Source organism: Micromonospora sp. NBC_00860 (assembly GCF_045207375.1).
Taxonomy (GTDB): Bacteria; Actinomycetota; Actinomycetes; order Mycobacteriales; family Micromonosporaceae; genus Micromonospora; species Micromonospora vinacea.
Genome location: NZ_CP108825.1, coordinates 6,913,514 through 6,971,184 on the forward strand (window position 1 = coordinate 6,913,514; position 57,671 = coordinate 6,971,184).

The following is a 57,671-nucleotide window of genomic DNA, read 5'->3' on the forward strand; positions in this document are numbered from 1 at the left end:
TGGCATGAGAGCGGTGTGGCGGGTGGCCGACGTACGGGCGGCCGAGGCGGGGTTGATGGGCACGCTGCCGGAGGGGACGCTGATGCAGCGGGCCGCCGCAGGCCTGGCCCGCCGCGCCGCGCTCCTGCTCGCCGAGCGGGGCGGGGTCTACGGGGCCCGGGTGCTGCTGCTCGTCGGGTCCGGTGACAACGGCGGCGACGCGCTGTACGCGGGGGAGCGGCTGGCCCGCCGGGGTGTCCAGGTGTCCGCCCTGCTGCTCACCCCCGGGCGGGCGCACGCCGCCGGCCTGGCCGCGCTGCGAGCCGCCGGCGGCCGGCTGGTGCCGGATCCAGCCGGCCCGGTCGACCTGGTCCTCGACGGCATCGTCGGCATCGGCGGCACCGGTGGGCTACGGGCGAACGCGGACGAGGTGGTCCAGCGCCTCTGCGAACTGCGCGGACGCGACGGGGAGCGGGCCACAGTGCTGGCGGTCGACGTGCCCAGCGGGGTCGCTGTCGACACCGGCCACGTGCCGCTGTCCGCGTCCGGCCGGCCCACAGCGGTCCGCGCCGACGTGACGGTGGCCTTCGGCGCACTGAAGCCCGCCCTGGTGGTCGGGCCGGCCGCCGCCCTGGCCGGGCAGGTCGAGGTGGTCGACATCGGGCTGCGGCCGTGGCTGCGTGGCACCCCGGCGCTGCGGGTCACCGAGTGGTCCGACGTTGTCGACTGGTGGCCCCAGCTGGGCCCGGCCTCGGAGAAGTACACCCGGGGCGTGGTGGGGGTGGCCACCGGGTCGGCGACCTACCCCGGTGCGGCGGTGCTCTCCGTGGGCGGCGCCCTGGCCGGGCCGACCGGCCTGGTCCGCTACGCCGGCAGCGCCCGCGCCGAGGTGCTGCACCAGCATCCGTCGGTGATCGCCAGCGGGCGGGTCGCCGACGCGGGCCGGGTGCAGGCCTGGGTCTGCGGCTCCGGGCTGGGCACCGGCGCCGACGCGGCGGCCGAGCTGCGCGCCGTACTGGCCGCCCCGGTGCCGGTGGTGCTCGACGCCGACGCGCTGACCCTGCTGGTGGACGGCTCGCTCGCCGACCGGCTGCGGGGTCGGGACGCGCCCATCGTGGTCACCCCGCACGACCGGGAGTTCACCCGTCTCTGCGGGGAGGAGCCGGGTGCCGACCGGGTCGGCGCCGCGCTGCGGCTGGCCGCCTGGATGAACGCCGTGGTGCTGCTCAAGGGCGACCGCACGGTGATCGGCACCCCGGACGGTCGGGCGTACGTCAACCCGACCGGCACCCCGGCGCTGGCCACCGGCGGCACCGGCGACGTGTTGGCCGGGCTGCTCGGCTCGCTGCTGGCGGCCGGGGTGCCGGCCGATCGGGCCGCCGCCTCGGCCGCGTACCTGCACGGGCTCGCCGGGCGGGAGGCGGCCCGGAGCGGGCCGGTGACCGCGCCGGACGTGGCGACCGCGTTGCGCCCGGTGCTGGCCCGGCTGGGCTGAACCGGGCGGTTCCGGGTGCGGTGACCGGATCGCCGCACCGGGACGTGCGTCGCCGCCCGCGGTGATCACGGCGGAAAGTAGGCTGGGCGCATGTGGCAGGCCGAGGTACGCGTCGATCTTGACGCCATCCGCGAGAACGTGAGCAGGCTCCGCTCCGGCACCACCGCCGAGTTGATGGCGGTGGTGAAGGCCGACGGGTACGGCCACGGCATGCTTCCGGCCGCCCGCGCGGCGCTCGACGCCGGCGCGGACTGGCTCGGTGTCTGCACCCTCGACGAGGCGCTCACCCTGCGCCGGGGCGGGGTGACAGTGCCGGTACTGGCCTGGCTGCTCGCGCCCGGGTTGCCGCTGCACGAGGGCGTCACCGCCGGGGTTGACCTGGGCGCGGCCAGCCTGGCGCAACTGGACGAGATGGTCGAGGCGAGTCGCCTGGCCGGGCGTCCCGCCCGCCTGCACCTCAAGATCGATACGGGGCTGTCCCGGGGTGGCGCGACAGTCGCCGACTGGCCCGCGCTGCTGGACGCCGCCGCGAAGGCGCAGGCAGACGGCCTGGTCGAGGTGGTCGGCGTGTGGAGCCACTTCGTGTACGCGGACTCGCCCGGCCACCCCACCACCGACCGTCAACTGGCCGTCTTCCACGAAGGGCTGGCCATGGTCGAGCGAGCCGGGCTGCGACCGCGCTGGCGGCACCTCGCCAACTCGGCCGCCACCCTCACCCGCCCGGACACCCACTTCGACCTGGTCCGCCCCGGCCTGGCCATCTACGGGCTCTCCCCGGTGGCCGGCGAGACGTACGGGTTACGGCCGGCGATGACCGCCCGCGCCCGGGTGATGCTCACCAAGCGGGTGCCCGCCGGCACCGGTATCTCCTACGGGCACGCCTACACCACGGAAACCGACGCGAACCTCGCCGTGGTGCCACTCGGGTACGCCGACGGGGTTCCCCGGCACGCGTCCAACACCGGCCCGGTGCAGCTCGGCGGCGTACGCCGGACCATCTCGGGGCGGGTCTGCATGGACCAGTTCGTGCTCGACTGCGGCGACGACCCGGTGGCCGACGGCGACGTGGCGACGCTGTTCGGCAGCGGTGCCGACGGCGAACCGACAGCGGACGACTGGGCCGAGGCGGTCGGCACGATCAACTACGAGATCGTCACCCGGTTCGGCGGCACGCGGGTGCCCCGGGTCTACGACGGCGAGAAACCGTGAGCGTGAGGAGTGAGCCGGGGTTGCGAGCCCCGCAGTCGCGAACCAAGGTGGCGCCGTGAACTACCGCATTCCACGTCCGCGGACGGCCGCGGGCCGGGTCGCGGGGATCGTCGGCGCGGCGGTGGGGGTGGCCGCGGCGGGTCTGGCGGCCGGGGTCGCGACCGAACGGACCCTGGTCCGCCGACTCAAGGCCGACCCGGCCGACCGCTACGCGCACGAGACGTTCGACCAGCAGCGGTACGACGAGGCGTTCCGCCTGGAGCTGCCGGACGGCACGGACATCCACGTCGAGGTGGTCGAGCCGACCCGACCGGTGCCGGGGCGCCCGACTGTGGTGCTGGTGCACGGCTTCTGCCTGGACATGGGGACGTTCCACTTCCAGCGCCAGATGCTCGCCGCCCGCGGTGACTACCGGATCGTGGCGTACGACCAGCCCGGTCACGGCCGGTCCGGCCGGTTGGAGACCGGGGAGTACGACCTCACGGTGCTCGGCCGGACGTTGCGCCAGGTGATCGACCGGACCGCCCCGGACGGGCCGCTGGTGCTGGTCGGCCACTCGATGGGCGGCATGACCATCATGGCGTTCGCCGAGCTGTTCCCGGAGCTGTTCGGTGACCGGGTGGTGGGCACCGTGCTGATGGCCACGTCGGGCGGGCTCATCGCGGAGACCAAGCTGGTCGCACCCGCGCTCCTCGGCCGGGTCGGTGGCCCGGTGCTCTACATGGTCAGCAACGCCACCCGGTACGGCGGGCCGGTGATCGACAAGGCTCGCAAGTCCACGTCGAACGTGGCCTGGCTGCTGACCCGCAAGTACGGTTTCGGCACCCGCAAGCCCAGCCCGTCGCTGGTGTCCTACGTGGAGACAATGAACTCCCGGACGTCTGCCGACACGGTGACCCGCTACCTGCGGACCCTGGCCACCCATTCGCGCTTCCCGGCGCTGGCGGCGCTGGCGGCGACTCCGGTGCTGGTGGTGGTCGGCGACAAAGACATGATCACTCCGGTGACACACTCCGAGGAGATCGTCCGCCGGTTGCCGCACGCCGAGTTCGTGAAGATCAAGGACAGCGGTCACGTGGTGATGTTGGAGCACGCGGACGAGGTCAACGCCGCGCTGGCGCGGTTCCTGGAGTCATTGCAGAGCGTGGAGGAACGGTGAGTCACGTCGTCAAGCTGCCGACCGTCGAGGACACTCGGGACTTCGGCCGGCGGATGGCCGGGCTGCTACGCGCCGGCGACCTGGTGCTGTTGACCGGCCCGTTGGGCGCCGGAAAGACCGCACTCACCCAGGGCATCGGCGCCGGGCTCGGCGTCCTCGGTGACATCACCTCGCCGACCTTCGTGATCGCCCGGGTGCACCGCCCCGACCCGGCCCGGGGCGGCCGGGTGGCACTGGTGCACGCCGACGCGTACCGGTTGGGTGACGCCACCGACCCGCGCGCCGAGATCGACGACCTGGACCTCGACGCGTCGGTGGACGACTCGGTGACAGTGGTGGAGTGGGGCGAGGGCCTGGTGGAGCAGCTGGTGGACGCGCACCTGCGGGTACGCATCGACCGCCGCGACGACGACACCCGCATCGTCGAGCTGGACCCGATCGGCGGCGACTGGGCCCGGCGGCTCGCCGACCTGGGCTAGGTCGGCGGTTGTCGTAGCCGATGCCTAGAGTGCGGGGGACCGACCCGCGCTGTGAGAGGTTTCTGATGCCCGACGACGCTCCCGCCCTGGATCTGCTGGCCCTCCTGCCGGAGCAGTGGCGTGCCGTGCTCACTCCGCACCTCGACCCGGCACGCACCGCCGCCCTGGGCGAGTTCGTCGCCCGCGAATACGCGACGCAGACCGTCTTCCCGCCGTTGGAGGACCTGTTCTCGGCATATCGGCTCTGCCCGCCGCAGGGCACCCGGGTGCTCATCCTCGGGCAGGATCCTTACCACCGTGCCGGGCAGGCACACGGGTTGAGCTTCAGTGTCCGCGACGGTGTGACGGTGCCGCCGTCGTTGCGCAACGTCTTCAAGGAGCTGGGCGAGGACGTGGGCGTGCCCAAGCCGCGCAGCGGCAACCTCGATGGTTGGGCCGCCCAGGGTGTGCTGCTGCTCAACGCGGTGCTGACCGTCCGTCAGGCCACCCCGGGCTCGCACGCCAACGCCGGCTGGGAAGAGTTCACCGACGCGACCATCCGGGCACTGGACGCGGCACCGGAGCGGGTGGTCTTCCTGCTCTGGGGTGGCTACGCCCGCAAGAAGGCCGCGCTGGTCACCAACCCGCAGCACGTGGTGCTGGAGGCGGGGCACCCCAGCCCGATGAACCCGCGCGGCTTCCTCGGCAGCCGCCCGTTCAGCGCCGCCAACAAGGCACTCGCCGACGCCGGCCTGCCCACCATCGACTGGGAGCGCACCGCCGGCTGAGCCGGCACCTCGGGCCGGCAGTTGGCTCAGCTGTTGCTGGCCGGCTGCCGGTTCCGGTAGCGGCGTAACAGTGCGGCGGCGCGAGGCTCGCTGAGTTCCAGCTCGACGAGCGGCACCACCTGGTAACTCCGCCCGCCGTGGCGCACCTCGATCGTCTCGGGCAGCTCGTCGCACATGGTGGCCCTTATCTCCCCGTACCGGGTCGACCACAGGTGTTCGCCCGGCTCTTCGGGCTCCAACCACACCCCGCCGAACTCACCCCAGCGGGCGTTCCACCGCTGGCCGTAGTTCGTCTCCAGCCAGCGGGTGAACAGCTTGGCGTCCTGCCAGCGCAGGGCGATCTCCAGCGTGTCGGCCGGCACCGGTGCACCCTGTAGCAGCGCCGCGGCGCATCCGGTGATCACCTGCGGGAAGTCGGTGAGCCGGTCCAGCAGCCGATCCAGGCCAAGCTCGTCGATTCGCTCGGCGATCGGCCGGGCGGCCAAGCCGTCGATCCGGGCGTCGAGGTGTGCGTCCAACGGCTCAACCCCGACGACCAACTGCACATCCATAGCGGCAAGCAACCGCTCCAGCACGGCGATGGTTGGCGCTCGCTCACCGCGTTCGAACCGGGCCACCGCTGCCTGGTCAACCTCGGCCAGCGCGGCCAACTGACGCTGACTCAGGTCGCGCAGATGTCGTTGCTGCCGTACGGCAGCGCCGAGAAGGGTGACAAGGCGAGTGGATGACATCCCGGCATGGTGGACCAAGGGCGAGACGTCCGCGATCCTGCTGCGGCAGATCGGCGGATGGCGGGCCTTACTTCAATGAGCGTGATGTCTGTGAGTCATCACGATGACTCAGAGACATCACGCTCACTGGGGCGATGTGGCCTGTTGCCGTCCGTCCGTCGGTTGGGCGGTGCGGGCGGGCCGTCGGTCAGCTGCGGCCGTGCGATGGGTGGGACCGTGCGGGACGGGTGGGGGCCGCCCCCGGTAGGGCCCCTGGCGACCGGCTGTGGGCGTGGTGGCAACCAGGGCGAGGCGGCGGGGCAGCAGGGCGAGGCGGCGGGGCAGCAGGGCGAGGCGGCGGGGCAGCCCTGCGGCGGGGCGAGGTCCGCGGCCGGTGGCGGGGCGGGGCGTGACCGAGGTCTGCGGCGGGGCGGCTAGGCTGGCTTACCGTGCTCGTACTCGTGGTGGACAGCTCGACCCCCGCGGTCACCGCGGCGCTGGTGGACGTCTCGGCAGATGGCGTGGCGTCGCGGGCGCACCGGTGCACGGTCGACGCCCGCGCGCACGGTGAGCTGCTCGCGCCCCAGGTGGATGCGGTCCTCGCCGACGCCGACGCGCGCCCACGGGACCTGACCGCCATCGTCGCCGGGCTCGGCCCGGGGCCGTTCACCGGGCTGCGGGTCGGCCTGGTCACCGCCGCGACAATGGGTCAGGTGCTCGGCATCCCCACGTACGGCGTCTGTTCGCTGGACGCCATCGGCTACCCGGCGGCGTCCGGCGCGCCGGTCCTGGCCGCCAGCGACGCCCGGCGCAAGGAGCTCTACTGGGCCGTCTACGACGGCGCCGGCCAGCGGATCGTCGGGCCTGAGGTGTCCGCACCGGCGGTCGCCGCCGCGCGCGCCCGGGAACTGGGCGCGACGATCGCGGTCGGTGACGGGGCGCACCGATACGCCGAGGTCCTGGACCTGCCCGTTCGATTCGAGCCGCGCTACCCGGACGCGACAGTGCTGGCGCTGCTCGCCGCCGAGCGGATCCGGGCCGGCGCGTCCAGTGAGCGGCTCACCCCGCTCTACCTGCGCCGCCCCGACGCGGTGGCGGCGGCCGGCCGCAAACCGGTCCTGCCATGACGGCGGTACGGCTCGAACCGTTCCGCTGGTGGCACATCGATGACGTGCTGCCGATCGAGGCGGACCTCTTCGGCGCCGAGCAGTGGTCGCCGGCCATGTTCTGGAGCGAGTTGGCAAACGGGCACCACTACCGGGTCGCCGTCGACGCGGACGGTTCGTTGCTCGGCTACGCCGGACTCGCCGGCGCTCCGCCGGACGAGGTGTGGGTGCAGAACATCGCCGTCCGCCGGGACGCCCAGCGGCGCGGCGTGGGCCGCACCCTGCTGGAGGAGTTGCTCGCCGAGGCGGTCCGGCGCGACGCCCGCAGCACCCTGCTGGAGGTCGCCGTGGACAACGCCGCAGCCCAACGGCTCTACGCGACGTACGGGTTCGAGCCGATCGGGGTGCGGCGCGGCTACTACCAACCGAGCAACACCGACGCGCTGGTCATGCGGCGCGACGCCGAGCCGACCGGGGACGGACCACACGACCATGGCTGACGAACCACTGATCCTGGGTATCGAAACCTCCTGCGACGAGACCGGCGTCGGCATCGTGCGGGGGCACACCCTGCTGGCCGACGCGCTCGCCTCCAGCGTCGAGGAACACGCCCGGTTCGGGGGTGTGGTGCCGGAGGTGGCCAGCCGGGCCCACCTGGAGGCCATCGTGCCGACCATGGACCGGGCACTGACCGAGGCCGGCGTCACGCTGGCCGACATCGACGCCATCGCTGTCACCTCCGGGCCGGGGCTGGCCGGAGCGCTGCTGGTCGGCGTCGCCGCCGCCAAGGGGTACGCGGTCGCCGCCGAGAAACCCATCTACGGCGTCAACCACCTCGCCGCCCACGTCGCGGTGGACACCCTTGAGCACGGCCCACTGCCCGAACCCGCCATCGCGCTCCTGGTATCTGGTGGCCACTCGTCCCTGCTGCTCGTCGACGACCTGGCCCGCGGTGTCACCCCGCTGGGCGCCACCATCGACGACGCGGCCGGGGAGGCGTTCGACAAGGTCGCCCGGCTGCTCGGGTTGCCGTTCCCCGGCGGTCCGCCCATCGACCGGGAGGCGCGGGCCGGCGATGCCGCCTCTATCGCCTTCCCTCGCGGTCTGACCGCCGCCAAGGATCTGGCCGCCCACCGGTACGACTTCTCGTTCTCCGGCCTGAAGACGGCGGTGGCCCGGTGGGTCGAGGCCCGTCAGCGTGCCGGCGAGCCGGTGCCGGTGGCCGACGTGGCCGCGTCCTTCCAGGAGGCGGTCTGCGACGTGCTGACCGGCAAGGCGCTCGCCGCCTGCCGCGCGCAGGGCATCGAGACCCTGGTCATCGGCGGGGGAGTGGCGGCGAACTCGCGGCTGCGGGCGATGGCCGAGCAGCGGGCCGAGAAGTACGGCATCCAGGTCCGGGTACCCCGGCCAAAGCTGTGCACCGACAACGGTGCGATGGTGGCCGCGCTCGGTTCGCACCTGGTCGCCGCCGGGGTCGCTCCCAGTCGACTGGACCTGCCAGCCGATTCGGCGCTGCCGTTGACCACGGTCAGCGTGTGACGGGAGCGGCGGACATGATCGTTCGGATGTGGGAGGCGCGCGCCGAGGCGTACGGAGTCGCCGACCTGATCACCTGGGTGTGCGACACCGCCCTGCCCGAGTTGGAGCACGACCCGCTCCACGTCTCCAGCGAGGTCTTCTCCTCCACCGACCACCGGGTGGTGGTCATCTCCAAGTGGCGCAGCAGCCCGCGCCCCCTGCCAGACCCGCCAGCACTGCTGGTGGCCCGCGCCCCGCACTCCTGGGACTTCACCCAGGTAGACCGCTGACGCGAGCCACCATCCAGCCGACTGGTCAGCTGCGGCGCAACATCCGGTAGGTGGCGATTCCGCCTGTGCCCAGCGCGGCGAGGAAGACCAGCCAGACGACGGTGCTGCTGACTCCGACCTGCGGGCCGGAGTTGGCGGAGGCGGCGGCCAGGAGCCCGTCCTCACCCGGGGCGGGCAGCGCGGCCGGCGGCAGCTCCGGCCAACGGACCAGGCCGGTGCTCTCCAGCATCTGCATGTGGTGCTGGACGAACGCGTTGGCGTCCTCGCAGAGCTTGCGGACGGTGGCGTCCCGGGTGCTGGCCCGGACCGCGCCGATCACCGGGAAGATCTTGCCGTGGGCAACCCGGAGCCGGGTGACGAAGATCTGGTCGAACCGGGCGCCGGATGCCTTCTGCATCTCGGCCAGCCAGCCCTTCTGCTCGGCGGTCGGCTCGCTGGGGATCGTCGCGCCCAACTTGTTGGCCGCGTCGACCACGAGCTGGTCGAGCTTCTGGTGCTCGTCGGCGATGCCGGCGCCGATCTCCCGGACCTTCGCCGACTGTCCCTTCTCGGCGGCCATCTGGCCGGCTGGCATCTCCCACAGCCCGGCCAGCCGGACCCCGTTGAGCAGTGTCATGTCGGCGGCGTTGAGCTGCTGGCCACCGGCGGGCGCGGCGACGGCCACGCCGGGCAGGACACCGACCCCCGCGATGACCGCGATGAGCAGCATCACCGCTCGGTGGGTCCGGGTGCCCAGTCGGCGATGGGCGGATCTGAGCGGTGCCATGTCTGTGGTGCCTCCTCGGTCCGGACCGGAACGCGTCTGGACCGGGCAGCCGTATCCTGCCGGTTGCCCGTCCGCCCACTGGTACGGACTGATCGCGCGATCAGTTCATCGCGGAGCGACAGGGATCAGCGGGTGACGGCGAGCAGGCCCCCGAGCAGCAGCAGGGTGAGCGCCGCGGCGGCGAAGACCATCAGCAACTCCTGACGCCCGCGCCCGACCGGGCCGGCGTCGACGACCGAGTTGGGCAGTGCCGGTAGGTCGCGGGTCAGCGCGGCCAGGTCACCGAGGGTGCGCGCCGTCCACACCGCACCGGCGCGATCGGAGAACTCGTCGAGCGTCAGCCGGCCCGCCGCGGTGTGCTGGTGCAGCGCGGCGACCACCCGGTTGCGGTCGTCGTCGGAGGCGCGTAGCTCGACATCCACGCCGGACAGCGTACGCGGATCAGCCCACGTCGAGGGGGTCGGCGAGGAGCCGTTCGAAGGCCAGTTCAGCGGCACCGATCAGGGGCGCGTCCTCGCCCAGTTTCGGGGTGCGCAGCCGGACGTGCTCCAGGCAGGCGCCGAGCGCGTTGGAGTTGAGCCGGCTGCGGATCTGGGCCGCCGCCGCGAGGTACAGGTCGCGCATGGTCCCCCCGAAGATGACCATCTCGGGGTTGAAGACGTTGACCAGGTTGGCCACCCCGAAGCCGAGCCAGTCGCCGGCCTGGCGGACCGCCGTCTGGGCCCGGGCGTCTCCCCGGTCGGCGGCGTCGAAGACCGCCAGCAGCGCTTCGCGGCCCCGGGCGTCGGAGCGTCCGGCCGCGCGCAGGAGGCCGTGCTCGCCGATCTCGGTCTCCCAACAGCCCCGGGAGCCGCACTCACAGGGTCTGCCGTCGCGGGCCACCTTCATGTGGCCGACCTCGCCGCCGTACCCGCCGTGCCCGGTCAGTCGACGGCCACCGGCGATGATGCCGGCGCCCACGCCGACGTCGCCGTACAGGTAGAGGACGTTGTCGCACCCCGCCGCCACACCCCGTGCGTGCTCGGCGAACGCGGCGACGTCGGCCACGTTGCCCACTGTGATCGGTACGTCGATGCCCAACTCGTCGGCGAGGGCAGCGCCGATCGGCTCGTCCACCCAACCGGTGGTGGGGCCGAGTCGGACCAGGCCGTCGTCCCGGCGGACCATGCCGCAGACAGCGACGCCGGCACCGACACAGATCGCGTCCGCCGGCACCGACTGCTGCATCTCCTTGACCGCTCCGGCCAGCAGTGGCGCGGCCTCGGCGGCCAGCAGGCCGCGTGGCCGGTCCAGATCCCGGCGGTCCAGGACCGCGCCACCCAGCCCGATCCGGGCTGCGCGCAGCCGGTCCACCTCCACCGAGTACGCGTACGCGTAGACCCGGGCCGACTCGGGCCGGACGACAAGTGACGGTCGTCCGGCCCGGCCGGTCTCCTTCGGTGCTCCTTCGCTGACCAGCCCCACTGCGGACAAGTCGGCGGTGAGCGCGCCGATGGTGCTGCGGTTGAGACCCAGCGTGGTCGTCAGCTCGGCACGCGTGGTCGCCCCGTGGACGTGCACGTGCCGCAGCAGGGCCCCGAGGTTCTGCCGTCGGACATCATCCTGGCTCGGTCCTGGGCGCATGCTGGTGCTACCTCCCGCGGTCAGCGGGTGCCGGTGGCTGCCGCGCGGCGGCGGGAGAGCGCGTCGACGCTGGCGGCGAGCAGCAGCACGACGCCGGTGACCACGTACTTGACTCCCGCGCTGTACCCCATCAGGCCCATTCCGTTTTCGATGACCGCGACCACCGCGCCGCCGAGTACGGCGTCGAGGACGCGGCCCTTGCCACCGAAGAGGCTGGTGCCGCCGATAACCGCTGCGCCGACCGCGTAGAGCAGTACGTTACTGCCCCCGGTGTTGGGGTCGACCGAGTTGGCCCGGCTGGCCGCCACGATGCCACCGATGGCGGCCATGGACGAGCAGATCACGAAGACGGAGATCCGGATCCGGTCGACTCCGATGCCGGCCCGGCGGGCGGCTTCCCGGTTGCCGCCGACGGCGTAGATGTGCCGGCCGTAGCTGGTGCGTTGCAGCACGAAGGTCCAGATGACGAGCAGTACCGCGATGATCGGCACCACGATCGGCACGCCCTTGAGCGAGACGATGAGGACGTTGCGGCTGCGCTCCAGGTTGAGCACGTACACGGCGGTGCCGAGGATGACGGCGAGGCCGCCGATCCGTAGCGCCACCACCGCGATCGGGTCGGTGATCAGACCGCGGGTCACCCGGTTGCGGTGGCGCAGCAGTTGCACCGCCGCGTAGCCGATGACCGCGAGGGCGGTCAGCGCCCAGCCCAGCGTGGGGGCGAGGTTGCGGTTGGCGATGGCGACCAGCACCTCGTCGCGGACGGAGATGTTGGTGCCCTCCTTGACGAGCAGCAACACGACGCCCTGGAAGGCGAGGAAACCGGCGAGGGTGACCACAAAGGACGGGATGCCGATCTTCGCGACGAGCATGCCGAGAGTGGTGCCGATGACCACACCGGTGGCGACCGCGGCGAGCACGGCGACCCACCACGGGTAGCCGAGCACGGTGACCACATTGGCCAGCACCGCGGCGCAGACGCCGCTGGCGAAGCCTGCGGAGAGGTCGATCTCCCCGAGCAGCAGCACGAAGACCAGGCCCATCGCGATCAGCGTGACCGCCGCGCCCTGGGTGAAGAGGTTGGCGAAGTTGCCGGCCGACAGGAACGACGACGGCCGCATGATCGCGAAGACGGTGCAGAGCACGATCAGCCCGAGCACGGCCGGTAGCGCGCCGACGTCGCCACCACGTACGCGACTGAAGTAGTTGCGGACGTGGCCTCCGACGGTCGGCGCCGGTGTGACGGCCGCGGGGCCGCCCTTCCGCACGGCGGTGGTGGTCATCGGACGCCTCCTGAGATCGAGTCGGCCGGCTGCGGGCCGTCGCCGTTGCTGCCCGGGTCGGTGGCGAGGCCGAGCCCGCCCGAGCGCCCGGCGGTGATCAGCTCGACCACCTGGGCGTGGGTGATGTCGGTGGTCTTCACCTGGGCGACCATCTGGCCGAGGTACAGCGCGGCGATCCGGTCGGAGACGGCGAAGACGTCGTTCATGTTGTGCGAGATGAGTACCACGGCCAGGCCGTTGTCGGCGAGGCGGCGGACCAGTTCGAGAACCTGGGCGGTCTGTGCCACGCCGAGCGCCGCGGTCGGCTCGTCCAGGATGACGAGCTTGCTGTTCCAGAGCACCGCCTTGGCGATGGCCACGGTCTGGCGTTGGCCACCGGAGAGGCTGGACACGTGCTGGCGTAGTGAGGTGACGGTGCGGATGGAGAGCCCCGCCAGCGTTTCGGCGGCGAGCTGTTCCATGGTCGGCTCGTCGAGGACGATGCCGCTGCGCTTCTCCCGGCCGAGGAACATGTTCTGCACGATGTCCAGGTTGTCGCAGAGCGCGAGGTCCTGGTAGACGACCTCGATGCCGAGCGTGGCGGCGTCGCGGGGGCTGCCGATGTGCACCGGTTCACCGTTGAACAGGAACTCTCCGGCGTCGGTGGGGTGGATGCCGCTGATGCACTTCACCAGGGTCGACTTGCCGGCGCCGTTGTCACCGACCAGTGCGGTCACTTCGCCCGGGTGGACGGTCAGGGCGACGTCGCGGAGCACCTGGACGGGACCGAAGCTCTTGTCGATCCCGCGGAGTTCCAGCAGGGGGGTCGCGGACACGGGGGTCTCCTTCTTAAGGGAGGGTCGGGGCCCGTCCGGCGGGCGCCGCCCGGCACGGGAGGGTGCTCCCGTGCCGGGCGGCGATGGTCGTTCCGGCGGGTACTGCGGCGTCGGTCAGCTGATGCCGGCTTCGGCGCAGAACTTGGTGTACGCCGCGGTGCAGACCTCTTCCTTGGTCACGTAGCCGTCGGCGATGACGTCCTTGACGGTCTCCTTGGTGATGGCCTTCGGGGTGAGCAGCACCGAGGGAACGTCCCGGTCACCGTCCTTGACCGTCTGGCCGGTGTCCTTCGTCTCGCCCTTCGCGAGGGCGATGGCCAGGTCGGAGGCGGCCTTGGCCTCTTCCCGGACCGCCTTGTAGACGGTCATGCACTGGTCACCGGCGAGGATGTTCTGCAGGCCCTCGGTGCTGGCGTCCTGCCCGGTCACCGGCACCTTGCCGTTGAGCTTGTTCTTCTTCAGGATCGAGATGGCCGCGTTGCCGAGACCGTCGTTTGCGGCGAGCACGCCGTCGATCTTGCCGTTGGCCTTGGTGAGCTGCTGCTCGAAGATCGTCGCGGCCTGCGCGTTGTCCCACGCGGGCACCGCGTCCTCAGGACCCTTGACGTACTCCTTGGCGTCGAACTTCGGCTTGAGCACCGAGTCGTAGCCGGCCTTGAAGAGGGTGGCGTTGTTGTCGGTGGGGGAGCCGTTCAGGTACGCCACGACGGGGTTCTTGACGCCCTTCTCGGTCAGGCACTTCGACAGACCCTCGCCCTGGAGCTTGCCGACGGTCTCGTTGTCGAAGCTGACGTAGTACTGGGCGGAGCCGCCGAGGGTGAGCCGGTCGTAGTCGATGGTGGCGACGCCCTGCGACTTGGCCTTGTCGAGTACGGCCTTGCCGGTGCCGGAGTCCAGGTTGACGATCATCAGGGCGGTCACGCCGCCCGTGATCATCTGGTCGGCGATGGTCTGGAAGGCGGTCTTGTCGTTCTGGGCGTTCTGGATGTCGTACTGGACGCCGGCGGCCTTGAACGCCTCCTCCAGGAACCGACGGTCCGCGGTCTCCCAGCGGGCCGAGGACTTGCTGTCCGGCAGGATCACGCCGATCTTGGGGGTCTTGTCGGAGCCGGCCTTGTCGCCGGAGTCGTCGCTACAGGCGGTCAAGCCGCCGGTCGTGAGCAGGCCCACGGCGGCGATGGTGAGGATCCCCTTACGCATGTGCAGGGTCCTTTCGGAGGTGGGGGAGGTGTTGTTTTGTTGTGTCCGGCAACGTATTTCGCGTCACACCGGCTCCACAAGACCGCGCAGGTGCATAGTTTGTTGGGAGCGATAACAATTCAGCAACGCGACTGTTACTCCCCGGGTATCCCACGGAGGAGTCGACGTAACGAAGGCCGTCAGTGGGTCTGCAACGGCGCGGTGCGGGCGTCGGTCAACGCCACCAGATCCGCCGCTGCCAGTTCGAGTTGCAGACCGCGCCGACCAGCCGAGACGTAGATCGTCGGGAGATCCAGCGCGGATTCGTCCAGCACTGTGGGCAACCGTCGACGCTGCCCGAGCGGGCTGATCCCACCGCGTACGTAACCGGTGGCCCGCTCGGCGACCGCCCGGTCGGCCAATGCCGCCCGCTTGCCGCCGACCGCCGCAGCGAGCGCCTTGAGATCCAGCTCGCCGGTGACCGGCACGACCGCCACGGTGAGCGCGCCGTCGACAGCGGTCACCAGCGACTTGAACACGCGCTCCGGCGCCACGCCGAGGGCCACCGCCACCAACGCGCCGTAGTTCGGGGCGTCCGGCGCCACCCGGTACGGATGGGTGCGATGCGCGATGCCGCGCTTGACCAACAGTGCCGTTGCCGGCGTGCCCTGTCCCGCCACAGCGACGAGGCTAGTCGAGATGGCGCTGGTCGGCCGGCCGGCCACAGCGACACTGGTCGACCGGCCGGCCACGGGGACGCTAGTCGGCCGGGCGGCCGACCAGCACCGTCGGTGCGCCGTCGACCCGGGTGAGCACCAGGCTCGCCGCCGCGTCCCCGGACAGCCGCAGATCCCGCCGAAGCTGCTCCGGGGTGAGCGCCGAACCCCGCTTGAGGATCTCCACGCGGCCCACCCGACGGTCGCGCAACAGTGCCCGCAGGCGCTTGAGCGAGAACGGCAGCACGTCGGTGATCTCCAGGCACCGCGCGTACGGGGTGCGGATCGGCTCGTCGGCGTAGAGGTAGGCGATGCTCGGATCGCCCAGGGTGGCGTCCAGTTCGGTGGCCAGTTCGGCGACGAGGTGCGCGCGGACCACTGCCGGGTCCGGGTCGTACAGGTAGCGGCGCGGCGGCCCGACCGGCGCCTCGGTGGCACCCGAGCCGGTGAGCTGGTGGCGGTGCGCCTCGGCGCCCCGCTGGCGGTAGAGGGTGGCGCGACGAGGCACCTCCGCCAGCTCGCCGCACCAGAGCGCGGCCTCGACCAGATCGCCGTCCACGCCGACCCACTCGGCCTCCGCGCCGGCCGGGATGAGCGCGTGGTCCAGGCCCGGCGCCACCTTCACCACGGTCCGCGGCACCCGCTCGGCCAGGCCGGTGACGAAGTCCCACGGCGGCGAGTAGGCGCGCGGGTCGAAGATCCGCCGCCCGGTGCCGGTGCTGCGGCGGGCCGGATCGCAGAAGACCCCGTCAACCCGTGACACGTCGAACCCGGTCGCGTCGCCGCACTCGACAGTGAACAGCTCGGCCAGCCCGGCCGCCGCGGCGTTGGCGGCTGCCATCGCCGCGGTCACCGGATCGGCCTCCACGCCGTACACCCGGATGCCGGCCCGGGCGGCGGCCAGCGCGTCGGCTCCGAGCCCGCACCCGAGGTCGGCCAGGGTGCGCACGCCGGCCGCGGACAACCGGGCGGCCCGCCGGTCGGCGACCACCCGGCGGGTGGCCTGCTCCAGGCCGGGGCGGGTGAGGAACATCCCAGCGGCGGCCGGGCCGAACTTGCCGACCGCCCGATGGCGCAGCTCGGCCTGAGTGAGGGCCGCCGCCGCCAACGCCGGCGGCACCCCGGTCGCGCGCAGCGCCGACGCCGCGACCAGTGGATCACCGCCGGCCAGCTCGGCCGCCGCCGTGAGCGCGGCCGACCCCTCGGGGGTACGCAGCGCCGCCAGCTGATCGAGATCCACCCGGCCATTGTCCCGGCCGACAGGGAAATCCTGGCTGGCGGGGCGCGACGCGCTGGCACTCTCCTTGACGGAGTGCTAGCCACGGAATAACCTGCGATTAGCACTCTCACCCTGAGGGTGCCAGCTTCCGGGTCTCGCGACCCGGGTGCGCACGCCAGGCGGACCGGCACCCGCGACGACGGCACCGCCCGGTGGCATGAGGCAGATTGACGCTGGTCAGCCCCGCTGGCCAGCAACGAAACCAGTACCCCAGGAGGGTATGCCCGTGACTACCGCGACCAAGGTTGCGATCAAGCCGCTCGAGGACCGCATCGTGGTCCAGGCGAACGAGGCTGAGACCACCACGGCGTCGGGCATCGTGATCCCCGACACCGCCAAGGAGAAGCCGCAGGAGGGCACCGTCCTCGCTGTGGGCCCGGGGCGCGTCGACGACAACGGCAACCGGGTTCCGGTTGACGTGCAGGTCGGCGACACCGTCCTCTACTCGAAGTACGGCGGCACCGAGGTCAAGTACGCCGGCGAGGAGTACCTGGTGCTCTCCGCCCGCGACGTCCTCGCGGTCATCGAGAAGTAAGCAACCGATCAGTGCCACTGCCCCGGTCCGGCTCGCCGGGCCGGGGCAATGGCGCTTCGAAGGGACATTAATGGCGAAGATCCTGAGCTTCTCGGACGACGCCCGGCACCTGCTGGAGCACGGTGTCAACGCCCTCGCGGACGCGGTCAAGGTCACCCTCGGCCCGCGCGGGCGCAACGTCGTCCTGGACAAGAAATTCGGTGCGCCGACGATCACCAACGATGGTGTGACCATCGCCAAGGAGATCGAGCTCACCAACCCGTACGAGAACCTTGGCGCGCAGTTGGTCAAGGAGGTGGCGACCAAGACCAACGACGTCGCCGGCGACGGGACCACCACCGCGACCGTGCTGGCCCAGGCGATGGTTCGCGAGGGTCTGCGCAACGTGACCGCCGGGACCAACCCGGCCGGCCTCAAGCGGGGCATCGACGCGGCGGCCACCAAGGTCTCCGAGGCGCTGCTCGGCCGTGCCGCCGAGGTCACCAGCAAGGAGTCGATCGCGAACGTGGCGACGATCTCCGCGCAGGACTCCACGATCGGCGACCTCATCGCCGAGGCGATGGAGCGCGTCGGCCGCGACGGTGTCATCACCGTCGAGGAAGGCTCGATGCTCACCACCGAACTGGACGTGACCGAGGGTCTCCAGTTCGACAAGGGCTTCATCTCGCCGAACTTCGTCACCGACCTGGAGAGCCAGGAGTCCGTCCTCGAGGACGCGTACATCCTGGTCACCACCCAGAAGATCTCGGCGATCGAGGAGCTGCTGCCGCTGCTGGAGAAGGTCCTGCAGAACAGCAAGCCCCTGCTGATCATCGCCGAGGACGTGGACGGCCAGGCGCTCTCCACCCTGGTGGTCAACTCGCTGCGCAAGACCCTCAAGGTCTGCGCGGTCAAGGCCCCGGGCTTCGGTGACCGGCGCAAGGCGATGCTCCAGGACATCGCGATCTCCACGGGCGCCGAGCTGGTCGCCCCGGAGCTGGGCTACAAGCTCGACCAGGTCGGCCTGGAGGTGCTCGGCACCGCCCGGCGCGTCGTGGTCGACAAGGAGAACACCACGATCGTCGACGGCGGTGGCCAGAAGGCCGACGTCGCCGACCGGGTCTCCCAGATCCGCAAGGAGATCGAGGCCTCCGACTCCGACTGGGACCGGGAGAAGCTGGCCGAGCGGCTGGCGAAGCTCTCCGGTGGCATCGCCGTCATCAAGGCCGGCGCGGCGACCGAAGTCGAGATGAAGGAGCGCAAGCACCGCATCGAGGACGCCATCGCGGCGACCAAGGCAGCGGTCGAGGAGGGCACTGTGCCCGGCGGCGGCGCCGCCCTGGTGCAGATCCTCTCGGTGCTCGACGACGACCTGGGCTTCACCGGTGACGAGAAGGTCGGCGTCTCGGTCGTGCGCAAGGCGCTCGTCGAGCCGCTGCGCTGGATCGCCCAGAACGCCGGTCACGACGGCTACGTCGTGACCCAGAAGGTCGCCGACCTCGAGTGGGGCAACGGCCTCGACGCCGCCAAGGGCGAGTACGTCGACCTGGTCAAGGCCGGCATCATCGACCCGGTGAAGGTGACCCGCAACGCGGTCACCAACGCCGCCTCGATCGCCGGTCTGCTGCTCACCACGGAGAGCCTCGTGGTGGAGAAGCCGGAGCAGGCCGAGCCGGCCGCCGCCGGCGGCCACGGCCACGGTCACGGCCACCAGCACGGCCCGGGCTTCTGATCCGGTAGCGACACCCGGGGCACACCGCCGTACGGCGGTGTGCCCCGCTTCGTTCGGTGGGCCGGCAGGTCATTACCGAACGCTGACGTTGTTGGCGACCGGACGAGATGATCGCGCACACTGGGCCGATGAGCACCACGTCACGGCGGTACGCCGCGCTGGCCGGAATCACCGCCGCCGCCGTCGCGATCGGGATCGCCGAACCGGTCGCGGTGTTGACCGGCCCTCGGTCGGCGCCCCTGGTCGCTGTCGGCGGGGTCATCGTCGACGCCGTCCCCGAGTCGCTGAAGCAACTCGCCATCGACCTCTTCGGCACCGCCGACAAGATCGCGCTGCTGGTCGGCACGGCCGTGTTGCTGGGAGCCTTCGCCGCGCTTTTCGGCGTACTGGCGATCCGCCGGCTGGCACTCGGCCTGGCCGGCATCGCCGCGTTCGGCGCCATCGGCGTCGCGGCCGCGTTGACCCGTCCCGGCGCGGACCTCGCCGACGCGCTGCCGTCCCTGGTCGGCGCCGGTCTCGGCGCCCTGGTGCTCTGGCTGTTCATCGCCGGACCGTTCGAGCTGAACCCCTGGTCCTGGTCACCACCCACCCCGCCCGCCGGTCCGGCGCCGGCGTCGCCCGGCGACCCGGTGTCTTCGTCCGTGCCGGTGTCGCCTGGCGGTCCGGTGCCAGTGTCGCCGGCGGGGTCGGTTCCGGTGACTCCTGCCGGGCCGACGGCGGCGGTCGAGCCGGCCGGGCCTGCCGAAGTGGACCCTGACTCGCGGCGGCGCTTCCTCACCGGCAGCGGGGTGCTGCTCGGCACAGCGGTGGTGGCCGGTCTCGGCGGACGCTGGCTGGCGGGCCGGCGCGGCGTCTCCGCGGCCCGCGACGCGATCCGCCTACCCGCCCCGGTGGCCCCCGCACCGGCCGTGCCGGCCGGCGCGGACCTCTCCCTGACCCAGCTCGCGCCGTACGTCACCCCGAACTTCGGGTTCTACCGGATCGACACCGCGCTGGTGGTGCCCCAGGTCGACCCGGACACCTGGCGGCTGCGGATCCACGGGCGGGTCGGCAAGGAGCGCACCTACAGCTACGCGGACCTGCTGGCCCGACCGCTGGTCGAGCGGTACGTCACGCTGGCCTGCGTCTCCAACGAGGTGGGCGGGGACCTGATCGGCAACGCCCGCTGGCTCGGCGTACCCCTGCGGGAACTGCTGGACGAGGTTGAGCCCGACGACGACGCCGACCAGGTCGTCGGCCGGTCGGTCGACGGCTGGACCTGCGGCACCCCCACCGCCGCGCTACGCGACGGACGAGACGCGCTGTTGGCCGTCGGGATGAACGGCGAGCCGTTGCCGGTCGAGCACGGCTTTCCGGTCCGGATGGTGGTGCCGGGCCTCTACGGCTATGTGTCAGCCTGCAAGTGGGTGACCGAACTGGAGCTGACCCGGTTCGCCGACTTCGACGCGTACTGGGTGCCGCGCGGCTGGTCCGCCCAGGGGCCGATCAAGACCCAGTCGCGGATCGACGCGCCCCGGGGGCGCAACCGGCTGACCACTGGGCCGGTGACCATCGCTGGAGTGGCCTGGGCACAGCACCGAGGCATCCGCCGAGTCGAGGTACGCGTCGACGACGGCCAGTGGCAGGAAGCCGCGCTGGCCCCGACCGTCTCGGTGGACACCTGGGTGCAATGGTCCTGGCGCTGGGACGCCACACCGGGCGAACACCGGCTCCAGGTCCGTGCGACGGACGCAACCGGCGAAACCCAAACCGAGCGTACGCAGGACGTCGTCCCGGACGGCGCCACCGGCTGGCACACGGTCACCGTCACCGTCCGCTGATCCACCGTGTGGCGCCGCCCGCCTGGGCTGCGTCCGGCGCCTGAATCGGCGGGCTGTGTCCGCGACCTGCTCTGCGGGTCGGCGGGCTGTGTCCGCGACCCTGGTCTGCGGGTCGTTAGCCTGTGTCCGCGACCCTGGCCTGAGGGTCGGTGGGCTGTGTCCGCTGCCGCCTGCCGGCTCCGAAGACTGTCGTTGGGGTCGGCGGGCCAGTTGAGTGACCGGTGATACCCCGGAGTGCCTGCAGATCTTGGACACTTTCCGTTAGCGCAGAACTATTCAGTCCCATGACATCTGTCAGTGTTGAAGTCTCGATACATGTGTCACTTGGCAGGGGCCTTGGGTGTGCTGGTCCATGGTGCCGGGTATGGCTTCTCGGCGGCGTGTCATGAATCTGCTCGATGCCCAGTTGGCTGCTGGGGTGCGGATCAACGCCGCCGAGTTCGCGCGTGAGCATGGGGTTTCGGTCCGTACCGTTTACCGGCATCAGGCACGGATCAGGGATGAGGGCGAGTGGCATGAGCGGTCCCGGCGGCCGCGTAGCAGTCCGCGGACGACGCCACCGGAGTTGGACGCCTGGATCTGCAAGCTGCGCGTCGAACTCGGCGTGGATAACGGGGCTGACTTCATTCGCGACGCGCTGATCGAGGTGCACGCCGCTACCGGTGCGCCGTGGCGGGTGCCGTCGCGATCGACGATCAACCGGGTCCTGGCCCGGCATGACCTGCTCGAACGGAACCCGGCGAAACGGCCGCGCAGCTCGTTTCGGCGGTTCGTCTACGCCCGGCCCCGCGACTGCTACCAAATTGACGCCACGAACGTCCGGCTCGCCGACGGCAGCCTCGCCGCGGTCTTCGACGTCCTGGACGACTGCACCCGAACCCTCGTCGGCTGTCACGCAACGAGCGCGGAGACCGCCGAAGGCGCGGTCACCGCGATCAGGCAGGCATTCGACGAGTACGGCACCCCGGCGATCGTGTTGTCCGACAACGGGACCGCGTTCACCAGCCGATTGACCCGGCCCGGATCGATCTCCACGTTCGTCCAGTGCCTCCTGGACCACAATGTCCGGCCGATCAACTCCAGCCCCTACCATCCGCAGACCTGCGGCAAGGTCGAACGCCACCACCAAACCCTCAAAAAATGGTTGAGCACCCACCCCGCCCCCGCAACCCGCGCGGAACTGCAGAACCTCCTCGACGTCTACCGCCGCTACTACAACACCCAACGACGCCACAGCGCCCTGCCGCGACGCGCCACCCCCGCCCAGGCATGGACACACGCGCCCAGCCTCGGCGGGCCGGCCAGCCTACCGATGCAAACCGACGCCACCCTGCACCGCTGCCTCGTGGGCAGCACCGGCGCCATCACCGTCGCCGGACACCGCACCAGCGTCGGCACCACCCACGCCGGCGCCACCATCACCGCCATCCGCGACCAGAGCCGGATCACCATCTACCACCAAGACGGCCAACCCCTCGGCCACTTCCACCTCACCCCCGACCGGACCTACATCAGCCTCACCCGAGCAGCCTGATCAACAACACCTGACACATCTATCGGGACTTCCCCTTGACACATGACTCGGGACAGCACAGTTAGCGCAGAACGGAAAGTGTCCAAGATCTGCAGACGGGCGTCGGTTGTTCGACGCCCTCCGTCTCCGTTGGGCCAGTTCGGCACCCTCCGCCCTGGCGACTGCGGCCTGCGGCCGAGGTTCCCAGCGGCCTGCACCCTGCGACCTGCGCCGGATGGCGGTGGCCGGTGGCCTGCGAATGGCGGTCAGCGGCCGCCGGGTGGCATGGCGGGTGGCGATCGGTGGCAGCAGGAATGCCGTTGGCCGGCACCCCGGGTTGCGGGTGCCGGCCAGCGGTCGGTGTCGTGCTGTTCTGCTGTGCTGTGGGTCAGCTGTTCCAGTGCTGGGCGACCAGGTCGGTGGCCTGCTGCTCCCACTGGGCGTAGGCGTCCGGGTAGGCCGACACCTGGACGGTCTGCGCGGCGTCGGTCAGGGGCATGTCCTGCCACCCGTCGACCTGCTTCAGACCCTTGAGGAACGCGGTCGTCGAGTACTCGGGGTTGGTGATCTGTTCCGGGGTGCCCCAACCCGAGCTCGGGCGCTGCTGGAACAGGCCCAGCGAGTCATGGTCATTCATATCGCCGAGGTGGCCGAGGTTCTCCAGCTTCGACTCCTGCAGGCTCGTCGCGATCGAGATCACCGCGGCCCGCTCCGGGAGACCGGCCTTCTTCGTGGCGGCGATGATGGCCTTGACGTTGGCGGTCTGCTCATCATTCAGGGTGATGTGGGACTGGTCGCCCTGCGGCTTCGGCGCCTGCACGGCCACGGCGACGGGCTTGGCGTCGACCGGGGTGGCGGCGTGGGCGGCGATCGGGCCGGCGAAGACACCGCCGGCGAACGCGAGACCAGCAACAGACAGCATGCTCTTACGGAAGATCGTGTTCATGGGGGTAGCTCCTTCGGGGGTAGGAACACCCGCACCGCCAAACAGGGGGCGGCGGCAGGGTGTGAGCACCTCGTCCGGCGCTGCACGTACAAGGGGAAAGTTTGGGGGTGACGCCCTGTCGGGCGTCGGGTCGGCGTCCTGGCGAGCGGGGGGCTCGTGGCGCCGGGACCCTGTGTAACGACCGGCGGGCCGGGGTCATTCCGGGGGTGGCCCATCCATCCGGCACCCTCATCGGGGCGGTGCCTGCGGTCGGTCGTGGGGACTGTAACGACCGGGCGGAGGCTGGCATTCCAACCCGCCGGACCTGCATCCCAACCCCATGCGGGGCGGGTGGCGGGTCGTGGTGCTGCGATCGTCAGGGTATGTAACGACCCCGGCTCGGCCAGGATTCCGGCCCACGGGTGTGCCCGGTCACGGGACAGAGATCGCATACCTCGCAGAAGCCTAAGGCCTGCACCAAGCCCAAATGCCCCAGACCGGTCAAACGTCCCAGGGTGCCCGTCTCTGCTCGCCCCTCCGGCCCCGAACCTGGCTTGATCCACTCGGCATCATTGAAGTTGCGGTGTCCGGATGGCTTGGGCTCAAGTGGTTGTTGCAACGGGGTGGATTCTCGTCAGGATGAGGGGTCATGCCGGGGCAGAGGTTGTCGTCCGCGGAGCGGGCGCAGATTGAGGTGTTGTTCGGTCAGGGGTTGACGTTCCCGCAGATCGCGCAGGTGATCGGGCGGCATCGCTCGACGGTGTGGCGGGAGTTGTCGCGTAATCACTGCGGCACGGGGGGTCGGGTGCCGGTGGGTCAGCGGCATCCGCATGGTGCGGATCCTGGTTATGTGGCTGGGGTGGGCTATCCGAAGGGGTGGGGTGGGGCGTATCGGTGGAAGTACTCTCACCGCAATGCTCAGGGCAAGGCGGACGCGCGGGCGCGGCGTCCTCGTGAGGGCAAGTTGCGTCCGGGTCGGGGGCGGGCGTGGCCGCCGTTGTGGCAGACGGTCAAGGATCGTCTGGCGCAGCGGCACTCGCCGTGGCAGATCGCCCGGTCGCTGCGGCGGGAGTTTCCTGAGCGACCGGAGATGTGGGTGTCACACGAGACGATCTATCAGGCGGTCTACTTCCAGGCCCGAGGTGGGATGCGCCAGGAGTTAGCCCGGCAGGTCGCGTTGCGCTCTGGGCGGGCGTTACGGCGGCCTCAGTCGCGTCAGGCCAGCGCGGGGCGGGGAAGCCGCCCGTGGGTGCGTGACTTTCACATCTCGACTCGCCCGGCAGAGGTCGAAGACCGGGCCGTGCCCGGGCACTGGGAAGGCGACCTGGTCATCGGCGCCCGAGGCTCCAGCGCGATCATCACCCTGGTCGAACGCGCCACCCGATACGTGATGCTCGGCGCGCTGCCCGAATCGCGGGTCAGTGAACAGGTCATCGACACCCTGACCGGCCTCATGCGCCGCCTGCCGGCCGAGCTGCGCAAGACACTGACCTGGGACCAGGGCATCGAAATGATCCAGCACCCCGTCTTCACCCTGGCCACCGACTGCAAGGTCTACTTCTGCGACCCCCACAGCCCGTGGCAACGCGGCAGCAACGAGAACACCAACGGCCTCCTGCGCCAGTACTTCCCCCGCTCCAGCACCGACTTCCGCACCTGGACCCAGGACGACCTCGACGCCGTCGCCCGCGAACTCAACGGACGACCACGCCAAACCCTCGACTGGCAGAATCCAGCCGAGGTACTCCACAAACACCTGGTCGCAACAGCCGCTTGAAACCGCCTGGGCGGGATGCCCCGACATCAAGGAACCCGTGTTGATCACGCGGCGTTCGTCGGCGTCGCGTAAACCGCGCGCGAAACCGCGCCCCAGGACAGGGGCGCGGCTCGCGGATGTGGATGTCGCGTCGGGTCAGGCGACGTTGCGTTGGGCCGGGACGGTCGACTTGTGCGGCCGACCCAGGCGGGCTTCCAGCCGTGCGACGTCGACCCGGGCGTGTCGGCGGTCTGCCAGGTCCTCCCAGCCGACGGCGAGCAGTCGCAGGCGCTCCGACTCGCTGAAGCCGCCCCACACGCCGTACGGCTCGCGTACGGAGAGGGCGTGGGCGGCGCACTCGGCGCGAACCGGGCAGGCGCGGCAGACCGACTTGGCGGCGGACTCGCGGCGCAGCCGGGAAGAACCGCGCTCACCGTCGGGGTGGAAGAACTGGGCGCTGTCGCGCCCTCGGCAGGCACCGAGTCGCTGCCAGTCCCAGAGATCGACGATGGGTCCGGGCAGTCTACGTACGTTCGACATCAGCACCCCTCCTCCCGCGCGGCTCCGCGAGAATCCTTATGGCCGGCGTCCGGGCGGCGGGCCGCGCAGGCGCACCGTTCCCGGCCTGGATCTCCCGGTACCCGGGCTGTCGTCAACTCACACGTGTGTGATCGAAAACGTCCGGGAAATTGCGGCTTTTGCCCCATCTGTCGGAAAAGTTCGAAGGATTGCCGGGAACCCCCTCCCCAGCCGACCCCGTCATGGTCTGCTCGTTGGCGGAGAGGAGACCACAGTGCGTACCGTTCTTGTGTGCGTTCGGACACCACTCGCGGCCCAGCACCTTACTTCTGCTGCCGCGCGGCTGGGGTTGTCCGCGATCGTTCGTACCGCCGTCTCTGATCCCGAGGTGATGCTGCGGCTGGCCGAGCGGCCGGCCGACGTGGTCCTGGCGGACACGGCCCTCACTCGGCCGGACAGCGCGGGCTTCGTCCGTCGGGTGTTGGCGCGTGCGCCGCAGGCGGCGGTGCTGCTGCTCGGCACCGAGGAGTCCGAGGCAGCGGCGGCCACCATCAGCGCCGGCGCCCGGGGGCTCATCCAGAATGTCGACCATGACCTGACCAGCGCGGTGGCGAAGGCGCTACTGCTGCTCGCCGCGCCCGGCCGAGCCTCTCGGCAGCGGATCACCGATCCGGCCCGCGACGCTGCTGCGGTGGGTGGGTCCGGTCGCTCCGGTCCGTCGCCGCGTGGCTCCGGCGAGCCCGGCTGGGCGGCCACGGCCGCCGACGGGCCGGCCGGTGTGGCGTCGGTGCCGGTGCAGCGGGGCGACGACGAGGCGGAGGCGGGGACCGGCGAGCCGGCGACGCAGACCGACCAGGGTCGTCCCGCCCCGAACGCCCGACCCAGTCGGGCGTCGATCGGCCTCACCGAGCGTGAGCTTCAGGTGCTGCTCGGCATGGCCGAGGGCAAGAGCAACGCGGAGATCGGCCGGGAGTTGTTCGTCTCGGAGGACACCGTCAAGACGCACGCCCGCCGGTTGTTCCGCAAGCTTGGCGCCCGGGACCGGGCGCACGCGGTGGCGGCGGGGTTCCGCGCCGGTCTAGTGGCCTGACATCCGCGCAGCGCCGCCGCAGGGCGCGCCGCGCGGAAGCGGGGCACGCCACACGGCACGGCACGCGACAGCAGGGGTACGCCGCGCAAGCAGCGCGGCGGTGTCACTTGGTGGCGGTCGGGGCGTCCGGCTCGTCCTCGGTGCCCTCGGACAGGGTGTCGTGCACCCCGTCCGCGTACCCCCGGGCGTAGTCCCAGGTCACGTAGTGGTCCGGGTCGGGGTCGTACGCGGGCTCGTGCACCCGGGGCCGCCCGGAGTTGAGCAGGTGCCGCAGGTTGCCGCGGAGCAGGTCCCAGTCGAAGTAGTGCGGCTCGCGGCAGTCCTCGCATTCGATCACCAGCCCGCGAACGCCGATCGGGGCCAGCAGAGCCTGGTAGATCTCCAGGTCGGCGAGGTCTTCCAGCACATCCTGCCGCTCGACGTCGGTCAGCGGATCCGGCGTCGCGTCATCGCCCGGGTCATCCAGACCCGCTGTCGGATCGGCCGGGTCGCCATTGAACGGGTCGATGGGCTCGTCGTGCACCCCCTCACCGTAGACCCAACGCGGCGCGAACGTCCGCCCCCCGGCGTCCGCGCCGGGCCGGCCTGCCACGGACGGGTCGCCCAGCTCACTGGGTACGATGAGGCGACGTGCCGGCACCGTGGCGCGCTCCGGTGCCCGCCCGCGCCACCTCGCTGAAGCCCATCCGAGCAGCTCAGGGGAGCAATCGTGGAAAATTCGCCCAGCACCGATCTTCCGGCCGGCGTCGAGCACGCCGACCTGGGCGGCCACCTGCCCGAGCTGCCGGCCGGCTCCGCCCGGGTGGTTCCGCTCGGCCTCACCTTCGACGACGTGCTGCTTCAGCCGGGCGAGTCGGATGTGGTGCCCAGCCGGGTCAATACCCGGACGAAGCTCACTCGCAACATCGAGTTGTCCATTCCGCTGCTGTCCAGCGCGATGGACACGGTGACCGAGGCCCGGATGGCGATCGCCATGGCCCGCCAGGGCGGCATCGGCGTGTTGCACCGCAACCTCTCCCTGGAGGACCAGGCCCTCCAGGTCGACCTGGTCAAGCGCTCCGAGTCCGGCATGATCACCAACCCGGTGACGGCCAGTCCGGACGACACGCTGCGCGAGGTCGACGAGCTGTGCGGGCGTTACCGCATCTCCGGCGTGCCGGTGGTGGATGGCGACGGCCAACTGGTGGGCATCGTCACCAACCGGGACATGCGTTTCGTCTCCGAGCCGAACACGCCGGTCCGCGAGATCATGACCCACACCCCGCTGGTCACCGCGCGGGTCGGGGTGAGCAAGGACGACGCCCTGGCGCTGCTGCGTCAGCACAAGGTCGAGAAGCTGCCGATCGTCGACGACTCGGGCCGGCTGCGTGGCCTGATCACCGTCAAGGACTTCACCAAGAGCGAGCAGTACCCGGACGCCAGCAAGGACGACGCCGGCCGGCTGCGGGTCGCCGCCGCCATCGGCGTGGGCGAGGACGCCTACAAGCGGGCCCGTGCGCTGGTCGACGCGGGCGTCGACGTGCTGATCGTGGACACCGCGCACGGTCACCAGCGGGCCGTGCTGGACATGGTTCGCCGGCTCAAGGCCGACGTGGCGGTCGACATCATGGGCGGCAACGTGGCCACGTACGCCGGCGCGAAGGCGCTTGTCGACGCCGGCGCCGACGGCGTCAAGGTTGGCGTGGGGCCGGGCGCGATCTGCACCACCCGGATCGTCGCCGGGGTCGGCGTGCCGCAGGTCACCGCGATCATGGAGGCGGCCCGGGCCGCCCGCCCAGCCGGCGTGCCGGTGATCGGTGACGGCGGCATCCAGTATTCCGGTGACATCGCCAAGGCCCTGGTGGCCGGCGCCGACACGGTGATGCTCGGGAGCCTGCTGGCCGGTTGCGAGGAGAGCCCCGGTGAGCTGATCTTCGTCAACGGCAAGCAGTTCAAGACGTACCGCGGGATGGGGTCGCTCGGCGCGATGCAGTCCCGGGGTCAGGCCAAGTCGTACAGCAAGGACCGCTACTTCCAGCAGGACGTGCTCAGCGACGACAAGCTGGTCCCCGAGGGCGTGGAGGGTCAGGTGCCCTACCGGGGGCCGCTCTCCCGGGTGGCCCACCAACTGGTCGGCGGTCTGCGACTGGCCATGGGGTACGCCGGTGCGGAGAACATCCCCGATCTGCACCGCCGGGGCCAGCTCATCCGGATCACCGCGGCTGGCCTGAAGGAGAGCCACCCGCACGACATCCAGATGACGGTCGAGGCGCCCAACTACCACACCCGCTGACCCACCACCCCCAACCACCTGGAGTCCCCCATGCGTGACGTGGTCGAGATCGGGCTGGGCAAGACCGCGCAGCGCGGCTACCACCTGGACGACATCGCCATCGTGCCGAGCCGCCGCACCCGGGACGTCGATGACGTCTCGACGTCCTGGCAGCTCGACGCGTACCCGTTCGGCATTCCGTGCGTCGGCCACCCCTCCGACGCCACCATGAGCCCATCGTCGGCGGTGCGTCTCGGTCAGCTCGGCGGCCTCGGCGTGCTCAACGTCGAGGGGCTCTGGACCCGCTACGAGAACCCGACGAAGGTGCTGGACGAGCTGGCCGGCCTCGACGAGGAGGCCCGCGCCACCAAGCGGCTCCAGGAGGTGTACGCCGAGCCGATCCGCCCGGACCTGATCGCGGAGCGGGTCCGCGAGTTGCGTGCCGGTGGCGGCACTGTGGCGGTGCGGGTCTCCCCGCAGCACACCCTCGCGCTGGCGCCGGTGATCCTGGACGCCGGAGTGGACATCCTTGTCATCCAGGGCACCATCGTCTCGGCCGAGCACGTGTCGACCACCGACGAGCCGCTGAACCTCAAGGAGTTCATCGCCGACCTCGACCTGCCGGTGATCGTCGGTGGCTGCACCGACTACAAGACGGCGCTGCACCTGATGCGTACCGGGGCGGCCGGCGTGATCGTGGGCATCGGTGGTGACGAGTGGTCGACCACCGAGTCGGTGCTGGGCATCCGGGTGCCGATGGCCACCGCGATCGCCGACGCCGCGGCGGCCCGCCGTGACTACCTGGACGAGACCGGTGGCCGGTACGTGCACCTGATCGCCGATGGTGACATCCAGACCTCGGGTGACATCGCCAAGGCGCTCGGCTGCGGTGCGGACGCGGTGATGCTCGGTGAGCCGCTGTCGCTCTGCGAGGAGGCCCCCGCCGGTGGTGCCTGGTGGCACTCGGCGGCGAGCCACCCGTCGCTGCCCCGGGGTGCCTTCGAGGTTTCCGGTGAGCCGCTCGGGTCGATGGAGCAGTTGCTCTTCGGGCCGGCGGACGAGGCCGACGGTCAGCTCAACCTGTTCGGTGGGCTGCGTCGGGCGATGGCCAAGTGCGGTTACCGCGACCTGAAGGAGTTCCAGAAGGTCGGTCTGGTCCTCGACCGCTGACCGATCCGTCAGACGCCGGAAGGCCGGCCCCGCAACACTGCGGGGCCGGCCTTCGTCGCGTTCAACCGGAGTCACTCAGCCGGGAGTCACTTCTCCACGTAGATGGTCAGGTCGGACATGTTGCGGTAGCTGGTCGCCGCGAAGTCCAACGACTGGCCCCTGTTCTCGGTGCCGCCGGGGGCGGTGTCCATCTCCCAGTTGGCGTGGTGGAAGTTGCGTTCGCCGATGGTCTGGAAGAACTGCTGGAAGTTGAGGTCGCCGTCGCCCAGCGGGGTCATCTGGTAACCGTTGGGGACGCTGGTGTCCCGGTCGCCGTCCTTGGCGTGGAAGAGCGGGAACCGGGTGGTCCGGTCGGCCACGGTGAGGATCGGGTCGAACAGGTCGGTCACTTCCTGGCCGGCCGGGTTCACGTACCTCTGGTGCTTGTAGCGGGCCACGTAGGCCCAGTAGATGTCGAGCTCGAAGAAGACGTACCGCGGGTCGGTGATCTCGAAGAAGTACTCCAGCCGGCGGATGCCGGAGGACCGGGTCTGCCGGCCCTGCGCGTCGCGCGGGCCCCGGTCGATGAGGAAGCTGTACGCGGCGTCGTGGTTGTGCGTGTAGAGCCGCATGCCTCGGGCCTTGGCCTGCCGGCCCAGCTCGTTCCAGATGTCCGCGGCGGCGTCCCACTCGGCCTTGTACGCGCTGCTGGTCGGGTCGCTGCCGGTGCCGATGTTCTTCATGCCGAGTTCTTCGGCGATGTCCAGCTGCTGTTGGAAGGTGGCCGGCTGGATCGAGGCGTGGGTGCCGTTGGCCACCAGGCCGTTGTCGTCGAGGATCTTGCGGATCTCGGCGGGGGTGATCTGGCGGCCCAGGATCTCGGTGCTCTGGGTGTAGCCGGCGAACTCGATCTCCTTGTAGCCGATTTCGGCGAGTCGAGCGAGGACGCGCTCGAAGCCGTACGGCACCCCGCTGTCGTCGGGCGCGGCGGTGATCCGGTCGCGGACGCTGTAGAGGATGATGCCGCGGTTCTTGGCCGGGATCAGCGGCTCGACCCGCAGCTTGCTCGCGTTGCCGGGGTTGGCGAGCGCGGGGGTGCCGGTGGCGAGGACGGGCAGGCCGGCTGCGCCGATCGCGGCGGCGGCCCCGGCGGAGGCGGCGAGTAGGGACCGGCGGCTGAGCCGGCCGGTGGGGGTGGCGTCGGGGGCGGTGTGGTCTGGCATGGTTCCACCTTTCGCGACGGTGGTCGGAGACAGACACTAACGTCGGTCTAAGTCGAAAGAAAGGTTCGATCGACGTCAGCTTTTGTTCGATCCGACGAAAGTCACTGATGATCGTCGATACCGGTCGCGCGGCCGCTGATGCTGACTACGCTCGGCCTGAGCAGAGTGCCGCAGGAGGGGTGGGCATGGTCCTGACCGGACGGAGACTGCGAGTCGCCGCCGCGCTGACCTGCGCGATCGTGCTGGCCACCACCGGTTGTACCGGCGACGACCGCGACGGCTTCCGGCCCGGTGCCGCCGACGCCGGCGACCCGTACGTGCCGGGGCACGGCAACGGCGGTTACGACGTCGGGCACTACGGCCTCGACGTCCGCTACGACCCGTCGACCGACCGGCTGACCGGTCGAGCCGTCATCACGGCCACCGCCACCCAGGACCTGTCCCGCTTCAACCTGGACCTGGTCGGCCTGGAGGTCCGCGCGGTCAGCGTGGGTGACACGACGGCCGAGCACCGGCGCGGCGACGGCGAGCTGGTGGTGACGCCCCGCGACGGCCTGCCGCGCGGCCGGCAGTTCACAGTGACTGTCGAGTACACGGGCGTCCCCACTGCCGTCGAGGACGGGGCGTTGGGCAGCGGCGGTTTCCTGCACACCGCCGACGGCGCTGTGGCGCTCGGCCAGCCCGACTCGGCCGCCACCTGGTTCCCGGTCAACGACCACCCGTCGGACAAGGCCACCTACGACCTGGCGGTGACCGTTCCGGACGGCTTGGCCGCGCTGAGCAACGGCGTACCCGGGCCGAAGAACAGCGCCGACGGCTGGACCACCTGGCGCTGGTCGGAGCGCGCCCCGATGGCAAGCTACCTGAGCACCCTGGTGATCGGTGACTACCGGGTGGTGACCGGCACGCACGCCGGCCGACCGATGGTCACGGCGGTGGCCGCGAGCCTGCCGGCGGCCGGCGGCGCGGCCACCTCGCTGGCCCGCACCGGCGCGATCGTCGACTTCCTGGCCAGCCGCTTCGGCCCGTACCCGTTCGACTCGTACGGGGGCATCGTGATCGCCGACGACCGGGTCGGGTACGCGCTGGAGACCCAGTCCCGGCCGGTCTACGGGCCTGCCTTCTTCTCGGATGACCGGCCGAACCCGAGTGTCGTCGTGCACGAGCTGGCGCACCAGTGGTTCGGCGACAGCGTGTCGCTGACCAGGTGGGGCGACATCTGGCTCAACGAGGGCTTCGCCAGCTACGCCGAGTGGCTGTGGGAGGAGCACGACGGCGGCCGGACCGCCCAGCGCAACTTCGAGATCCAGTACGCAATGACCGACTGGACGCAACCGTCGGTCGAGCCGGGCCGGGAGCAGATGTTCGGCGCGGCCGTCTACAAGCGCGGGGCGCTCGCCGTGCACGCGTTGCGCCGGACCGTCGGTGACGACCTCTTCTTCCGCATCCTGCGCACCTGGACCAGCGAGCGGGCTGCGGGTAACGCGACCACAGCGGACCTCGTCGCGCTGGCCGAGCGGGTCGCGCAGCGGCAACTGCGTCCGCTCTTCGACGCCTGGCTGGTGGGTGGGTCGGCCCCCACACTGCCGTGACCGGCGCCGCCGCCCGGTCGATATGCTGCCGCCTGCGAACGGCGGGTAGGCGCCAGTTCGCGCGGCCGTGACCGGCCACCGTGCGGAAAGGGTGTGGGATGCGGGGGACGCGGCACAGACTGCGAATGGGTGCCGGCCTGCTGGTGACCGGTGCGCTCGCACTGTCCGGATGCGACTCGACGGGCCCGGATACGGCGCTACCACCAAGCGCGTCTCCCACACCGTCGCGGACGTTCAGCGCGGGCGCCGACGGGGTCGGTGACGCCTACTTCCCGACCTACGGCAACGGCGGCTACGACGTCGGTCGGTACACGGTGAAGGTGCGCTACGACCCGGCCAAGGACCAGTTGACGGGTACGACCACAGTGCGGGCCACCGCGACGGCGGACCTGTCGACGTTCAACCTCGACCTGGCCGGCCTGACCGTCAGCGCGGTCACGGTGGACGGCGCACCGGCGACCCACAGCCGCAAGCGGAACGAGCTGGTGATCAAGCCGGCTTCCGGCCTGATCAACGGCAACGGCTTCGTCGCCGAGATCACCTACGCCGGTAAGCCGAAGCCGCTGAAGAACGAGACGCTCGGTGACGGCGGCTTCCTGCACACCGCCGACGGTGCCATCGCGCTGGGTCAGCCCGAGTCGGCCAGTACCTGGTTCCCGGTGAACGACCACCCGTCGGACAAGGCGGCCTACGACTTCGAGGTCACCGTCCCGGACGGCCTGACCGCGATCAGCAACGGCGTTCCCGGCGGCAAGGCCAGCTCGGGCGGTTGGACCACCTGGAAGTGGTCGGAGAAGTCGCCGATGGCCAGCTACCTGAGCACCCTGGTGATCGGCAAGTTCCGGATCACCACCGGCGAGCACAAGGGCCGCCCGGTCTACAACGCGGTCACCACCACCGAGGCCAAGGGAAACGCGGACGCGTCCATCGCGCAGACCGTCGCCGTGGCCGACTATCTGGAGAGTGTGTTCGGGCCGTACCCGTTCGGCGCGTACGGCGGGGTGGTGATCTCCGACAGCCGGATCTCGTACGCCCTGGAGACGCAGAGCCGACCGGTCTACGCGGCGAGCTTCTTCCGGCAGGGCGAGAACACCGAGGTCGTCGCCCACGAGTTGGCCCACCAGTGGTTCGGCGACAGCGTCGCGTTGGCCAAGTGGGAGGACATCTGGCTCAACGAGGGCTTCGCCACGTACGCGGAGTGGCTCTGGGCCGAGCACACCAAGGCGTACACCGCCAAGGAGGCGTTCGACAGGCGGTACGCCGAAATGTCCGCGCAGGTGTGGAGGACGCCGCCGGGCAAGCCGGGGGTGGACAAGCTGTTCAGCGAGTCGGTCTACCAGCGCGGCGGGATGACCCTGCACGCCCTGCGGGTGGCCGTCGGCGACAAGGCGTTCTTCGAGATCGTCAAGACGTGGGCGGCGGAGAAGCGCGACGGCACCGCCACCACTGCCGAGTTCGTGGCCCTTGCCGAACGGATCTCCGGCAAGCAGCTCGATGCGATCTTCGACGCCTGGCTCTACGGCACGAAGAAGCCCGACCTGCCCAAGCGGCTCTGAGCGGCGGTCAGTTCTTCACGACCAGCTTGGGGTGGGCGGCAAGGTACGCGTCGGCGCGGCCGGCGCGGAGTTCGGTGAGGAACTTGCGGCCCTCGGCGGTCAGCTGTTCGCCCCGGTAGGCGCTGCCCTTGCCGACACCGGAACCGGGCAGCCCGACCAGCGTGAAACGGTTCTCCGGCAGGCCGCTGAGGGCGTACGCGATGTCGACGATCCGGCGCCCGCCCACGTAGACCAGCGTGTCGCCCAGTGCGGAGACCACCTGGTCGACGCGCTCGGGTTGCTTGGCCAGGCCCTCGTCCAGGATCTTGCGGGTCATCGCCCGGATCAGCTGCTGCTGGTGCCGCTGCCGCGCGTAGTCACCGCCGGTGATGTAGCGCTGCCGCGAGTAGTCCAGCGCCTGCCAGCCGTTGAGGTGCTGCTCGCCCTTCTCGTACACCTGCTGCGGCCCCGTGTACCCGCCCGGCGCGCTCTCCCGGTACTTGCCGTCCGGTCGGCGGTGCAGCGACTCGACCCGCTGGTCGACGTAGATGTCCACCCCGCCCAGGGCGTTGACCAGCCGGTCGAATCCGTTGAAGGTGAGCACCGCACCGGCGTCGATGCGCAGCCCGGTGTAGCCGCTGACAGTGCTGCGCAGCAGCTCGTACCCCTGGGCCGTGCTGGGTTGTTTGGGTTTGCCCGGCACCCGGCTGCCGAAGCTCATCGCGTGCGTGAGCTTGGTCTTGCCGCCCTTGTATCCGGCCTTCGGGAACGCCGGGATGTCCACCACCAGGTCGCGGGGGAGTGAGAAGAGGTACGCCCGATCCAACCCCTTGGGTACGTGCAGCACCAGCACGGCGTCCGAGTGCGGCTCCCAGCCGGGCACGCTGACCCGGGTGTCCACACCGACCAGCAGCAGGTTGAGCGGGCCGGTGATGTCCGCGCCCGGCGGTGGACCGCTGGGGCTGGGGGTCGGCGTGCCGACCGGTGACGGAGTCGGTGAGCCGGCCACCGGAGGGCCGCCCGGCTTGTCGTTCCCGGTCAGCCGGCTGATCACCACAGTGCCGGCGGCGATCAGCGCGACGACGGCGAGGGCCGCCAACCCCAGCAGCAGCCATCGTCGGCGCGGAGCCATCGACCCGAGAACCATCTTGGATTCCTTCCACCCGTCTGGTGAACAACGCTCCGACGGGTGCTCCGGGTTGCGGCCGGGAGACGCCGGGTCGGTCGGCCGGAGCATGATCGCGCGAAAAGTGCCGCTGGCGCGAGCGCTACTCGCGAGTAATGATGCGTCCATGCGGTACGACGTGGTCGTCATCGGGTCCGGCTTCGGTGGCAGCGTCACCGCGCTCCGACTGGCCGAGAAGGGTTACTCGGTGGCGGTGCTGGAAGCTGGCCGCCGCTTCGCCGACGACGAGTTCCCGCGAACGTCCTGGCGGGTCCGCCGGTTCCTCTGGGCACCGAAGCTGGGCTGCTACGGCATTCAACGGCTCACCCTGCTCCGCCCGGCCGACCGACGATCCGGCGGCGGGGTGCTGGTGCTCTCCGGCGCCGGGGTGGGCGGCGGCTCGCTGGTCTACGCGAACACCCTCTACGAACCGCTTCCGGCCTTCTACAGCGACCCTCAGTGGCGGGACATCACCGACTGGCGCGACGAGTTGGCCCACCACTACGACCAGGCGAAACGGATGCTCGGCGTCACCACGTACCCGGTGCACACCGGCGCGGACCGCGCCATGCGGGCGGTGGCCGAGCGGATGGGGGTGGGGCACACCTTCCACGCCACCCCGGTGGGCGTGCACATCGGCCGGCCCGGCCAGCGGGTCGATGACCCGTACTTCGGCGGTGCCGGCCCGGAACGCACCGGCTGCCTGCACTGCGGTTCGTGCATGACCGGCTGCCGGCACGGGGCGAAGAACACACTGGTCAAGAACTACCTCTGGCTCGCCGAACGGCTCGGGGTCACGGTCCGCCCGTTGACCACTGTGACCGCCGTCCGGCCCGCCGACGGCGGCGGGTACGAGGTGCTCGCCGAACGCACCGGCGCCTGGCTGCGCAAGAGCCGGCAGGTCATCCACGCCGACCAGGTGGTCTTCGCCGCCGGGGCGCTCGGCACCCAGCGACTGCTGCACGGGATGCGGGCCGACGGGGCACTACCCGGGCTCTCGCCCCGCCTCGGCGAGCTGACCCGGACCAACTCGGAGGCGATCCTCGGTGCCTCGGTGCCGCGCCAACGGGCCCGGGCCGAGCGGTTGGACTACACCGAGGGGGTGGCCATCACCAGCTCGTTCCACCCCGACCCGCAGACGCACGTCGAGCCGGTCCGCTACGGGCGGGGCTCCAACGCGATGGGTCTGCTCCAGTCGCTGCTTGTCGACGGCGGCCCGCACCGGGTACGCCGCTGGCTGGGCAGCATCGTGCGGCAGCCCCGGTTGGCCGCGCGGATGCTGTCGGTGCGCGGCTGGTCGGAACGGACGGTGATCGCCCTGGTCATGCAGTCAGTGGACAACTCGCTGACCACCCGGTGGCGGCGTGGCCCGCTCGGCCGCAGGTTGGTCACCGGCCCGGGCCACGGCACGCCCAGTCCGACCTGGATCCCGGCCGGCAACACAGCTGCCCGACTGCTCGCCGACGAGATCGGCGGTACCCCCGGCGGATCGCTCACCGAACCCTTCGACATCCCGATGACCGCGCACATCCTGGGCGGGGCGGTCATCGGCGCCACACCGGCCGACGGGGTGATCGACCCCTGGCACCGGGTGTACGGGCACGCCGGCCTGCACGTGGTCGACGGCGCCGCGGTGTCGGCCAACCTGGGCGTGAACCCTTCCCTGACGATCACCGCCCAGGCGGAACGGGCGATGTCCTTCTGGCCCAACAAGGGCGAGCAGGACCCCCGCCCACCGCTCGGCACCCCGTACCGCCGGCTCGCCCCCGTACCCCCACACAACCCGGCGGTGCCGCCAAACGCCCCAGGAGCGCTACGACCCTGACCCCGGCGCCCCGCCCCGCCCCGTCCCGCCCCGTCCCGCCCCGTCCCGGCGATCTTGCAGTTTCGGTCGTCGTTCTGCGACTTTTGCGGTTTTTGTCGGGACAGGAAGTGCAAGATCGCGGGGAGAGTGGACTGCTGGCGAGCCGGTGCCGGGAGCGGCCGTGACTGTCGGTAGGCTTCGTGCACATGAGCCTGCCTCGCCCCGTCCTCGTGGTGGACTTCGGAGCCCAGTACGCCCAGCTCATCGCCCGCCGGGTCCGTGAGGCGAAGGTCTACTCCGAGATCGTGCCGCACTCGATGCCGATCGCCGAGATGCTGGCGAAGAACCCCGCCGCGATCATCCTGTCCGGCGGCCCGTCCAGCGTCTACGCCCCGGACGCGCCGCAGATCGACGCGGGCGTGTTCAGCGCCGACGTGCCGGTCTTCGGCATCTGCTACGGCTTCCAGGCGATGGCCCAGGCGCTCGGCGGCACTGTCGCGAAGACCGGCAACCGCGAGTACGGCGGCACCCCGCTGCGCCCCCGCCTGCTCGAGCCGGGTGTGCTGCTGCGTGACCTGCCGGCGGACCTGCCGGTCTGGATGAGTCACGGCGACGCCGTCACGGAGGCGCCCGAGGGCTTCACTGTGACCGCCGAGTCGGCGGGCGCCCCTGTCGCCGCCTTCGAGGACCTGGCCGGGCGTCGGGCCGGTGTGCAGTTCCATCCGGAGGTCGGGCACACCGCGCACGGCCAGGAGATGCTGACCCGCTTCCTCTACGACATCGCCGGCATCGAGCCGACCTGGACGCCCGAGAACATCATCGACGAGCAGGTCGCCCGGATCCGCGCCCAGATCGGCGACAAGGAGGTCATCTGCGGCCTCTCCGGCGGGGTGGACTCGGCGGTCGCCGCAGCGCTCGTGCACAAGGCGGTCGGTGACCAGCTCACCTGCGTCTTCGTCGACCACGGCCTGCTGCGGGCCGGCGAGGCCGAGCAGGTGGAGAAGGACTACGTCGCCGCCACCGGCATCAAGCTGAAGGTGGTCGACGCCGCCGACCGGTTCCTCGGCGCGCTCGCCGGGGTCACCGACCCGGAGCAGAAGCGCAAGATCATTGGCCGGGAGTTCATCCGGGTCTTCGAGGCCGCGGCCCGCGAGATCGCCGCACACGGCGACGTCGAGTTCCTCGTCCAGGGCACTCTCTACCCCGACGTGGTGGAGTCCGGCGGCGGCACCGGCACCGCCAACATCAAGAGCCACCACAACGTCGGCGGCCTCCCGGAGGACCTGAAGTTCGCGCTCGTCGAGCCGCTGCGCACCCTGTTCAAGGACGAGGTCCGCGCGCTCGGCCTCCAGCTGGGCCTGCCCGAGGCCATGGTCTGGCGGCACCCGTTCCCCGGCCCCGGCCTGGCCATCCGGATCATCGGCGCGGTCGACCAGGAGCGCCTCGACCTGCTCCGCCAGGCCGACCTGATCGCCCGCGAGGAGCTGACGGCCGCCGGCCTCGACCGGGGCGTCTGGCAGTTCCCGGTGGTGCTCCTCGCCGACGTGCGCAGCGTCGGAGTGCAGGGAGACGGGCGCAGCTACGGGCATCCCGTGGTGCTACGCCCGGTCTCCAGCGAGGACGCGATGACCGCCGACTGGTCCCGGCTGCCCTACGACGTGGTGGCCCGGATCTCCACCCGGATCACCAACGAGGTCGCCGAGGTCAACCGGGTCGTCCTGGACGTCACCAGCAAGCCGCCGGGCACCATCGAGTGGGAGTGAGCGCCGCTCAGGCGGCCGGCGGCGGGCTGAGCGGGGTCGTCGGCGGGTAGGGCGGCGTCGGGGCGTACCCCTGCGGTGGCCCGCCGGGCGCGGGCCCGGCGTTGGGCGGCGGGCCGTTCTGCGGCGCGACGCCCGCGGCGTGCGGCCAGGCCGGCGCGCCGGTGGGCTCCTCCGGCATCAGGAACCACATGATCGGGTACGCGAACAGCGCGAGCCCGCCGGTGAGCAGGCCGGTGACCGCGAAGATCACCCGGACCAGTGTGGGATCGACGGCGAAGTAGCGGCCGACGCCGCTGGCGACCCCGGCGACCATGCGGTCGGTGGTGGGTCGCCGAAGCTGCTTGTACGGGGCGCGGGGAGCGGTGGTCGATGTCATACCCCTACCGTCCGCGCTGGCGCCCGGCCCGCCCTCGGTGACCGCCCGGATCCTTACCCTGACCAATCCCTGATCGGGGTCAGACAGTCAGGAATCCGACTCTTTTCCGTCCCGGTAACCCGGCCCGGGGAGAATTTGCTTCCGTGACCACCTTGCTCAAGCCGCTCCGCAGGATCGCGGCATACGCAGTTTGTGCTGATTCAATCGGCCGAGTCCTGCTGGTCCGCGCATCGGAGCACTCCGGCACCCCCGGGGCGTGGTCGCTGCCCGGCGGGGCCGTCGACCACGGCGAGGACCCGAACCACACAGTCGTTCGCGAAACCGCCGCCGAAACCGGCCTCTCCGTCGCCGTCTCCGGCCTCGCCGACGTGCTCGCCGACATGCGGGCACTCCCGGACCGGGGCATCACCATCCACACCGACCGCCTGATCTACCGGGTGGCCGTACGCGGCGGCACCCTCGCCGACCGGGTCGGCGAACGCCCCACCGACCTCGCCCGGTGGTACACCCTCGACGAGGCGCGCGAACTGCCGCTGCGCTCGTTCACCGCACGCGCCCTCGGGCTGCCCGCCTCCTCGGCCGACGTGGTGCCCGACGAGGCCCCCGAGTTCCCCTCCTTCTACGCCGTGCCCGGCCCCGACGGGCTGCACCGCGCCCAGCGCTTCGCCGCGTACGCGGTCTGCACCGACCCCGCCGGCCGGGTGCTGCTCACCCGCATCTCCGACGGCTACCCCGGTGCCGGCTGCTGGCACCTGCCGGGCGGCGGCACCGACTACGGCGAGCAGCCCGGCGCGGCACTCATCCGAGAGTTGATCGAAGAGACCGGCCAGGCCGGCCGCCTCGTCGAACTCCTCGGAGTCGCCAGCCACCGCGACGCCGCCTCGCTCGGCCCCGAGGGCTACCCGATCGACTGGCACGGCGTACGCGCCTTCTACCGGGTCGTCGTCGACCAGCCCAACCCACTGACCGTGGCCGACGTGGGCGGCTCCACCTGCGAGGCCCGCTGGTTCGGCCGCGAGGAGTTGGGCGCCCTCCCCACCGACCGCCTCACCGAGGTGACCGCCGAAGCAGTCCAAGCAGCCCAGCTCACCTGAGCCCCGACCGGCCCGTCAGCCGTCCTCGCGTCCTCGCGTCCTCGCGTCCTCGCGGCCCGGCGGCCCGGCGGCCCGGCGGCCCGGCGGCCCGGCGGCCCGGCGGCCCGGCGGCCCGGCGGCCCGGCGGCCCGGCGGCAAGATCGTGCTCGAAGCAGGATGTAGTTGCATCGGCGCGTCGGTGAGGCCACTACATCCTGGATATTGCGCGATCTTGGGCTCGGGCGCCCCGCCGGGACTGTCCGCACGGGCGTTCCGGGGCGGGCGATCCTCGGCCCACCCCAGGCCAGGTCATGATCCACTCGGTTTCACGGAAGTCGCGCTATCCGTCTCGCTCGGACACCGCGTTTTCAAGGAACCCGAGTCGATCACTGCTCGTCTCGGCTGCTGCGGCGCGAATGGACTCCACAATGAGGGCTACCGGAGTGAAGCGGACAGGCGGTCAAACCAGATAAACCGGCCTTATGGGCCTAGACGGTCATGGCCTGTGGGTGCTTGCTCGGTTTCGGCGGCCTCGGCTCGTGAGCTCTACGAGTTTCCCGCGTACCGCCTCGTGTTGATCATGAAGTTATTGTCGCGGCGCGAGATGGATGGCGATAACTTCATGATCAACGGGTCTGGGGTGCGAACACGGGGGTGGCAGGGGTGCAATTGACGCGGCGGGTCGGGGCCTACGGGCTTTTGTGGGATTCGGGCCGGGTGTTGGTGGTTCGGGACGGGGCGGAGGGTGAGTTTCCGGAGCTCTGGCGGTTGCCGGGCGGTGCCGTTGGGCATGCGGAGGACCCGAAGCACGTCGTGGTCCGCGAGGTTGCCGAACAGGCCGGGCTGACGGTGACTGTGACCCGGCTACTCGCTGTGGTTGCCGATGTCGCCACCTTTCCGGAGGACAAGGTCGCGCTGCACACCGACCGGCTGCTGTTCGAGCTCGGCACGCCTCACGGCGCGCGGTCCGAGGGCGCGCCCCACGCCGCGAAGCCTGAGGGCGGGTTGCGGGAGGAAGCGGGTGGGCCGGTCGATCGGGCTTGCTGGCTTTCACTGGCCGAGGTGGCGGAGTTGCCGCTGACCCCGTTCACCGCTGAGGCGCTGGGCCTGCCGGTGACCCCACTGCCGCCCGGAGCGCACCGGTCGCGAGACCCGTTCCCGCCGGCGCACCCCGACCGTCGGCTGCGCTTCGGGGCGTACGGGCTGGTCACCGATCCTGCTGGGCGGATTCTGCTGACTCAGATCGCGGAGGGCTATCCGGGGGCCGGCCTGTGGCATCTGCCCGGCGGTGGCACCGATCACGGTGAGCAGCCAGCCACCGGGTTGCTACGGGAGTTGGTCGAGGAGGGTGGCCAGGTGGGTCGGGTCGTGGAGTTGCTGGGCGTCAACAACCTGCACAATCCCGCCGCACTGGGCCCGGAGGGTCGGCCGCTGGACTGGCATGGCGTACGGGTGATCTATCGGGTGCTGGTGGACGTACCTACTGATGCGGTGGTCACGGAGTCCGCCGGAGGGTCGACGGCGCGGGCCGGGTGGTTCACTCGCGCCGAGGCGGTTGACCTGCCGTTGAGCGACATCGCTGCCGTGGCAATCGGACAGAGCGGCCGATAGCACCCCGCTCGGTGAGCCGAGTTGGTGACCCTCCGGTACAGTCAAAGGCGGGAATGATGGAGGAAACGGGCGATGACGCCCGGGATGGGAACAAGCGAGCGGTTCGAGCGGTTTAAGCCAGATATAAGTACCGCCGGCAGCTATCGCCAAGCCATGTTCCCCTATGCGATGGTGTACTCCGCAAAACGGCTGCCGGGCCATGCAAGGTCCGGCACGAGACAGCCGGACAACCGCCAGTTGGCGGCCAGCAGATCCGGTGATGGAGGAAACGTGCCGAGAGCCCCATGGCGCCGGCGTCGTACTACTGACAGTCCGCGCCCCGCAGGGCGTCGCTGGGCGGGCCGGTTGCGCCGCAGCAGCACGTTCGCCCGCCAGGTGCTGTTGGTCCGGGTGGGTCGCCGCGACGGCGACCTGCACCCGAGTGACCTGTCCCCGACCGAGCACCGGTACGCCGACCGGCAGCGCCGTCGCTACGGCCTGGACCGGCTCAGCCGGCCGACACTGGGTGTGGACCCGACACTGGGCCTGGACCGAGCCGACATCGACGCGGTCGTGCCGGTCAGCCCGGCGATGCCGCCGATGGCGCAGGCCGACGAGGCCCGGTCCATCCCGCTGCTCCCCGGCGAGCGCACCATGGCACGCCGGATGAAGTTCGGCCTGGTCAACGCCTGCACGCTGGCCAGTCTGATGCTCGGCATGCTGGCCATCTTCCTGGCCATGCAGGGCGAGGTGCGCATGGCGGCGCTGTGCCTGATCGCCTGCGTCGGCTTCGACGGCCTGGACGGCGCGCTGGCCCGACGGCTCGGGGTGGCCAGCCCGTTCGGCGCGCAGATGGACTCACTGGCCGACATGTGCTCGTTCGGCCTCGCCGCGCCGGTAGTGGTCTACGCCTCGCTTGCCGGCTCCGTCTCCACCGCCGCGGCGGCGGTGGCGTGCGCCCTGGTCGCGGCGTGTGCCGCGATTCGGCTGGCCCGCTTCAACGTCTCGCCGAAGGACGGCCGGTTCTTCTGCGGCGTGCCCACCACCATGGCGGCCGCGGTGCTCGCCGTGACCGTGGCGATCGGCCTGCCGGTGCCCGGTGCCGTGCTGGTCGCCGGGGTGGCGCTGCTGGCCTTCGCGATGGTGTCGAGCTTCCCGTACGCGAAGCTCGCCCGCCTGGTGAAGCTGCCGCCGTGGCTCTGGTTGGCCCCGGTGATCGGCGCGCTTGTCGACATCCGGCTCACGTTCGCCCTGATCGTGGTGGGCTACCTGGTCAGCGGGCCGGTTCTCTGGCTGCGGCAGCGTCGCACCGCCTGATCCGAGCAGACACAGAACGGGGCGCCGCGAAAGCGGCGCCCCGTTCCTCGTTCGTGGGTCAGCGCCAGCGGGCGATGACCGTGGACCCACCGACCACCTTGTCGCCCGGCCCGACCAGCGGGTCCGCGGCCTCGGCGGGCAGGTAGACGTCGGTCCGGGAGCCGAACCGGATCAGCCCGAACCGCTCGCCCCTGGCCAGGAGCGCGCCGATCGGCGCGCGCTGCACGATCCGGCGGGCGATCAGCCCGGTCCGCTGTGCGACCACCACCGTGCCGCGAGCGGTGTCCAGCACCGTGTACGCGGCGACGTTGTGCTCGGCGTCCGGCTTCATCGCGTTGACGAAGCCGCCGTCGGCGACGAAGTAGTCCACCACCTTGCCGGCGACCGGGGAGCGGTTGACATGCACGTCCAGCACCGACAGGAACACCGCGATCCGTAGCCACTCGCCGTCGCCGAAGCGCTCGTCGTGCAGCCGCTGCACCGACAGGACCTTCCCGTCCGCGCTGGCGACCACGGCGCTCGGGTCCTCCGGCACGTCCCGCTCGGGATCGCGGAAGAACGCAGCGACCGGCCCGGCGGCCAGGGCCGGCAGCAGCCACAGCTTGGACGACGGGCGCGTCACCCGGGCCAGCGCTGCGAGGCCCAGTGCGATGCCCGCCGCCGCCACGCCGTTGGAGTCGATGTGCATGCCCCGGGTCAGCGGCACGCTCGACGGCCGGTACGCGGGGGCCAGGCTGTCGGCCGTGGCCGGGCTGGCCGGGGTGAACCGCAGTCGGTAGACCCGCACCGGCGGCGAGTTACGCAGCACCAGGTCGGCGCCGACGCCGTAGAGGGCGTCCTGTCGGGCCAGCTCGGCGGCGGCGCCCTCGGTCCGGCCGGGCGCGGCGACGGTCGCCACGCTCAGCACCGCCCCGTCGGTCAGGTACTTGGACAGCCCGTCGATGCCGCTGCGGGTCGCCTCGGCGGTGCCGGCGAACACCTCGCCGGCGATGACCACCCCGGCGGCCTCGGCTTCGGCGAGCGAGTCGACGACGCTCACCCGGTCGGCGACCCAGCGGCCCTGGGCGGTGACGTGCTCGCGGAGCGCCGCGGCGCCGAACGGCTCGGCGGGCACCACGGTGAGCCGGTCACCGGGGAGCAGCGCCTCGACCGCCGCGGCCAGCACCGCGGAGTCCGGGGTCACCCCGACCAGCAGGGCGGCCTTGGCGTCGTTGATCCGGGCCAGCTCGGCGACGAGGGTACGGGCGGCTCGCTCGCCGATGCGGACCGGACCGGACCGGCCGGTGGTACGCACGGCGGGGGACTGGGTCATGTCGGGCGGGCTCCTGACGGGGGTAGAGACGGGAATCGCGGCGGGACCGCCATGGGCGGGACGGGCCGGCCGGCGGAGGCGAGATCTCCACCGGCCAGCATATGCGCCTGTCCGCGCCGGCTGCACCGCCGTGGGGATGCGGTGGGCCGACGCGGGCAGGCGCCCGAGGTCAGGCTTCCCGGCGCGGACCCTCCCGCTCGTCGCCCGGCTGGTCGCCGGTGGCCTCGACTGGTTGGTCGGACCGGGTCGGCTCGTCCGCCTCGGACGAGGTCGGACGGGCGAGGTTTCCGATGGTCGGCTCGTCGTCTCCGCTGTCGGGTCGGCCGGGAATGGGCTCGGTCGGCGGGTCCGACGGCGGATGTGCCAGCCAGGCCGGGTGGATCACGTCGGTGGTCGGCGCGACCTCCGCCCGCGTCTCTGTGGCCGGTATCCCCAACGTCGGGTCCGTGCTGAGCGTCGGGTCGGAGGAGGGGGTGTCCCAGGTGGCCCGCTCGGCTTCCCAGACCGGCAGGGCCGTGCCTGAGGTCGACGTGGCGGCACCGGAGACCGGCACGGGCGCACCGGAGACGGGTGCGCCGGAGACGGACGTGCCGGAGACGGGGGCGACGGCACCTGCGGTTCCGGCCTCGGCGGTCGGCTCCGGCGGGCTCGGCCGACCCGAGCGCAGCGCGCCGACCAACCCGAAGACCCCGATCAGGATGAGTGCGCCGGCCAGGAACCAGCCGACCGGCGGCAGCGCCAGCCCGAGCAGCTGGGCGAGCAGCCACCAGGCGGACAGCGCGAGGAACACGAGCCCGAAGGCGAACGACACCAGATCCGTGCGGTGAGCCTTCACCGGGTCACCTCCAGGTTGCCGGCATTGACGTGGATGTAGAGGCGCAGGGTGCCGCCGCCGGGGCCGTCCGCACCGACGTCGGTGGATTCCCGCAGGCGGCCGTCCAGCCCGCCGGAGCGGTTACCGAAGATGGTGGCGTCACCGGCGTTGACGTCGGCCACTGTGGTGACGTCCACGTTCGGCGGCACGACCACTGTCGCCTGGCCGAAGTTGACGGCCACCGTCACCTGGCTGTCCCGCTTCGCGAAGTCGATCCCGCGCAGGTCGAGCACGGCGTCGCCGAAGCTGTTCTCGTACCGGTCGGCCAGATCGCGGTAGTCGGTGGGCGCCCAGGTCACCGCGCCGTCGACCCCCCGAATCCGGTCGTAGGACTCGGCGACGGTCGCCGTGCCCAGCGCCGCCGCGGTCACCAGACCGAGCGCGATGAGCCAGCGGGCCCGCCCGAACCAGGTGCCGACCAGCAGCCCCAGCGCGATGGTGGCCAGCGCGGCCGCGAAGTACGCCGAGGCGCTGATGGCGAAGACGTCCAGCAGGTCGAGCAGGGCGACCAGACCGAGCACCAGGAAGATCAGCGAGAAGGTCACCGCGCCGAGCGGCGACCGCTCCTTGGGGCGCTTCGGCGGCTTCGGTGGCTTGGGCGGAGGAGGTGCGGCCGGGGTCGGCGAAGCGTACGGGCCGTGTGGCGCGAACGGGGGGCGGTAGCCGGAGGGCGGCGGGGCGGTCGGATAGCCGGCCGGGGCAACGGGTGCGCTGCTCACCGGCGCGGACGGCCAGCCGGCGCTGGGCATCGCGGCGCTCGGCCAGCCGGGCTGGGCAGCCGTCGTGCCGGCCGGCTGGCCGGACACCGGGCCGACCCCGGACACCGGGTGCGTCGCGCTGGTCGGCGGCGCGTCGTACCCAGGGATGGTGACGGTGGGCGTTGCCCCGGTCGTCGCGGTGGCGTACTCCGGAGCGGTGCCGAACATCGGCGGGGTCACCGCCGGGCCGGTCGACGGCGCCGCGCCGTACGACGGTGCGGGCCACGTCACCGGTGGGACGACCGTGCCGGACGGTGCGGCGGGCTGCGGACCACCCGGGGTGCCGGGCCGTGGATTGCGGCCGTCCCGGTTGAGCAGGAGCGCGCCGGCGACCAGGATGGCCGCGCCGAGGAGCACCGCGCGGAAGGCGTCGGTGACGATGTACGCGAAGCTGGCCGCGACCAGGATGCCCAGGACGATCACCGTCACCGGCGACATGCTGGAGCGACCACGACCGAGCATGGATTCGACCGGGGAGGCGGTGTCGCCCTCGTTCGGGATGATCAACCAGGCGGCGACGTACACCAGGATGCCGATGCCCCCGAAGAATCCGAGCACCGCGAGCAGCACCCGCCAGAGCACCGGATCGGTGTTGGTGGCGCGCCCGATCGCCGCGCAGACCCCCGCCAGATACCGCCCCTCACGTGGCCGGACCAGGCCGTACCGCGAGGTGAAGCTGGTGCCGCCCAGCGGTGGTGGCGGCGCGGACGGACCGGGACCACCCGGCCCTGGTGGCGTGCCGCCCGGGCCGTAGCCGGTGCCCGCCGCGAACCCGGGGCCCGGGCCGTAGCCCGCCGCGGGCGGCGGGTAGCCGTCGGCCGGACCGCCGGGCATGGTGCCGGCGGTCGCGTCGGTGCCGGCGTGCGGACCGAACGTGCTGGGCTCGGTCCATTCGGTGGGCGTGGTGGTGGGCGGGGGCGGTGCTGAACCGCCCGGCTGTGCCGACCCCGGTCGGGGCGGCGGGGCAGCTTCCTCGGTCATGCTTCGATCCTGCTGCCCGGTCCACCCGAACGACCTCAGGACCCGACCCTGACCCCACCCTGAGATCCGGCGGCCGGAATGTCGGGGGCGTCCCCGTGGTCGCGGAGGCCCCAGCGTGTGACGATCGAGTCACCCGACCTCGACCTGTCCGCCACCGTGACCAGGGAGCCTCCGATCAGCACCGTGACCTCGCCTCCGCGCCTCTATCGCGCCCCGGAGCACCGGATGGCCGCCGGCGTCGCCGCCGGTATCGCCGACCATCTCGGCATCTCGGTGCTGCGGGTGCGCGTCGCGTTCATGGTGCTGCTCGGGCTGAGCGGGCTCGGCCTGCTGCTCTACGCGGCCTTCTGGGCGGTGGTGCCGCTGCGTCCCGGTGACACGGCGGTGCCGCCCCGGCGGGACGTCGCCCAACTCCTGCCGTTCGTGGGGATCGGGCTCGGTGTCCTGTTGATCCAGGTGATGGTCTTCGACTCCGTCGGCGCGGCGGGCACCGCCGGTTGGTTGGTGGCCATCATCGCGGTCGGCGCCGGGGTCATCTGGCACCAGTCCGCGCCCGAGCGGCGGCGGCAGTGGGGCGACGCGATGCCGGTGCCCTGGCTCGGCGCGGTCGTCGAGGAGAGCGACCGGCGGGCCTTCGTACTCCGGTTCATCGGCGGGGGAGTGCTGGTCGCGGTCGGCATCATCGGTGTCGCGGCCGTCTACTCGCCGGCGCAGAACTTCGACGCGGTGATCAATGGCGTGATCTTCGCGCTGGTCGGGCTGGCGGGCGTCGGTGTGGTCGCCGCGCCGGTGCTCTGGCGGACGTACAGCCAGCTCCGCTCGGAGCGCGAGGGGCGCATCCGGGAGCAGGAGCGGGCCGAGTTGGCCGCGATGGTGCACGACCAGGTGCTGCACACGTTGGCCCTGATCCAGCGCAACGCCGGTGACGTCAAGACGGTGCAGCGGCTGGCCCGAGGGCAGGAGCGTTCGCTGCGCAACTGGCTCTACAAGCCGACCGCTTCGCCGAGCGAGCGCTTCGCCGCCGCGCTGGAGCAGGCCGCGGCCGAGGTCGAGGACACCTTCGCGATCAGCGTGGAGACGGTGGTGGTGGGCGACCGGGAGACCGACGAGAAGGTCGGGGCGCTGGTCGCGGCCGCGCGGGAGGCGTTGGTGAACGCCGCCCGGCACGCCGGCGTGCAGACCGTGTCGCTCTACGCCGAGGTGGAGCCGGATCAGGTCAGTGTCTTCGTCCGGGACCGGGGGAAGGGCTTCGATCCGGATACCGTGGAGGACCACCGGCACGGCGTACGCGGCTCGATCATCGGGCGGATGAAGCGGCACGGCGGACGGGCCGAAATCCGGTCCGGCCCGGGGGAGGGGACCGAGGTCCGGTTGATCCTGCCGATCTCCCGGGACTCGTCCGCAGCTGAGAGGAACAGATGACCATGGCCGAGCAGTCGACCGAGCACCTCGACCCGGCGGAAGCCCGCCCCGAGCGGCTGCGGGTGTTCCTGGTGGACGACCACGCCATGTTCCGAGCCGGGGTGCGCGCGGAGTTGGGCGCCCACGTCGAGGTGGTGGGCGAGGCGAGCACTGTGGCTGAGGCGGTCACCCGGATCGCCGCCGTCGGCCCGGACGTGGTGCTGCTGGACGTGCACATGCCCGACGGCGGCGGTCGCGCGGTGCTGGAGGCGATGCGGCGTACGCACCCGCAGGTCAAGTTCCTCGCGTTGAGCGTCTCCGACGCGGCGGAGGACGTGATCGGGCTGATCCGTGCCGGCGCCCGCGGGTACGTCACCAAGACCATCTCCCCGGACGAGTTGGCCGCCGCGATCCGTCGGGTGGCCGACGGGGACGCGGTGTTCAGCCCCCGGCTGGCCGGGTTCGTGTTGGACGCCTTCGCGGCCCGACCGGACGCGCCGGTGGCCGACCCGGAGCTGGACCAGCTCACCAACCGTGAGCGGGAGGTGCTGCGGCTGCTGGCCCGGGGGTACGCGTACAAGGAGATCGCCAAGGAGCTGTTCATCTCCATCAAGACTGTGGAGACGCACGTGTCGAACGTGTTGCGCAAGCTTCAGATGTCCAACCGCTACGAGCTTTCCCGTTGGGCGGCGGACCGCCGGCTCGTGTGACCGTGTGTCGGCGCCGGCGAGGATCAGAGAAACGTCCGGCGCGCCCTCGTACACCCAGCCGGTGATCGTGCCCGGGTAGCCGTAGGGGCCCTCATCCGGATGGGTCGAAACATGAGTGGTGACGGACGTCCCACCGGGCCCGAGTGACCTTGCGGCTCGCGCACGGGCCGAGGCTCGTTGCGCGGGTGGCGCAACGTATTTCCTGGTCAGTGCCGCCCGTGTCGACCGTTTTATGATCATTTTTCAAGTATCGGCAACGTGGCGGGCAACTAACGGCTTGATAACGGCACCTTCACGGAAGCGGCCAGTGGGTGTCACAGTGGCAGCACCTCACCATCGGTGTGTGGCACTCCGTACGCCCCACGACCACGATTCTGCCGATCACGGCGGCCCGTGGCTGTGTCGATTGCGTCGTGTCACGCCTCGTTGGCGAGGGAGCCCGGCGGATCGGAACATCAGGGGTGTCCCCAACTTCCCTGTGGTCCCGGCGACCCGCGCCCCGGGGTGGTCGGGCGGTGTCACCCCCAAACGTGCGTGAAACCCACGACGGAACCTGGTTAGAAAGAGGAGGCCCCTCGGAATGAGAGTCTCGAAGCGGGCGACGAGCGCTATCGCGCTCAGCGCGGCTGCCGCGCTTGTCGCGAGCGGTTGCTCGAGCGGCGGCGACGGCGATACTGCCGCCAGCGCGGACGGCTCGATCGTTGTTCACGGCGTCCAGCCGGAGAACCCGCTGGTCCCGTCGAACACCACGGAGACCGGTGGCGGCAAGATCATCGACTGGATGTGGACCGGCCTGGTCGAGTACCCGAACGACGGTGGGGCCCCGCGTAACGCGCTGGCGGAGTCCATCAACACCACGGACTCCAAGGTCTTCACGATCAAGATCAAGGCCGGTACCAAGTTCCACGACGGTACCGAGGTGAAGGCGAAGAACTTCGTCGACGCCTGGAACTGGGCCGCCTACTCGCCGAACGGCGCGCAGAACGGCACCTTCTTCGCGGACATCGCGGGCTTCGACAAGACCTACACCTCGGACCCGGACGGCGCGGAGGGCCCGAAGAAGGCTCCCGAGCCGACGGCCAAGGAGCTGTCCGGCCTGAAGGTCATCGACGAGCAGACCTTCGAGGTCACCCTGGCAGCGCCGACCGCGGTCTTCCCGACCAAGCTCGGCTACAGCGCCTTCATGCCGCTGCCGGACGCCTTCTTCACCATGAAGCCCGAGGAGTTCGGCCGCAAGCCGATCGGCAACGGCCCGGTGAAGTTCGTGTCGTGGGACGACAACGCCCTCATCAAGCTGACGCGCTTCGACGACTACAACCTTCGCGACAAGATGAAGGTCAAGGACGTCGACGTCAAGCTCTACCAGGACGACAACGCCGCCTACGCCGACCTGCTGGCCAACAACCTCGACTTCATGGAGGTTGTCCCCACCTCGGCGCTCGCCGGTGACAAGTGGAAGACCGACCTCGGTGACCGGGGCCGCTCGACCGTCACGCCGTCGACCGCGTTCATCGCGTTCCCGATCTACGACAAGCGCTTCGCGAACCCGAAGCTGCGTCGTGCGGTGTCGCTGGCGGTCAACCGGCAGGAGATCTCGGACAAGATCTTCTTCGGTACCCGCAAGCCGGCCGACAGCTGGGCGAACCCGCTGACCCCGGGCGCCAAGCCGGGCAACTGCACCGCCTGCAAGTTCGACCCGACCACTGCCAAGCAGCTGCTCGCCGAGGCCGGTGGCTTCAGCGGTGAGATGGTCTTCTACTACAACGCGGACTCCGCCCACAAGGACTGGATGGACGCCGTCGCGCAGCAGGTCAAGACCAACCTCAACATCAACGCCCGGGCCGAGGGTGTGCCGACCTTCGCGGTGTTCCGCCAGAACATCAACGCCCACACGATGAAGGGCCCGTACCGCGCTGCCTGGCAGCAGGACTACCCGGACGTCGAGAACTGGGTCAACCCGCTGTTCGTCACGAACGGCTCCTCGAACGACGGCCTCTACAGCAACACCGAGGTCGACGCCCTTGCCAAGCAGGCCAGCGGCGCTCCGAGCCTGGAGGCCTCGCACGAGGCGTTCGCCAAGGCGGTCGAGAAGGTCGACCAGGACGTCCCGAGCATCCCGGTCTACTTCTACGGTCAGCAGTCCGGCCACTCTGAGAAGATCAAGAAGCTCGAGCTGAACAACGTCGGCGAAGTCGACATCACCTCGGTCGAGCTCTGATCCGAACGGTCTGACCCCGGGTCGGGCTCGCCACATCCGGTGAGCCCGACCCGGGGCCGTTCCGCGATTGGGTGTTACAACACTCCACTCGCACGTTGTCACCACCGTGTCGGCCGTCCGACGCGCCCCCTGTCTGGAGGACCACCCCATGGGCCGTTATCTGTTGAGACGGCTGCTCCAACTCGTGCCGGTCTTCATCGGTACGACGTTCCTGATCTACTGGCTCGTCTGGGCCGTTCCGGGCGATCCGTTCGCCGGCAAGTGCGGCGAGCGTCGCTGCCCGGACCAGTACATCAACTTCATGACCGAGAAGTACCACCTCGACCAGAACGTCTTCGTGCAGTACGGCAACTACATGAAGAACCTGCTCCAGGGCGACTTCGGTCAGACGTTCCAGCAACGCGAGATCAGCGACATCATCCTGACCGCGTACCCGAACACGCTGAAGCTGGCCCTCGTGGCGCTCGCCATCGAGGCGATCATCGGCCTCGGCGCCGGCGTGCTGAGCGGTCTGCGGCGTAACGGCTTCCTGGACAACCTGGTCCTGGTCTCCACGCTCTTCCTGATCGCGCTGCCGGTCTTCGTGGTCGGCTTCGTGCTGCAGTGGCTGCTGGGCGTTCAGTGGGGCATCATCAAGCCGACCGTCTCCTCGGAGATGCGGTGGTCCGAGCTGATCGTGCCGGGCTTCGTGCTGGGCAGCGCGTCGGTGGCGTACATCGCCCGGGTGGCACGAACGAGCATCGCGGAGAACCGCCGCGCGGACTACGTGCGCACGGCCATCGCCAAGGGCCTGCCGATGCGCCGGGTGGTGGGCGTGCACCTGCTGCGCAACTCGCTCATCCCGGTGGTGACCCTGCTCGGCACCGACCTCGGTGCCCTGATGGGTGGCGCGATCGTCACCGAGGGAATCTTCGGCATCAACGGAATCGGCCGCCAGGTCTTCCGGGCGATCATCACCAAGGAAAGCGCCACGGTGGTAGGCATCGTGGTCGTCCTGGTGCTGGTCTATCTCGTGATGAACCTGCTGGTTGACCTGCTCTACGCCGCCCTGGACCCGAGGATCCGTTATGAGTGACCCGAGTACCGCATCGATCGTCAGCACCCCTGGCGCACACCCCACCGACTCCGCCGCCCCCGCCACCGCGGGCCAGCCGCAGAGCAACGAGAAGCCGCGCGGCCTGCTCGGCGACGCCTGGCGGGACCTGCGGCGCAAGCCGCTGTTCTGGATCTCGGCCACGCTGATCGTGATCTTCCTGCTGATGGCGGCCTTCCCGGCGCTGTTCGCCCCGGGCGACGCGGTCAACGGCTCGCTGTCCCGCAGCCTCGACAAGCCGTCCGCAAATGGTTGGTTCGGCTACGACGTGCAGGGCCGCGACGTCTACGCCCGGGTCATCTACGGCGCACGGGCCTCCATCGTGGTCGCCGTGCTCTCCGTGCTGGGCACCCTGCTCATCGGCGGAACCATGGGCATCATCTCCGGTTACCGCGGTGGCTGGGTGGACGCGCTACTCAGCCGGATCGCCGACGTCTTCTTCGGTCTGCCGTTCGTGCTCGGCGCGATCGTCATCCTGACCACGTTCAACGGGTCGGGCTCCGGCAACAGCAAGGCCCAGATCATGGGCCTGGTGACCGCGTCACTGATCGTCCTGAGCTGGCCGGTCGTGATGCGACTGATGCGCTCCTCGGTGCTCGCCACCAAGGAGGCCGACTACATCGTGGCGGCCCGCGCGCTGGGTGCCGGCACCGGCCGGATCATCCTCAAGCACCTGCTGCCGAACTGCCTGGCCCCGCTGCTGGTCTACGGCACGATCATGGTCGGCTCGTTCATCGGCGCCGAGGCCACCCTGTCGTTCCTGGGCGTCGGTCTGAAGTCGCCGGTGGTGTCCTGGGGCATCATGATCAGTGACGGGCAGAATTTCGTCCGGGTCGCGCCAGGGCTGGTGTTCTTCCCCGCCGCGTTCCTCGTCACCGCAGTGCTGAGCTTCGTGATGCTCGGTGAGTCGGTCCGCGAGGCCCTCGATCCGAAACTCCGCTAGGGGAGATCCAGTGTCCGACATTCTCGTGTCCGAGCAGTCCGCGCCGGGACCCGGCGGGTCCGGGCGTCCCTCCGGCCGGCTGCTCGAGGTCGAAGACCTGCGGGTGGAGTTCCGTACCCGGGACGGCGTCGCAAAGGTCATCAACGGGGTCACGTACCACGTCGACGCGGGGGAGACCCTCGCCGTGCTCGGCGAGTCTGGCTCCGGTAAGAGCGTCACCGCGCAGACCATCATGGGCATCCTCGACACGCCGCCCGGCTTCGTCACCGGCGGGCAGGTGCGCTTCCACGGCAAGGACATGCTCCGCATGTCCGACGAGGAGCGCCGCCGCATCCGCGGCGAGGGCATCGCGATGATCTTCCAGGACGCGCTCTCCGCGCTGAACCCCGTCTTCACCGTCGGGTTCCAGATCGCCGAGCAGTTCCGGGTCCGGCGGGGCATGGGCCGCGCCGAGGCCAAGAAGCGCGCGATCGACATGCTCGACCAGGTCAAGATCCCGAACGCCAAGGGTCGGTTCAACAACTACCCGCACCAGTTCTCCGGCGGTATGCGGCAGCGCGCGATGATCGCGATGTCGCTGGCGCTCGACCCGGAGGTGCTGATCGCGGACGAGCCGACCACCGCCCTCGACGTGACAGTGCAGGCCCAGATCATGGACCTGCTGGCGGAGCTTCAGCGCGAGCGGCAGATGGGCATGATCCTGATCACCCACGACCTCGGCGTGGTCGCCGACGTCGCGGACCGGATCGCGGTCATGTACGCGGGCCGGATCGTCGAGGAAGCCGACGTGTACGAGCTGTACGCCAAGCCGGCGCACCCGTACACGCTGGGTCTGATCGACTCGATCCCGCGCCTCGACGAGAAGGGGCAGCAGCTCCGGACGATCAAGGGCCTCCCGCCGAACCTGATGAACATCCCGCCGGGCTGCCCGTTCAACCCGCGGTGCCCGATGGCTCAGCCGGTGTGCCGGGAGAAGGTCCCGCCGCTGCTGCAGGTCGGCCCCGCCCGGGCCAGCGCCTGCCACTTCGCCGAGGAGCTGGTGAACCGTGTCTGAGAACATCCTCGAGGTCAATGACCTGGTCAAGCACTACCCCGTCACGCAGGGTGTGGTGTTCAAGAAGACCGTCGGTCAGGTCAAGGCAGTCGACGGGGTCTCGTTCGGTCTGCGCGCCGGCGAGACGCTCGGTGTGGTCGGCGAGTCCGGCTGCGGCAAGTCGACCCTCGCCCGGGTGCTGATGAACCTGGAGAAGCCGACCGCCGGCAACGTGGTCTACAAGGGCCAGGACATCTCCAAGCTGTCCGGTTCGGCGCTGCGGCGTCTGCGCCGGCAGATCCAGCTGGTCATGCAGGACCCGTACACCTCGCTCAACCCGCGAATGACGGTCGGTGACCTGCTCGGTGAGCCGTTCGAGATCCACCCGGAGGTGGCGCCGAAGGGCAGCCGCCGGGCCAAGGTCCGCGAACTGCTCGACCTGGTCGGGCTCAACCCGGAGCACATCAACAGGTACCCGCACCAGTTCTCCGGCGGTCAGCGTCAGCGCATCGGCATCGCCCGGGCGCTCGCACTGCGGCCCGAGATCATCGTCTGCGACGAGCCGGTGTCGGCGCTGGACGTCTCCATCCAGGCCCAGGTCATGAACCTGCTGGAGCAGTTGCAGGGCGAGTTCGGCCTCTCGTACGTCTTCATCGCTCACGACCTGTCGGTGGTCCGCCACCTCTCGGACCGGGTCGCGGTGATGTACCTCGGCAAGATCGTCGAGATCGGCACCGAGGACGAGATCTACGAGCGACCGACCCACCCGTACACCCAGGCTCTGCTCTCCGCGGTGCCGGTGCCGGACCCGACGCAGCGGCACAACAAGACGATCATCCGGCTCACGGGTGACGTGCCGTCGCCGATCAGCCCGCCCTCGGGTTGCCGGTTCCGGACCCGCTGCTGGAAGGCGCAGGACGTCTGCGCCGAGCAGGTCCCGCTGTTGGAGATCCGGCGGGAGTCGGACCACCCCAGCGCCTGCCACTTCGCGGAGAAGCGCGAGATCGTCGCCACCCACGAGGTGTGAGTCACCGAAACCGCCTGCCGCCGTCACCACGACGACGGCAGGCGGTTTCGTCTGTCAGTGACCCGGATCGGCGGCGGGCCGCACAGCAGCGCACGCCGCGTCGGTGGGCCGGTGACCCGACCGAGGGCCGGTGCGCCTCACAGCGGGCCGCGACCCGCGCGGAGCAGCAGCAGGGCCAACTGGGTGCCGTCGGCACCGAGCGCGACCCGGAACCGCTCCAGGATCTCCCGTTCCCGGGAGAGCACCAGCCGGGTCCCACCGGACGCCATCCGGGTCACCCCGACCTCCTGGGACAACGCGGCCCGCTCCTGCCAGAGCGTGATCAACGCGTGGTCGATCTCGTCGATGCGTTCCCTGATCTGCACGATCCGCGCTGCCGCGGACGGCTCCTGGGTGCCGGTCTGCTGCTCGGTCGGCTCGGCCTCCGCACCCGTCGGTGGGGTGGCCACCGCCGGCTCAGCCTCCTGCGCCGCGGACTGCCCCGGCCGGATCGGGCTGCCGCTCTGCTCCATCACGTCTGTCATCATCGGGTACCTCTCGCACTGTGGTGCCCGGTGCCCGGAACCTGGGACGGAAAGAGCCCCGGGCTCCAGGAGCCCGGGGCTTTAGCAGGTCTGAATCGATCAGGCGCGACCTACGGCAGCCGGACTCCCGGTGCCATAGTAAAAGGAGAAGCGCGCAGCGATCACGCCGTCGAGTATGCCCACGTCGTTGCCGGGTGCGCAAGCATTCCGCGTCGTGGGCGGCACCTTTCTCACCGGTGGCGGACGGGGTGGTGGGTGCGCGCCGTCGGTCAGGAGCTGCTGAGCGCCAGAGGCGCAGTGTCGGGCCGGCGGCATAGACTTGTCGGGCGATGCATCCTCTCTTCGACATCCCCGCGTCCCCGCCTGCGCCGGAGTCCGCGCCGGCCCGCCCGCACCGACCCGGGGCGGCTGCCGTGCGCCTCGATCCGCAGCAGTTGCTCGCCGGGCTGAACGGGCCTCAGCGCGACGCCGTCAGCCATGCCGGCTCACCGCTGCTGATCGTGGCCGGCGCCGGGTCCGGCAAGACCCGGGTGCTCACGCACCGGATCGCCTACCTGCTCGCCGCGCGGGACGTGCACCCCGGTGAGATCATCGCGATCACCTTCACCAACAAGGCCGCCGGCGAGATGAAGGAGCGCGTCGCCGCGCTGGTAGGCCCCCGGGCACGCCTGATGTGGGTGTCGACGTTCCACTCGGCCTGCGTGCGGATCCTGCGTGCCGAGCACCAGCACGCCGGCCTCAAGTCGACGTTCTCGATCTACGACGCGGACGACTCCCGCCGGCTGATGCAGTTGGTCACCCGCGAGCTGGATCTCGACCCGAAGCGCTACCCGGCGCGCGGGCTGGCGGCCCAGGTCTCCAACCTCAAGAACGAGCTGGTCGATCCGGAGCAGTTCGCGGCGCGGGCCACCGGGCCCAACGAGCGGGCGCTCGCCGAGGCGTACACGCTCTACCAGCGTCGGCTGCGCGAGGCGCACGCCCTGGACTTCGACGACCTGATCATGACCACGGTGCACCTACTCCAGTCCCATCCGCACGTCGCGGAGAGCTACCGCCGCAGGTTCCGGCACGTGCTGGTGGACGAGTACCAGGACACCAACCACGCCCAGTACGTCCTGATCAAGGAGCTGGTCTCCGGCACCGACGGGCTGGAGCCCGCCGAGCTGTGCGTGGTCGGCGACGCCGACCAGTCCATCTACGCGTTCCGGGGCGCGACGATCCGCAACATCCTGGAGTTCGAACGGGACTTCACCGACGCGCGGACGATCCTGCTGGAGCAGAACTACCGCTCCACCCAGACCATCCTCAACGCGGCCAACGCGGTGATCGACCGCAACACCTCCCGCAAACCCAAGCGGTTGTGGAGCGAGGCCGGCGCGGGCGAGCAGATCGTCGGCTACGTGGCCGACACCGAGCACGCCGAGGCCGACTGGGTGGCCCGGGAGATCGACCGGCTGGTCGACGCCGACGAGACCCGCCCCGGCGACGTCGCGGTCTTCTACCGCACCAACGCCCAGTCCCGCGTCTTCGAGGAGGTGTTCATCCGGGTCGGCCTGCCCTACAAGGTGGTCGGCGGGGTGCGCTTCTACGAGCGCAAGGAGGTCCGCGACGCGCTGGCGTACCTGCGTTCGGTGGTCAACGACGACGACACGGTGAGCCTGCGGCGAGTGCTCAACACCCCGCGCCGGGGCATCGGCGACCGCGCCGAGGCGTGTGT

Annotated in this window: 50 protein-coding genes and 1 pseudogene (1 of these 51 cut by a window edge); 32 read left to right on the plus strand and 19 right to left on the minus strand. The window is 70.9% G+C overall.

The genetic code is table 11. The features are described from left to right. Positions 1-4 precede the first annotated feature (4 nt). The 5 genes from OH804_RS32035 (at position 5) to ung (ending at position 5,088) form a co-directional block, all read left to right on the plus strand. Complete coding sequence (locus OH804_RS32035) at positions 5-1,474, plus strand: NAD(P)H-hydrate dehydratase (protein ID WP_406061348.1); 1,470 nt, start codon at positions 5-7, stop codon at positions 1,472-1,474. Between the two features lie 90 nt (positions 1,475-1,564). After that, a complete protein-coding gene (gene alr, locus OH804_RS32040) occupies positions 1,565-2,683 on the plus strand; it encodes an alanine racemase (protein ID WP_196919771.1) in 1,119 nt (372 codons plus the stop codon). Positions 2,684-2,738: 55 nt separating this feature from the next. Continuing rightward, a complete protein-coding gene (locus tag OH804_RS32045) occupies positions 2,739-3,842 on the plus strand; it encodes an alpha/beta fold hydrolase (protein ID WP_196919770.1) in 1,104 nt (367 codons plus the stop codon). Then, complete coding sequence (tsaE, locus tag OH804_RS32050; RefSeq protein ID WP_406061350.1) at positions 3,839-4,321, plus strand: tRNA (adenosine(37)-N6)-threonylcarbamoyltransferase complex ATPase subunit type 1 TsaE; 483 nt, start codon at positions 3,839-3,841, stop codon at positions 4,319-4,321. Before OH804_RS32045 ends, tsaE begins: the two co-directional genes overlap by 4 nt. Before the next feature lie 65 nt (positions 4,322-4,386). Next, positions 4,387-5,088 carry a uracil-DNA glycosylase gene (gene ung / locus OH804_RS32055; RefSeq protein ID WP_030489653.1) on the plus strand — a complete coding sequence of 234 codons (702 nt, stop codon included), beginning with the start codon at positions 4,387-4,389 and terminating at the stop codon, positions 5,086-5,088. Between the two features lie 26 nt (positions 5,089-5,114). On the opposite strand, the gene OH804_RS32060 is transcribed toward ung, so the two are convergent. After that, positions 5,115-5,819 (minus strand): helix-turn-helix domain-containing protein, encoded by a 705-nt coding sequence (locus OH804_RS32060; protein WP_196919768.1) that lies wholly within the window; start codon positions 5,817-5,819, stop codon positions 5,115-5,117. 428 nt (positions 5,820-6,247) lie between these two features. On the opposite strand from OH804_RS32060, the gene tsaB reads away from it, so the two are divergent. From tsaB to OH804_RS32080, 4 genes are read left to right on the plus strand one after another with little or no spacing between them, the layout of a single operon-like run. Further along, the gene (tsaB, locus tag OH804_RS32065) at positions 6,248-6,925 is read left to right on the plus strand and encodes a tRNA (adenosine(37)-N6)-threonylcarbamoyltransferase complex dimerization subunit type 1 TsaB (protein WP_406061353.1); all 678 of its coding nucleotides are present in this window, start codon (positions 6,248-6,250) and stop codon (positions 6,923-6,925) included. After that, the gene (gene rimI, locus OH804_RS32070) at positions 6,922-7,404 is read left to right on the plus strand and encodes a ribosomal protein S18-alanine N-acetyltransferase (RefSeq protein ID WP_406061355.1); all 483 of its coding nucleotides are present in this window, start codon (positions 6,922-6,924) and stop codon (positions 7,402-7,404) included. Before tsaB ends, rimI begins: the two co-directional genes overlap by 4 nt. Next, complete coding sequence (gene tsaD, locus OH804_RS32075) at positions 7,397-8,443, plus strand: tRNA (adenosine(37)-N6)-threonylcarbamoyltransferase complex transferase subunit TsaD (RefSeq protein ID WP_406061357.1); 1,047 nt, start codon at positions 7,397-7,399, stop codon at positions 8,441-8,443. Before rimI ends, tsaD begins: the two co-directional genes overlap by 8 nt. Before the next feature lie 14 nt (positions 8,444-8,457). Continuing rightward, positions 8,458-8,712 (plus strand): hypothetical protein, encoded by a 255-nt coding sequence (locus OH804_RS32080; RefSeq protein WP_039906914.1) that lies wholly within the window; start codon positions 8,458-8,460, stop codon positions 8,710-8,712. 25 nt (positions 8,713-8,737) lie between these two features. Here the strand turns inward: OH804_RS32080 and OH804_RS32085 are convergent, their stop codons facing one another. From OH804_RS32085 to OH804_RS32120, 8 genes are all read right to left on the minus strand, one after another. Then, positions 8,738-9,478 (minus strand): DUF4142 domain-containing protein, encoded by a 741-nt coding sequence (locus tag OH804_RS32085; protein ID WP_196919764.1) that lies wholly within the window; start codon positions 9,476-9,478, stop codon positions 8,738-8,740. A 125-nt stretch (positions 9,479-9,603) separates the two neighbouring features. Then, a complete protein-coding gene (locus tag OH804_RS32090) occupies positions 9,604-9,900 on the minus strand; it encodes a DUF1707 domain-containing protein (RefSeq protein WP_112586487.1) in 297 nt (98 codons plus the stop codon). Positions 9,901-9,919: 19 nt separating this feature from the next. Then, positions 9,920-11,101: an ROK family protein gene (locus OH804_RS32095; protein WP_406061359.1), complete on the minus strand. Its 1,182-nt coding sequence runs from the start codon at positions 11,099-11,101 to the stop codon at positions 9,920-9,922. A gap of 20 nt (positions 11,102-11,121) precedes the next feature. Further along, positions 11,122-12,384 carry a sugar ABC transporter permease gene (locus OH804_RS32100; protein WP_196919762.1) on the minus strand — a complete coding sequence of 421 codons (1,263 nt, stop codon included), beginning with the start codon at positions 12,382-12,384 and terminating at the stop codon, positions 11,122-11,124. Further along, positions 12,381-13,199: an ATP-binding cassette domain-containing protein gene (locus tag OH804_RS32105; RefSeq protein WP_196919761.1), complete on the minus strand. Its 819-nt coding sequence runs from the start codon at positions 13,197-13,199 to the stop codon at positions 12,381-12,383. The genes OH804_RS32100 and OH804_RS32105 overlap by 4 nt, the downstream gene beginning before the upstream one ends. A 114-nt stretch (positions 13,200-13,313) precedes the next feature. Then, positions 13,314-14,399, minus strand: a complete 1,086-nt coding sequence (locus OH804_RS32110; protein ID WP_196919760.1) for a sugar ABC transporter substrate-binding protein — start codon at positions 14,397-14,399, stop codon at positions 13,314-13,316. Between the two features lie 179 nt (positions 14,400-14,578). Continuing rightward, positions 14,579-15,058, minus strand: coding sequence for a Cys-tRNA(Pro) deacylase (gene ybaK, locus OH804_RS32115; protein ID WP_406061362.1), 480 nt, complete (start codon positions 15,056-15,058; stop codon positions 14,579-14,581). A 79-nt stretch (positions 15,059-15,137) separates the two neighbouring features. Next, the gene (locus OH804_RS32120) at positions 15,138-16,334 is read right to left on the minus strand and encodes a THUMP-like domain-containing protein (RefSeq protein WP_406061364.1); all 1,197 of its coding nucleotides are present in this window, start codon (positions 16,332-16,334) and stop codon (positions 15,138-15,140) included. Positions 16,335-16,593: 259 nt separating this feature from the next. Here OH804_RS32120 and groES point away from each other — a divergent pair, with 259 nt between their 5' ends. From groES to OH804_RS32140, 4 genes are all read left to right on the plus strand, one after another. After that, a complete protein-coding gene (gene groES, locus OH804_RS32125; RefSeq protein ID WP_030330046.1) occupies positions 16,594-16,908 on the plus strand; it encodes a co-chaperone GroES in 315 nt (104 codons plus the stop codon). A 70-nt stretch (positions 16,909-16,978) separates the two neighbouring features. Continuing rightward, entirely contained in the window at positions 16,979-18,619 is a 1,641-nt protein-coding gene (gene groL / locus OH804_RS32130) for a chaperonin GroEL (protein WP_406061367.1), read from the plus strand. A gap of 128 nt (positions 18,620-18,747) precedes the next feature. Further along, complete coding sequence (locus OH804_RS32135) at positions 18,748-20,439, plus strand: molybdopterin-dependent oxidoreductase (protein WP_406061369.1); 1,692 nt, start codon at positions 18,748-18,750, stop codon at positions 20,437-20,439. 385 nt (positions 20,440-20,824) lie between these two features. Continuing rightward, positions 20,825-21,973 carry a DDE-type integrase/transposase/recombinase gene (locus OH804_RS32140; protein WP_406058593.1) on the plus strand — a complete coding sequence of 383 codons (1,149 nt, stop codon included), beginning with the start codon at positions 20,825-20,827 and terminating at the stop codon, positions 21,971-21,973. A gap of 367 nt (positions 21,974-22,340) precedes the next feature. On the opposite strand, the gene OH804_RS32145 is transcribed toward OH804_RS32140, so the two are convergent. After that, a complete protein-coding gene (locus OH804_RS32145) occupies positions 22,341-22,898 on the minus strand; it encodes a hypothetical protein (RefSeq protein ID WP_406061371.1) in 558 nt (185 codons plus the stop codon). A 628-nt stretch (positions 22,899-23,526) separates the two neighbouring features. Between OH804_RS32145 and OH804_RS32150 the strand changes: the two genes are divergently transcribed. Next, entirely contained in the window at positions 23,527-24,654 is a 1,128-nt protein-coding gene (locus tag OH804_RS32150) for an IS30 family transposase (protein ID WP_406060139.1), read from the plus strand. A gap of 135 nt (positions 24,655-24,789) precedes the next feature. On the opposite strand, the gene OH804_RS32155 is transcribed toward OH804_RS32150, so the two are convergent. Then, positions 24,790-25,173, minus strand: coding sequence for a WhiB family transcriptional regulator (locus tag OH804_RS32155; protein ID WP_091406539.1), 384 nt, complete (start codon positions 25,171-25,173; stop codon positions 24,790-24,792). A gap of 253 nt (positions 25,174-25,426) precedes the next feature. On the opposite strand from OH804_RS32155, the gene OH804_RS32160 reads away from it, so the two are divergent. Further along, positions 25,427-26,242 carry a response regulator transcription factor gene (locus OH804_RS32160; protein ID WP_196919755.1) on the plus strand — a complete coding sequence of 272 codons (816 nt, stop codon included), beginning with the start codon at positions 25,427-25,429 and terminating at the stop codon, positions 26,240-26,242. Between the two features lie 103 nt (positions 26,243-26,345). On the opposite strand, the gene OH804_RS32165 is transcribed toward OH804_RS32160, so the two are convergent. After that, positions 26,346-26,765 carry a DUF5319 domain-containing protein gene (locus OH804_RS32165; protein ID WP_196919754.1) on the minus strand — a complete coding sequence of 140 codons (420 nt, stop codon included), beginning with the start codon at positions 26,763-26,765 and terminating at the stop codon, positions 26,346-26,348. A gap of 186 nt (positions 26,766-26,951) precedes the next feature. Here OH804_RS32165 and guaB point away from each other — a divergent pair, with 186 nt between their 5' ends. Then, positions 26,952-28,514: an IMP dehydrogenase gene (guaB, locus tag OH804_RS32170; RefSeq protein ID WP_196919753.1), complete on the plus strand. Its 1,563-nt coding sequence runs from the start codon at positions 26,952-26,954 to the stop codon at positions 28,512-28,514. A 30-nt stretch (positions 28,515-28,544) separates the two neighbouring features. Beyond that, positions 28,545-29,663 (plus strand): GuaB3 family IMP dehydrogenase-related protein, encoded by a 1,119-nt coding sequence (locus OH804_RS32175; protein WP_196919752.1) that lies wholly within the window; start codon positions 28,545-28,547, stop codon positions 29,661-29,663. 86 nt (positions 29,664-29,749) lie between these two features. Here the strand turns inward: OH804_RS32175 and OH804_RS32180 are convergent, their stop codons facing one another. Next, positions 29,750-30,865: a sugar phosphate isomerase/epimerase family protein gene (locus OH804_RS32180; protein WP_406061375.1), complete on the minus strand. Its 1,116-nt coding sequence runs from the start codon at positions 30,863-30,865 to the stop codon at positions 29,750-29,752. Positions 30,866-31,050: 185 nt separating this feature from the next. Here OH804_RS32180 and OH804_RS32185 point away from each other — a divergent pair, with 185 nt between their 5' ends. Beyond that, positions 31,051-32,457: a M1 family metallopeptidase gene (locus tag OH804_RS32185; protein WP_406061377.1), complete on the plus strand. Its 1,407-nt coding sequence runs from the start codon at positions 31,051-31,053 to the stop codon at positions 32,455-32,457. 98 nt (positions 32,458-32,555) lie between these two features. Next, a complete protein-coding gene (locus OH804_RS32190) occupies positions 32,556-34,013 on the plus strand; it encodes a M1 family metallopeptidase (protein WP_196919749.1) in 1,458 nt (485 codons plus the stop codon). Between the two features lie 7 nt (positions 34,014-34,020). Here OH804_RS32190 and OH804_RS32195 read toward each other — a convergent pair whose 3' ends face one another. Next, complete coding sequence (locus tag OH804_RS32195; RefSeq protein WP_196919748.1) at positions 34,021-35,139, minus strand: LCP family protein; 1,119 nt, start codon at positions 35,137-35,139, stop codon at positions 34,021-34,023. 145 nt (positions 35,140-35,284) lie between these two features. On the opposite strand from OH804_RS32195, the gene OH804_RS32200 reads away from it, so the two are divergent. Together OH804_RS32200 and guaA are read left to right on the plus strand one after the other, a co-directional pair. Next, complete coding sequence (locus OH804_RS32200) at positions 35,285-36,982, plus strand: FAD-dependent oxidoreductase (protein ID WP_406061380.1); 1,698 nt, start codon at positions 35,285-35,287, stop codon at positions 36,980-36,982. A 185-nt stretch (positions 36,983-37,167) separates the two neighbouring features. Beyond that, the gene (gene guaA, locus OH804_RS32205; protein ID WP_196919746.1) at positions 37,168-38,724 is read left to right on the plus strand and encodes a glutamine-hydrolyzing GMP synthase; all 1,557 of its coding nucleotides are present in this window, start codon (positions 37,168-37,170) and stop codon (positions 38,722-38,724) included. 7 nt (positions 38,725-38,731) lie between these two features. Here the strand turns inward: guaA and OH804_RS32210 are convergent, their stop codons facing one another. Continuing rightward, positions 38,732-39,100 (minus strand): PspC domain-containing protein, encoded by a 369-nt coding sequence (locus tag OH804_RS32210; RefSeq protein ID WP_406061382.1) that lies wholly within the window; start codon positions 39,098-39,100, stop codon positions 38,732-38,734. Between the two features lie 143 nt (positions 39,101-39,243). Between OH804_RS32210 and OH804_RS32215 the strand changes: the two genes are divergently transcribed. From OH804_RS32215 to OH804_RS32225, 3 genes are all read left to right on the plus strand, one after another. Beyond that, the gene (locus OH804_RS32215; RefSeq protein WP_406061384.1) at positions 39,244-40,194 is read left to right on the plus strand and encodes an NUDIX domain-containing protein; all 951 of its coding nucleotides are present in this window, start codon (positions 39,244-39,246) and stop codon (positions 40,192-40,194) included. A gap of 642 nt (positions 40,195-40,836) precedes the next feature. After that, positions 40,837-41,784, plus strand: a complete 948-nt coding sequence (locus tag OH804_RS32220; protein WP_406061386.1) for an NUDIX hydrolase — start codon at positions 40,837-40,839, stop codon at positions 41,782-41,784. A gap of 345 nt (positions 41,785-42,129) precedes the next feature. Next, positions 42,130-43,080: a phosphatidylcholine/phosphatidylserine synthase gene (locus OH804_RS32225; RefSeq protein WP_196919742.1), complete on the plus strand. Its 951-nt coding sequence runs from the start codon at positions 42,130-42,132 to the stop codon at positions 43,078-43,080. A gap of 58 nt (positions 43,081-43,138) precedes the next feature. On the opposite strand, the gene OH804_RS32230 is transcribed toward OH804_RS32225, so the two are convergent. The 3 genes and pseudogenes from OH804_RS32230 to OH804_RS32240 form a co-directional block, all read right to left on the minus strand. Next, a complete protein-coding gene (locus OH804_RS32230) occupies positions 43,139-44,392 on the minus strand; it encodes a phosphatidylserine decarboxylase (RefSeq protein WP_406061388.1) in 1,254 nt (417 codons plus the stop codon). A 604-nt stretch (positions 44,393-44,996) separates the two neighbouring features. After that, positions 44,997-45,227, minus strand: a pseudogene (locus tag OH804_RS32235) (hypothetical protein); the annotation flags it as partial. Then, a complete protein-coding gene (locus tag OH804_RS32240; RefSeq protein ID WP_406061390.1) occupies positions 45,224-47,005 on the minus strand; it encodes a PspC domain-containing protein in 1,782 nt (593 codons plus the stop codon). The pseudogene OH804_RS32235 and the gene OH804_RS32240, both read right to left, overlap by 4 nt. A gap of 156 nt (positions 47,006-47,161) precedes the next feature. Between OH804_RS32240 and OH804_RS32245 the strand changes: the two genes are divergently transcribed. From OH804_RS32245 to OH804_RS32275, 7 genes are all read left to right on the plus strand, one after another. Further along, positions 47,162-48,427: an ATP-binding protein gene (locus tag OH804_RS32245; RefSeq protein ID WP_112622580.1), complete on the plus strand. Its 1,266-nt coding sequence runs from the start codon at positions 47,162-47,164 to the stop codon at positions 48,425-48,427. Between the two features lie 2 nt (positions 48,428-48,429). Further along, complete coding sequence (locus tag OH804_RS32250; RefSeq protein ID WP_088950154.1) at positions 48,430-49,116, plus strand: response regulator transcription factor; 687 nt, start codon at positions 48,430-48,432, stop codon at positions 49,114-49,116. Positions 49,117-49,696: 580 nt separating this feature from the next. Beyond that, positions 49,697-51,334, plus strand: coding sequence for an ABC transporter substrate-binding protein (locus OH804_RS32255; RefSeq protein ID WP_406061393.1), 1,638 nt, complete (start codon positions 49,697-49,699; stop codon positions 51,332-51,334). A 148-nt stretch (positions 51,335-51,482) separates the two neighbouring features. Then, the gene (locus OH804_RS32260; RefSeq protein ID WP_196919739.1) at positions 51,483-52,409 is read left to right on the plus strand and encodes an ABC transporter permease; all 927 of its coding nucleotides are present in this window, start codon (positions 51,483-51,485) and stop codon (positions 52,407-52,409) included. Then, entirely contained in the window at positions 52,402-53,370 is a 969-nt protein-coding gene (locus tag OH804_RS32265) for an ABC transporter permease (RefSeq protein ID WP_196919738.1), read from the plus strand. The genes OH804_RS32260 and OH804_RS32265 overlap by 8 nt, the downstream gene beginning before the upstream one ends. Before the next feature lie 25 nt (positions 53,371-53,395). Next, positions 53,396-54,424: an ABC transporter ATP-binding protein gene (locus OH804_RS32270; protein ID WP_196924640.1), complete on the plus strand. Its 1,029-nt coding sequence runs from the start codon at positions 53,396-53,398 to the stop codon at positions 54,422-54,424. After that, positions 54,417-55,430, plus strand: a complete 1,014-nt coding sequence (locus OH804_RS32275) for an ABC transporter ATP-binding protein (RefSeq protein WP_196919737.1) — start codon at positions 54,417-54,419, stop codon at positions 55,428-55,430. The genes OH804_RS32270 and OH804_RS32275 overlap by 8 nt, the downstream gene beginning before the upstream one ends. A 137-nt stretch (positions 55,431-55,567) precedes the next feature. Here the strand turns inward: OH804_RS32275 and OH804_RS32280 are convergent, their stop codons facing one another. Continuing rightward, on the minus strand, positions 55,568-55,957 hold the full coding sequence (locus OH804_RS32280; RefSeq protein WP_196919736.1) for a chorismate mutase: 390 nt from the start codon (positions 55,955-55,957) through the stop codon (positions 55,568-55,570). 326 nt (positions 55,958-56,283) lie between these two features. On the opposite strand from OH804_RS32280, the gene pcrA reads away from it, so the two are divergent. After that, positions 56,284-57,671: the 5' portion of a DNA helicase PcrA gene (gene pcrA, locus OH804_RS32285; RefSeq protein WP_406061396.1), read on the plus strand. The gene runs 1,018 nt beyond the window's last position; only the first 1,388 of its 2,406 coding nucleotides appear in the window; its start codon is at positions 56,284-56,286; its stop codon lies off the right edge, out of view.

Bases quoted from the DNA above. Each gene is read 5' to 3' on its own strand.
- OH804_RS32035 (WP_406061348.1), top strand. From the start codon at position 5: ATGAGAGCGGTGTGGCGGGTGGCCGACGTACGGGCGGCCGAGGCGGGG.
- alr (WP_196919771.1), top strand. From the start codon at position 1,565: ATGTGGCAGGCCGAGGTACGCGTCGATCTTGACGCCATCCGCGAGAAC.
- ung (WP_030489653.1), top strand. From the start codon at position 4,387: ATGCCCGACGACGCTCCCGCCCTGGATCTGCTGGCCCTCCTGCCGGAG.
- OH804_RS32060 (WP_196919768.1), bottom strand. From the start codon at position 5,819: ATGTCATCCACTCGCCTTGTCACCCTTCTCGGCGCTGCCGTACGGCAG.
- rimI (WP_406061355.1), top strand. From the start codon at position 6,922: ATGACGGCGGTACGGCTCGAACCGTTCCGCTGGTGGCACATCGATGAC.
- tsaD (WP_406061357.1), top strand. From the start codon at position 7,397: ATGGCTGACGAACCACTGATCCTGGGTATCGAAACCTCCTGCGACGAG.
- OH804_RS32080 (WP_039906914.1), top strand. From the start codon at position 8,458: ATGATCGTTCGGATGTGGGAGGCGCGCGCCGAGGCGTACGGAGTCGCC.
- OH804_RS32085 (WP_196919764.1), bottom strand. From the start codon at position 9,478: ATGGCACCGCTCAGATCCGCCCATCGCCGACTGGGCACCCGGACCCAC.
- OH804_RS32095 (WP_406061359.1), bottom strand. From the start codon at position 11,101: ATGCGCCCAGGACCGAGCCAGGATGATGTCCGACGGCAGAACCTCGGG.
- OH804_RS32100 (WP_196919762.1), bottom strand. From the start codon at position 12,384: ATGACCACCACCGCCGTGCGGAAGGGCGGCCCCGCGGCCGTCACACCG.
- OH804_RS32110 (WP_196919760.1), bottom strand. From the start codon at position 14,399: ATGCGTAAGGGGATCCTCACCATCGCCGCCGTGGGCCTGCTCACGACC.
- groES (WP_030330046.1), top strand. From the start codon at position 16,594: ATGCCCGTGACTACCGCGACCAAGGTTGCGATCAAGCCGCTCGAGGAC.
- groL (WP_406061367.1), top strand. From the start codon at position 16,979: ATGGCGAAGATCCTGAGCTTCTCGGACGACGCCCGGCACCTGCTGGAG.
- OH804_RS32135 (WP_406061369.1), top strand. From the start codon at position 18,748: ATGAGCACCACGTCACGGCGGTACGCCGCGCTGGCCGGAATCACCGCC.
- OH804_RS32140 (WP_406058593.1), top strand. From the start codon at position 20,825: ATGAATCTGCTCGATGCCCAGTTGGCTGCTGGGGTGCGGATCAACGCC.
- OH804_RS32145 (WP_406061371.1), bottom strand. From the start codon at position 22,898: ATGAACACGATCTTCCGTAAGAGCATGCTGTCTGTTGCTGGTCTCGCG.
- OH804_RS32150 (WP_406060139.1), top strand. From the start codon at position 23,527: ATGCCGGGGCAGAGGTTGTCGTCCGCGGAGCGGGCGCAGATTGAGGTG.
- OH804_RS32155 (WP_091406539.1), bottom strand. From the start codon at position 25,173: ATGTCGAACGTACGTAGACTGCCCGGACCCATCGTCGATCTCTGGGAC.
- OH804_RS32175 (WP_196919752.1), top strand. From the start codon at position 28,545: ATGCGTGACGTGGTCGAGATCGGGCTGGGCAAGACCGCGCAGCGCGGC.
- OH804_RS32180 (WP_406061375.1), bottom strand. From the start codon at position 30,865: ATGCCAGACCACACCGCCCCCGACGCCACCCCCACCGGCCGGCTCAGC.
- OH804_RS32185 (WP_406061377.1), top strand. From the start codon at position 31,051: ATGGTCCTGACCGGACGGAGACTGCGAGTCGCCGCCGCGCTGACCTGC.
- OH804_RS32190 (WP_196919749.1), top strand. From the start codon at position 32,556: ATGCGGGGGACGCGGCACAGACTGCGAATGGGTGCCGGCCTGCTGGTG.
- OH804_RS32195 (WP_196919748.1), bottom strand. From the start codon at position 35,139: ATGGTTCTCGGGTCGATGGCTCCGCGCCGACGATGGCTGCTGCTGGGG.
- OH804_RS32200 (WP_406061380.1), top strand. From the start codon at position 35,285: ATGCGGTACGACGTGGTCGTCATCGGGTCCGGCTTCGGTGGCAGCGTC.
- guaA (WP_196919746.1), top strand. From the start codon at position 37,168: ATGAGCCTGCCTCGCCCCGTCCTCGTGGTGGACTTCGGAGCCCAGTAC.
- OH804_RS32210 (WP_406061382.1), bottom strand. From the start codon at position 39,100: ATGACATCGACCACCGCTCCCCGCGCCCCGTACAAGCAGCTTCGGCGA.
- OH804_RS32230 (WP_406061388.1), bottom strand. From the start codon at position 44,392: ATGACCCAGTCCCCCGCCGTGCGTACCACCGGCCGGTCCGGTCCGGTC.
- OH804_RS32240 (WP_406061390.1), bottom strand. From the start codon at position 47,005: ATGACCGAGGAAGCTGCCCCGCCGCCCCGACCGGGGTCGGCACAGCCG.
- OH804_RS32250 (WP_088950154.1), top strand. From the start codon at position 48,430: ATGGCCGAGCAGTCGACCGAGCACCTCGACCCGGCGGAAGCCCGCCCC.
- OH804_RS32255 (WP_406061393.1), top strand. From the start codon at position 49,697: ATGAGAGTCTCGAAGCGGGCGACGAGCGCTATCGCGCTCAGCGCGGCT.
- OH804_RS32260 (WP_196919739.1), top strand. From the start codon at position 51,483: ATGGGCCGTTATCTGTTGAGACGGCTGCTCCAACTCGTGCCGGTCTTC.
- OH804_RS32265 (WP_196919738.1), top strand. From the start codon at position 52,402: ATGAGTGACCCGAGTACCGCATCGATCGTCAGCACCCCTGGCGCACAC.
- OH804_RS32280 (WP_196919736.1), bottom strand. From the start codon at position 55,957: ATGATGACAGACGTGATGGAGCAGAGCGGCAGCCCGATCCGGCCGGGG.